Below are 56,466 nucleotides of genomic sequence, written 5' to 3'. Positions count from 1 at the left end.
GGGTGCGCACTCCCCGATCATCACCGGCGTCGACGACGGACGCGGCGGGTTCGACATCGACCTGCGACAGTGCCGCGATCTCGACCGGCTCGTCATCTACGGCTTCACCCGATCGGGAGCTCCGACAGCCTGGCCGGGCACGATCACCGTCGCCACCGCCGGGGGCGGGCGGATCGAACTGGCCCTGAACGATCTCCCCGAGACGGCCGGCTGTGTTGTCCTGTCGCTGTTCAACGTGCACGGCCAGTTCGTGCTGCGGTCGGAGATGTGCCCGATCAACGGCACGGTGCGCGACGCCTGCCTCGCGTTCGGCTTCGACGACATCGGCTGGATCGACGGTTACACACCGCTCGACTGAGCACCCATCGACCTCGGGGGATCTACTTGCGCCACTTCGACTTTCTGAGCCCGGAAACACGGGGGCGACTGTTCTTCCGCGAGCCGCGGGAGTTCGGCTCCGACGACTCTCGCGACCTGCTGGCCGCGGCGCTCGGCGCCACCCTCTACAGCCCCGCGACCCGGCCGACACTCGCCGTCGACATCGCGAAGAACTTCGCGCACGGGGTGGTCGGTGCCGTCGTCTGTCTCGAGGACGCGGTGGCCGACGACGACCTCCCGGCCGCCGAGCTCAATGTCGTCGACCAGTTGACGGAGCTCGCGCGCGGCGGCTCCGCCCGGCCACTGCTGTTCGTGCGGGTCCGGGCCGCGCGACAGATCCCCATGCTCGTCGACCGCCTCGGCGAGCACGCCGGGGTGCTCACCGGTTTCGTGCTGCCGAAGTTCACCGCCGCATCCGGAGCGCAGTTCCTCGACGCGATGGTCGCCGCCGAGTCCGCGTCCGGACACCGACTGCTGGCGATGCCGGTCCTCGAAACACCCGATGTCATCTACGCGGAGCAGCGGATCGATGCACTGCTGTCGGTGCGCGCGTTGCTCGACCGGCACCGGGACCGCATCCTCGCCGTCCGCATCGGGGCCACCGACCTGTCGTCGGCCTTCGGGCTGCGCCGACCCCGCGATCTGACCGTGTACGACGTGCGCATGGTCGCCGATGCGATCGGCGACATCGTCAACATCCTCGGCCGTCCCGGTCCCACCGGGTACCCGGTGACCGGGCCGGTGTGGGAGTACTTCACGGGCACCGAGCGACTCTTCAAGCCACAGCTGCGGCAATCCCCGTTCACCGAGCACGCGGCGAACGCCCTGCGCGACGAGCTGATCACCCGGGACCTGGACGGACTGATCCGCGAGGTCCACCTCGACCGCGCGAACGGACTGACCGGCAAGACCGTCATCCACCCGATGCACGTCGCCACCGTGCATGCGTTGTCCGTGGTCACGCACGAGGAGTTCGCCGACGCCACCGATGTCCTCGGCACCGGCGGCAGCGGCGGCGCACATGCCTCCAGCTACCGCAACAAGATGAACGAGAGCAAGCCGCACACCGCGTGGGCGCGACGAACCATGGTGCGCGCCCACGTATTCGGCGTCGCACACGCGGATGTCTCCTTCGTGGACCTGTTGGGCGCGGGGCTGCACCGGTGAGCGCGGTGTGGTCGGGAAGCTGGGTCGAAGGCCGCACCGGGATCGGCGTCGAATCGGCCGCGGACTCAGCCGTCCCGATGCCGGACATGGTCGGCCTGGCCCTGCGACGCAACCCACGCCGCGCGCATCTGCTCGTCTCGACCGTACTGGGCAAGCACGTGCCGACGGATCCACGGATCGTGTACTGGTCCGCGCGCCTGCTCGGGTCGATGGTCGCCGACGTGCTGGCCGGCCGGCGGCCCGATGCCGCCGGCGCCGCCGACGCCCTCGCAACTGCGCTCGGCGGGCGGGGAACCGGCCCGCTGATCCGCCACTGCGAGGAGCACGTCCGGGTCGACTTCTCCCCCGCGGACACCCTCGTGCTCGGTTATGCCGAGACCGCGACGGCCCTCGGGCACGCCGTCGCCGACACACTCGGCGCGGACTACCTGCACTCGACGCGGCGGCGGGTCCCCGGCGTCGCCGAGGCCGGCGGGTTCGACGAGGAGCACAGCCACGCCACCCGGCACCTGCTGCTGCCGCAGGACACGGCAATGCTCGAGCGCCCCGGCCCGCTGGTGCTCATCGACGACGAATTGTCCACCGGCCGAACAGTTCTCAACACGATCGCCACCCTGCACACGAAGCTCCCACGCAGCCGCTACGTGGTCGCCTCGCTGGTCGATCTGCGGTCGGACGCGGACAAGGCGGCCATGAGCGCCGCCGCCGAACGGCTGGGCACCCGCATCGACGTCGTCGCGTTGGCGCGCGGTGCACTGCGTTCGCACCCCCACAGCGCCGACCACGCCGCCGCCCTGGTCGCCGAGCACGCCGCCGAGACCCGCACCCGTCCGCCGACCCCCGACCGTCCCCGTGGAGCGGTGCGACGCAGCCGCGCCGGTTGGCCCGGCATCGTGCGAGACGGAGGTCGGCACGGGTTCTCCCCCGCCGACCGGGCCGAGGCCGAGCGTGCCGCCGCCGCGGCCGGATGCATCCTCGCCGGCGAGCTGAGCGGCGACCGCGCCCTGGTGCTGGGGTTCGAGGAACTCATGTACGCACCACTGCTCGTCGCGCTGGCACTGTCGCGGGAGTCCGCCGCCGAAGTGCGCTTCTCCACCACGACCCGCTCCCCGGTACTCCCCGTCGACGCGTCCGGATACGCGATCCGCACCGCGTTGGCCTTCCCCGCGCACGACGATCCCGCCGACGGGCCGGGCCCGCGCTACGCCTACAACGTGGCGCCGTCCGCGGGGGCGCCCGGGTTCACCGATGTCGTGGTCGTCGTCGATTCCGCAGGGGACACCGCCGAACTCCACGCCGACGGCGGACTGCTGGACCAGCTCGCCGAAGTGTGCGGGCACGTGCATCTGGTGGCCGTCCCGGCGTACACGCCCGTGCCCGCGCAGGCCCGCGCGGCGGGAGCCGGCCGATGAGCCCGGCGAGCGGCGCCCGCGACCGGCCCTTACCGCCGCCGCTGCACGGTCCCGACTTCGGCAGCTACCTCGCCGACGACGTCGCCTGGCTGCTCACCGACCTGTCGCAGGCCGAACTGGAGTCACCCACCGCGGAACGCGAGGAGGCGATCCAGTCCGGCGCGGCCCACTACGCCGAGTCCCTGCCGATCGAGTACCAGCCGACCGCCGAGTACCGGGAACTCTTCGACCGGGCGTTGCTCCGCTCCGCGGACCGGGTCGCGCATGCTGTGGGGGTCGTCACCGAACTCGTCCTCGACGCACGCGGACCCGAGGTCGTGTTGGCGTCGCTGGCCCGGGCCGGCACGCCGGTCGGCGTCCTGATGCGGCGCTGGGCGCGCTTCGCGCACGGACTGGACCTGCCGCACTACTCGGTCAGCATCGTCCGCGGCCGCGGCCTGGATCCGGTCGCGCTGGCGTACCTGGCCGATCGGCACGACCCCGAACTCGTGATGTTCGTCGACGGGTGGACCGGGAAGGGTGCGATCACCCGTGAACTCACGGCAGCGGTCGAGGCCGCGAACGCCTCGCCGGAACGGTCGGGACGGTTCCGCGCCGACCTCGCGGTGCTCGCCGACACCGGGCGGTGCGTGGAGCTCTTCGGTACCCGCAGCGACTTCCTGATCCCCTCGGCCTGCCTGAATTCCACGGTGTCGGGCCTGATCTCACGCACGGTGCTCAACGACCGGTGGATCGGCCCGGGCCGGTTCCACGGCGCGAAGTTCTACGCGGACCTCGCCGCGGCGGACGTCTCGCGGAGGTTCGTCGACACCGTCGCGGAGCGGTTCGAGCAGGTCGCCGACGCCGTCGGCCGGGACTGGGTCCGGCGACGCGAGGGCGACCGCACCCCGACCTGGAGCGGGTGGTCGGCGGTGCGGCGGATCAGCGCGGAGTACGGGATCGGCGACGTCAACCTCGTCAAACCCGGTGTCGGGGAGACCACTCGGGTGCTCCTGCGCCGGGTGCCGTGGCGCATCCTGGTGCGGCCGGACGCGATCGGGGAACTCGGCCACGTCCTGCTGCTCGCCGAACAACGCGGCGTCCCGGTCGATCACGTCGACGATCTGCCGTACAGCTGTGTCGGCCTGATCCACCCGCGCTACACCCGCGGATCGGTCGGCGCCGACGGCAGGGCGGCGATGTCGTGACCGTGCGGACGCTGGTCGCCTCGGACCTGGACCAGACCCTGATCTACTCGCGGCGGTCCGCGCGCCTGCCCGAGGCCGAGCTGTCGGACCTGACCTGTGTGGAGATCTACGACGGCGCGCCGCAATCGTTCATGACACCGGCCGCGGCGCGCATGCTCGCCGCCCTGCCCGGCTCGGCGCTGTTCGTCCCGGTCACCACCCGCACCGTCGAACAACTCCGCCGCGTGCGCCTCCCCCGCCCCGGCGCCGCGCCGCATCACGCGATCGCCGCCAACGGCGGCGTCCTGCTCGTCGACGGGGTGCCGGACGGACAGTGGTCGGCGCAGGTCGCGTCGGCACTCGGCGCGTCCGCCCCGCTGGACCTCGTCGCCACCCACGTCGAGGCGGTGTGCCGACCCGACTGGGCCCGCAGTGTCCGCCGCGCCGGCGGGCTCTTCTGCTACGCGGTGATCGACCGCGCAACGCTTCCCGATCGGTTCGTCGACGACGAGTCCGCGTGGGCCGACGGGCACGGGTGGCGGGTGTCGCTGCAGGGACGCAAGATCTACTGGGTGCCGCGGTCGCTGACCAAGTCCGCAGCCGTCCGGGAAGTGGCCCGGCGCACCGGCGCCCGGTCCGTGCTCGCGGCCGGTGACTCGCTGCTGGATCTCGACCTGCTCGAATGCGCCGATCTGGCGATCCGTCCGGCGCACGGCGAACTCCACGACAGCGGCTGGTCCGCGAGCCATGCCCGCTGCACCGAGCGGGCCGGCGCGCGGGCCGGCGAGGAGATCGTCCGGTGGTTCCTGGAGACTGCCGCCGCCACTCCCACCGCCGGCCGGCGTCGATCCCGCTGACCCCGACCGTCCGGAGCGCTACCCGCGCAGCATCTCCGCGACCAGGAACGCGAGCTCCAGCGACTGCTGCGTGTTCAACCGAGGATCGCAGGCGGTCTCGTAGCGACCCGCGAGGTCGGCATCGGAGATGTCCTGGGCTCCGCCGAGGCACTCGGTGACGTCCTCACCGGTCAGTTCGACGTGGATGCCGCCCGGGTGGGTGCCCAGCGCGTTGTGCACCTCGAAGAAGCCCTGCACCTCGTCGACCACCCGGTCGAAGTGCCGGGTCTTGTAGCCGGTGGAGGCCTCGTGGGTGTTGCCGTGCATGGGGTCGCACTGCCAGATCACCTGATGTCCCGACGCCTGCACCTTCTCGATGATCGGCGGCAGCAGGTCGCGGACCTTGCCGTTGCCCATCCGCGCGACCAGCGTGAGCCGGCCCGGCTTGTTGGTCGGGTCGAGCCGCTCGACGTACTCGAGCGCCATCTCCGGGGTGGTGTTCGGGCCGATCTTGAGCCCGATCGGGTTGGAGAGCATCTCGGCGAAGGCGATGTGCGCGCCGTCGAGCTGGCGGGTGCGGTCGCCGATCCACAGGAAGTGCGCGGACAGGTCGTACAGCCGCGGGTCGGCGCTCTCGGTGTCCAGCCGCAGCATCGCCCGCTCGTAGTCGAGCACCAGCGCCTCGTGGCTGGCGAAGATCTGCACCTGGCTCAGGCTCGGATCGGTCACCCGGCAGGCGTCCATGAACTTCAGGCCCCGGTCGATCTCGGCGGCCAGCGCCTCGTACCGCGCACCGGCCGGCGAGGTACGGACGAACTCCTGGTTCCAGTCGTGAACCTTGCGCAGGTCGCCCATCCCGGCACCGGTCACCGCGCGCACGAGGTTCATCGCGGCACTGGCGTTCGCGTACGCCCGCACCAGTCGCGACGGGTCGTGGGCGCGCAGGGTCTCGTCGGCAGCGAAACCGTTGACCATGTCGCCGCGGTACGACGGCAGGCCCAGCGAATCGGTGTTCGACGAGCGCGGCTTCGCGTACTGGCCGGCGATCCGGGCCACCTTGACCACCGGCAGCGACGCGCCGTAGGTGAGTACGACCGCCATCTGCAGCAGCGTGCGGATGTTGCCCTTGATGTGCGGCTCGGTGTTGTCGGCGAACGTCTCGGCGCAGTCGCCGCCCTGCAGCAGGAACGCCTCGCCCCGGGCGACCTCGGCGAGCTTCGCCTGCAGCAGTTCGACCTCGGAGGGCACGGTGATCGGCGGCACGCTCTCGAGCACGGTGCGCATGGCCGCGGCCTGCTCCTCGGGCCACTGCGGCTGCTGTGCGGCCGGCTTGGCGAGCGCGGCGTCGAGCTTCTCGCGCATGGCCAGCGGCAACGGCGGCAGTTCGGGCAAGCGATCGATCGGAACGTCGACGGTCCAGTTCACACATACAGAGTATGTGCTCGGGCCGCGGACGTTACGCCCCGGTCGCCAACCCGGCCGCGACCCCGATGCCGACCGGTCGATCGACCGTTCACCGTCAGCGGGAACGGCGCGCGCGGTCCTCCTCGATCGCCCGGAAACGCTCCAGGTTGTGGCGGGCGTCCGCCAGGGCGTCGTGCGCGTCGTCCGGCGCCCCGGGCAGCGCGGGACGGCCGTGGTCCTCCCAGTACTGCTTGAGTTCGCGGGTGAACCGCGGGATGAACTGCGGCAGCGCCGGCATGTCGCCGAACAGCTGGCACAGCGCCACGTGGTCGTAGGCGCCGATCCACGCCCACAGCTCGACGGATGGCCCCCGCCCGTTGCCGGCTGCGCCCGCGCCGAGGAAGTCGACCAGGTCGTCGCGGATACGCGCGCGGCTGCGCCACAGCTGCGAGGACGGCGGTGGCAGCTTCGTCAGGACGTTCGTGCGCACCCACTTGCCGGCCCGCGCGGGATCGAACTCCGTGGACACCGCGTAGAACTCACGACCGTCCTCGGCCACCATGCCGAGGGACACCAGGTCGATCGTGCGACCGTCTTCGATGAATTCGCAGTCGTAGAAGTAGCGCACCGGCACACCCTATGCCCTCTGCCGGGCGCCGGCACAAACGCGGCGAAGCCCCGCGTGGTCAGCCCGCCTGGGTGTCCGGGATCCGCTGCGCGTCGCGCGCCGGGTGCGGGGTGACCTTGCCGTCCTTGACGTTGGCGGCGTAGACGTCGACGTACTCCTGGCCCGAGAGCCGCATCAGCTCGTACATGACCTCGTCGGTCACCGCCCGCTCGATGAACCGGCTGCCGCCGAGTCCGGCGAACCGGGAGAAGTCCAGCGGCTTGCCGACCCGCACCGTCACCTTCGCGGGCTTCCACATCTTCGAGCCGATCGGGTTGACGTCGTCTGTGCCGATCATCGCGACGGGGATCACCGGAACGCCGGACTCCAGCGCCACCCGGGCCAGCCCGGTCTTGCCCTTGAACAGGCGGCCGTCGGGCGAGCGGGTGCCCTCCGGGTAGAGCCCGAGGAGCTTGCCGTCACGGAGCAGCATCGCGCCGGTGTTCAGCGCGGCCTGCGCGGCCTCGGCCCCACTGCGGTCGATCGGCACCTGACCGGCGGCGGAGTAGAAGAACTTGTTGAGCCGACCCTTGAAGCCCGGCGTGGTGAAGTACTCGCTCTTGGCCAGGAAGGTGATCCGGCGCGGGACCATCAGCGGCAGGAACAGCGAATCCGCCACGGCCAGATGGTTACTCGCGAGGATGGCGGGGCCCTTGGCGGGAATGTTCTCGAGGCCCTCGACCGTCGGACGCCCGAACACTCGCAGCAGCGGCCCGATAAACACGTACTTGAACAGCCAGTACCACATCAGCCCGCCTCCTGTTGCCTCACCACGTCACGCCTCGCCGCCGTGCGGCCGCACCGGAACCCACACGGGCGACCGTCCGGCGTGTGCGGCTTCGACTCTACCGACCCCCGGTGACCGCTACCACAGGCGCACCGGGTGCCCGGCGGTCACACATACCGCTCAGCGGCCCGAGGCCAAGGCCTCCCGGGCCACCTCGGCCGCACCGATGATCGCGGCCTCCTCGCCGAGCTGGGTGCCGCGGACGCGCGCGAGCTGACGGTGGCCGTCCCCGGTCAGCGACTGCGCGTACACCTCGCGGGCGTCGTCGAGGAACAGCGGCGCCGAACCTGCCACACCCCCGGCGATGACGATCAGGTCGGGGTCGAACAGGTCCGCCACCATCGCCAGTCCGAGACCGAGCCAGCGCGAGAAGTCCGCGAGCACCGCCGCGGCCAGCGGGTCCCCGTCCTGGGCGGCGGCGGTGACCCGCCTGCCGGTGATCGATCCGGGGTCCGCGGACGCCTCCCGGGACAGCACTGTCGACTGGCTGGGGTCGGCCGCCAACATCTCGATCGCCGTGTCCGCCAAGGCTGTTCCACTGCAATACCGCTCCCAGCACCCACGCTTGCCGCAGGCGCACGGGCGACCGTCGGGCACCACCGGAAGGTGCCCCAGCTCCGGCGCCACCCCACTGCTGCCGCGGTACATCCGTCCGTCGACGAGCAGCGCGGCCCCGATCCCGGTGCCGATCGCGATCAGCACCACGTTCTCGCCGCCCGAGGCCGCCCCGAAGCGGTACTCCCCCCAGATGGCCGCATTCGCATCGTGTTCGAGGAAGACCGGGAGCCCGAAGCGCTCGCTCATCCGCCGGGCCACCGGCGCCTCCCGCCACGGCAGGTGCGGCGCGAACCGCACGACCGTCCGGTCCCGGCTGACGAACCCGGCGACCGCGAGCCCGACGGCGGCGACGTCGTGGCGGGACGACAGCTCGGTCACCGTCCGCTCGAGCGCCTGCTCGAGCGCCGGCGCGGAACTCGGAGTCGGCGAGCGTAGTTGGTCGATCACCTGTCCCGACTCGTCGACCACGGCCGCCAGCAGGTTGGTGCCGCCGACGTCCACCCCGATCGTCAGTGGTCGCATCACGTCGCCTCCCGCCGCGGCCCGGTCAGGGCCGCTCCACCCTCACGGTGATCCGTTCGAACCCGGAATGTCGCGTTTGCGGTGAAGTCGGCCGTGCCGACGGCTCGGTGTCCGCAGGCTTCGTGTCCGGCGCCGGCGGCCCGCTCTCGGGTGCGGGCTCCGCCGTGGGCCCGCCGGTCGACTCGTGAGCGGGCTCGTCGCGATGGCGACACCCGCACCCGCAGCCGCCGTCGACGACCTCGCGCGCCACGGTCAACAGCCCCGACCCCTGTGTCGCCAGCAGCGCGACCAGGTCGTGGTGCTCGCCACGCAGCACGGCGACCACCGCGCACAGCGGGCACCACCGGCAACTCGACGGCTCGAGATCGCCCGACGACCACTGCCGCAACACCGGATCGACCGCGTCGATCAGGGCGTTGACCAGCGCGCGGAGCTCCTCGGCGGCGTCCTCCCGACCGGTCATGACGGCCACACCTCCGGATCCGGACGAAAACGCACCTGCAACTCGTGACCGCTCATGGTCGCGTCGACGACGACGCAGCGGCGCAACACCGACGCGAGCCGCACCCGGCGGCGCACACCGGCCGCGCCCACCACCAGATCGTCCTCGACCCGGCCCAGTGTGATCGTCGAAGGCTCGACCAGCGGCAGCTCGAATCGCATCAGGTAGATCGAGTCCAGGCCCGAGCCCGACTCCAGCTCCACCGACCGCGGGGCAGGCCCCGTACCGCCTCCGGCCACGTCCGCGAGTGCCCCGGCGAGCTCGCCCAGTTCGTCCACGCCGACGGGTTCGGCAGCGGTGTGCGGAACCCGCAGCAGCGCCCGGCCCTCGAACTCGGCCTCAAGCTCGGCGAGCACCCGCTCCTGCTCGGCCAGCCGCAGGTCGTACCACCGCGCGGCGACCGAGTCGACAGATCCGAGCCGGCTCGAATCATCCTGCGGCAGAACTCTGTTGACGACGATGGTGTCGACGGGGAGTTCGTACAGCGACATCATGGTGAGGGTGCGACGCGCCTCCGCCGACACCACCCGCTCCGGCGTCAGGACCAGCGATATCGAGGTGGAATCCTTGTCCCGCAACAAGTCCCGCACACGCGTCGCCGCGGCGTCAACCTTCTCGAGCATGCCGATCAGCAGCAGCACCTGCGGGTCGATCCGGCCGCCGGCCAGGCGGCGATGCCGCGGCCACAGCCGCTCGAGGTACGCCAGCACCGTCTCCGGCAGTGCGAGCAGGCGCAACGTCTCCGCCGTCGGGGCGCAGTCCACCACGATGTCGTCCCAGGTGCCCTCGTCCGCCAGATCGGCGATCTCGGTGAGCCCGAGCATCTCCTCGACGCCGGGCAACCCGGTCAGCTCCTCCGGGTCGAGCGCGCCGAACTCGGCGCCGTGCCGATGCTCCCCGCCCGAGCGCAACAGCGGCGTCAGTGTGCGCCAACGTTGTTCGAGCAGTCCGAGCGTGTCGAGTTGCATGACGTCGAGGCCGTCGGTGACCGACTGCACCTGCGCGAGATCGCCCGGGCGGTGCGCGACGGTCACCCCCAGCGCGTCCGCGACCGAGTGGGCGGGATCGGTCGACACCAACAGCACGCTCGCACCCGCGCGGGCAAGACCGACCGCCGTCGCCGACGCGATGGTCGTCTTGCCGACCCCACCCTTGCCGAGGAACAGCCGGAGCCGGGTGCGACCCCGCTCGCTCAGCCTTCTACCTGCTTCTTCAACTCGTTCAGCGCGGTGTTGACGATGGTCTTCTCCGCCTTGCGCTTGAACATGCCGATCATCGGAATGGTCACGTCGATGGTCAGCTCGTAGGTCACCTCGGTGGCGCCGGCCCGCTCGTGCAGCGTGTACGAGCCCGACTGCGCCTTCTGCATCTGCGCGGACACGAGGTTCCAGCTGACCCGCAGCCCGTCGACCGACCAGTCGTAGGCGAGCACGTAGGTGTCCTTGACGATGCCCGCATCGAGCACGAAGCGGACCTGCTCGGCGCGCCCGTTCGCGGCAGTGGCCAGCACCTCGACGGTCTTCGCGGCCGTGACCCAGGTCGGATAGCTGGCGAAGTCGGCGATCACGTCCATCACCCGAGCGGCCGATGCGTCGATCACAATCGATCCGCTGGTCTTCTCTGCCATCGCGCGAACGCTACCTTTCCACCTCTGCACATCGCGCCCGACCACGAGCGCACCCCCGAGCGGTCCGAACCTCGGCCTTCATCACAACATGACACACGATCTCGTCGGAAACTACCCGGCCCGCACGTGCGGCGGTTCCTCGCCCGCCGCACGCCCCGCCTCGAGCCGCCGCTTGAGTTCGAACGACAACTCCTTGCCGGCGACGCGGCGCAGCCTGTTCATCTCGGCGAGGTCGAGTCGGGCGGCCTGCTCGGCGGACGTCACGACCGGCTCCGCGTGCAGGAAGTAGTTGACCATGGTGCCGTCGAGGACGGGGTCGAGCCACAGTTCCATGGTCCCTGTGAGCGGTCCGGCGACGGTCCAGCGGATGCCCTTCTCCGCGCGGTCCTCGACGACGGTAAGCGCCAGGTCGGGCCACCACCGCCGCCACTTGCGACGATCGGCCAGTTCTGCGGCCACCGCCTCGGGCGGCACGGCGATGAAGGTCTGATCGGCGACCTGGATGCTAGACACCCGCCAAGCCTCACACATCGCAGATTCGTGATCTCCCGCACCCTGCCGCTGACCGAGGTCCGCATCTGCGGCCCCCGCCCACGGGCGCCGCGGACCCTATCGGCCCGATAGGGTGGGGACCTGAGGATTCACCGTCATGATCGCGTTCACGGCCGCTTCAGCCGTAGCCACATCGGAGGTCAGTTCGTGCGAGAGTTCAGCGCCCCAGCCACCTTTGCCATCGCCGACGACGAGTCGGTTGTCGGCGCGGTGTTCGACTTCGCCGAAACCGATCCCGACCTGGTCGTGTTCCTCCGCAGCACCGCCAGCCGGTGGGCGGACGTCACGGCGGCCGAGTTCGCCGGGCAGGTGACGGCGGTCGCGAAGGGACTGATCGCCCTCGGCGTGCAGCCCGGCGACCGCGTGGCCCTGATGTCGGCGACCCGCTACGAGTGGCCGCTGATCGACTACGCCATCTGGTCCGCCGGCGCCGTGACCGTGCCGATCTACGAGACGTCCTCGCCCGACCAGGTCGACTGGATCCTGCGCGACTCCGCCGCCACCGCGCTGGTCGTCGAGACCCACAAGCACACCGCTGCCGTGCACGGGGTCGCCGACGCCGCCCCGCAACTGCGCCACTACCTGCAGATCGAGCCCTCCGGGGACGACACGGGCGCTGTCGCCGAGCTGACCGCGGCCGGCGCGGACGTCCCGGACGAGCAGGTGCACGAGCGCATCGGCACCCTGCGCGCGACCTCCCCGGCCACCCTGATCTACACCTCCGGGACCACCGGGCGCCCGAAAGGCTGCGAGCTGACGCACGGCAACCTGCTCAGCGAGGCCCGCGGCGCGGTCGAGGCCTTCTCCACCGAACTGCGCCCCGGTCGCCGCTCGCTGATGTTCCTCCCGATGGCGCACGTGCTCGCCCGCGCGATCAGCATCGCGGCGTTCCAGGCCAAGGTCGCACTCGGACACTTCTCCGACATCCCGCAGTTGGTGCCGACGTTCGCGGTGTTCAAGCCGAACTTCATCCTGTCGGTGCCGCGGGTGTTCGAGAAGGTCTACAACACCGCCCGCCAGAAGGCCCACACGGAGAGCTCGGTCAAGGGCCGGATCTTCGACCTGGCCGAGGCCACCGCGATCGAGTGGAGTCAGGCCCGCGACCACGGCGGCCCGGGGCTGCTGCTGAACCTGCGGCACACCCTGTTCGACCGGCTCGTCTACAGCAAGCTGCGGGCGGCGCTCGGCGGCGAGTGCTCGATCGCCATCTCCGGTGGCGCACCGCTCGGCGAGCGCCTGGGCCACTTCTTCCGGGGCATCGGCGTGACGATCTACGAGGGCTACGGCCTGACCGAGACCACTGCGGCGGTCACCGTCAACACGATCGGCAGCCAGAAGATCGGCACGGTCGGCAAGCCGTTGGCGGGCAACGCCGTTCGCATCGGCGAGGACGGCGAGATCCTGCTCCGCGGCGGGGTGGTCTTCCACGAGTACTGGAACAACGAGGCCGCCACCGCGGACGCGATCACCGACGGCTGGTTCCACACCGGCGACCTGGGTGCGCTGGACGCGGAGGGCTACCTGACCATCACCGGACGCAAGAAGGAGATCATCGTCACCGCCGGCGGCAAGAACGTCGCACCGGCCGTGCTCGAGGACGGTCTGCGCGCGCACCCGCTGGTCAGTCAGGCGATGGTCGTCGGCGACAAGAAGCCGTTCATCGGCGCGCTGGTCACCATCGACCCCGAGGAGTTCCCTCGCTGGAAGGAGCGCAACGGCAAGGCCGCCGACGCGACCGTCGCCGACCTGATCGCCGACGCTGACCTGGTCGCCGAGATCGACGCCGCGGTCCGCGAGGCGAACAAGGCCGTTTCGCACGCGGAGTCCATCAAGAAGTTCCGGGTGCTGCCGGTCGACTTCACCGAGGAGACCGGCGAGATGACTCCGACCATGAAGATCAAACGTAACGTCATCGCGAAGACCTTCGCCGACGACATCGAGGCCATCTACGCCAAGTAGGACCGGCCGTCGAGGATCCGGGCGAGCCGGGCGGCGAGTGTGTCCCAGCGCCAGTGCTCGGTCACCCACCTGCGCCCGGCCGCGCCCATCTCCGCGGCCCGGTCCGGGTCCTCGAGCACCCGGCAGACCGCATCGGTGATCTCGCCGACCGACCGGCCGTCGACGACATGCCCGGTCTCGCCCTCGCGCACCGTCTCCGGGGCGCCGCCGGAGTCACCGGCGATCACCGGGACCCCGGTCGCCGACGCCTCGAGGAACACGATCCCCAGGCCCTCCACGTCCAGTCCGGCGCCGCGGGTGCGGCAGGGCATGGCGAACACGTCGGCGACCGCGTGGTGTGCGGCGAGTTCGTCCCCGGGCACCGAGCCCGTGAACACGACATGCTCGGCGACGTCGTACTTCGCGGCCAGTTCCCGCAGGTGATCGAGGTAGGGGCCGCCGCCGACGATCATCAGCACGGCGCCGTCGACGCGCCGCCGGATACCCGGCAGGGCGCGGATGAGCATGTCCTGGCCTTTGCGCGGGACCAGTCGCGACAGACACAGCACGATCGGCCGCTCCCCCAGTCCGTAGCGACGGCGCAGGTCGTCGCGCGCGGCCGGGTCGGGCCGGAAGGTGTCGGTGTCGACTCCCGGCGGCAGGTGCTCGAGCGCGGCATGTGCACCGAACGCCGCCGAGAACCGGCCCCGGGTGTACTTGCTGACGTAGGTGACCACGTCGGTGGTGTCGCCGATCCTCCGCAGCGCCGACCGCGCCGCCGGCAGCATCGACCACCCGACCTCGTGGCCGTGGGTGCTCGCCACCACCCGGCCGGCCCCCGACCGCCGCAGCGCCGGCCCCATCAGAGCCAGCGGCGCAGCCGCCCCGAACCACACCGTCTCGATGCCGTGCGAGCGGATCAGCTTACGGGCGCGACGGACCACCAGCGGGGTCGGCAGCATCAGCGTCGTCGGATGCCGGACCACCTCGAAGGGCTGCGCGGCATCGAACCGGGTGTGGCTGTCGCCGCGCCAGCGCGGTGCGTAGACGACGAGGTCGTCGGCGGGCAGCTGCGCGGCGAACGTGTGCAGGTACGACTGGATTCCGCCCGGTCGCGGAGGAAAATCGTTGGTCACCAGCAGGGTTCGACGCATGTCATCACCGTATGCGGTCACGTCGGTCGGTTGCCCGCGGGGGCTCAGCGGCCGAGCTGCGCCGACAGCCACACGCCCCACCCCGCGATGAACTGCGCGGTGCCCACCCCCAGCACGGCGCGCAACCGGCCGTCGAGCGTCGTCGCATCGGCGGGTGCGCCGGCCAGCGCGAGGTACAGCGTGCGCAGCCGGCCCGGGCCGTAGCGGGCGGCGACGTACCCCGTGGCCGTGCGGGCGAGCTCGTAGGCCAGTTCCGCATCGGGGCCGGCGAAGTCGGCGTCGGTCGGCAGTGCATTCGGCGGTCCCTTCTCGGCGACCAGCGCGGCCACCAGCGGTGCCGAATCCGCCGTCGACAGCCCGGAGTCGCGGTAGCCGACATAGTCCGCCGTGCCCTCCACGATCCACAGGGGCGCGCCCGTCGCGGTGACCGAACGGGTGGCGACGTGGGTCAGTTCGTGGGTCAGCACGATCCGCCGGGTCAGCGGGGTCAACCGGTCCGATCCGGCCGGACCGAACACCACCCGCAGGCCGGTCACCGGGCCGCCCGCCGCGGCGACGGAATCGGAGACGGTCACCGCGGCCACATCGGTGCCCGACCGCGCGGCACCGGCGAGCGCGGTCAGTTCCGCGTCCGATCCGGTGGCGATCACCACCGCCCGCCGCGGCCAGTCGCCGCCCCAGAACGCGGTCACCGCCGCCACCGACGACGGCAGGTCCGCGGCCAGGGCGTCGATCTCCGCGCTCTGCTCCGGGTGGCCGAGCACCACCGACGTCGCCTCACCGGGGCCGGGCACGGTGCGGGCGACGACGGGACCGAAGTTCCACGGGCCCTGCCAGGTTCGGCGTCCGTACGGCGCCATCTCGTCGTCACTGACCAGCAGCCAGGTGTCCTCGTGCCGCGCGACGATCAGCCCGACCGGTTTGCCGGCCGGCGTGGCGTCGGCCCCCGCGATCACGAAATTCAGCTCCACCGGCGGCGCCCAGACATCGGTCGCGTCGAGTCGGTCGGCGACGGCTGCCGGCACCGGAACCTCCGGCCCGGCGCCGATCGTGTAGCGCCACGCGCCGAGCGGCACCCCCCTGAGGTTGCGCGCGACGGTCAGTTGTTCACCGAGAAAGCCTGGTGCCGCGTGCGGATCGACGAGCGATCGCAGCGTCGTCTCGTCGTCGCGGCGCATCGCGTCCGCCCAGCGGTCCAACAGTGCCTGCACGCCCTGGCGACGTTGCTGCTCATAGGGATTCGCCGGAGTCGCCGCTGTCGCAGTCGCCGAGCGATCGGCCCCTGCGTGGTCGGCCGACGGGCCGCCGGCACACCCGGCGAACATCCCGGTCGCGGCGACGAGCAGGACCACCGGCAGGACCGAGCGGGCCCGTACCCGTGATACGGCGGCGCGGCCGGTCAGAAACGCCTGGCGTTGTGAATCGGGAACGCGGCCATCGACTGCACCTTCACCGGCACCCCGAAGGTCGACGCGTGCAAGATCATCCCGTCGCCGACGTAGATGCCCACGTGCGAGGCGTCCGAGTAGAAGGTGATGATGTCACCGGGCTGGAGGTCGTCGAGTGCGACCGGGGTCCCGTACTGCGCCTGCTCCTCGCTGGTGCGCGGGACGCTGATGCCGACCTGTTTGAATGCCCACTGCACGAGCCCGGAGCAGTCGAACTGGTTCGGCCCGGTCGCGCCCCAGACGTAGGGGTCTCCGATACGGGTCAGTGCCACCTGCAGCGCCGCGAACGGCACGCCGGACGACGGCACGATCTTCGCCGGCGTCCACCCGGGCGGGAAGAGGGAACCGGCCAGGGTGGCGCGCTCACCCCCGGTCATCGACGCGTACAGGTCCCGGATGTGGTCGATCTGCGTCTGGAGGTCACTCTGCTTGGCCTGCAAGGTCGCCCGCTGCGCCTGGACCTGTCCGGCGGCGGTGCGGGCGGCGGCGGCCGCGGACTGCGCGCGGGCCTCCGCGTCCGACGCGAGCTTGACGGCGCCGGTGTACTGGTCGAGTTGATTCTTGGTGTCCGAGGTCACCTGATCCAACGCCGACATCTGGTCGAGCAGTTGCTGCGGCGAGTTGCTGATCAGCAGCGCGTAGAGGCGATTGATCCGCGCGCCTTCGTAATTGGCAGTGGCGACGAGGTCGGCGGTCGGGCGATACCGGTCGACCTTCGCCTCCGCGTCCTCGACCAGCTTGTGCTCGGACGCCTGCTTGGCCTGGGCGTCGCGCTGCTGGGCGAGCCTGGCGTTGAGGTCGTCCTGCGCCTTGTGCAGCGCCTCGGTGGTCTGCTCGGCTTGCCGCGAGAGCTGGAGGATCTGCGTGATCGCGTCAGACGGGGTGCCCGGTTCGACAGCGGACACCGGCCCGTGCGCCGCCGGATCCGCCAGGGAGCTCGGCGCCGTCACCGTCGCCAGGCACGCGGTCAGGACGCCGATCGCCGCCACACCCCGCAAGGACGATTTCAGTCGGTGTGACGCCACGACGCAGCCATCTCCGTTCTCGGTCAAGCAGACTGGGGTATCCCCCGGGGGGTCGAACATCGCCCGGGACCGCGGTCCCGAACCATCGCAAGGCGGCGAGGTCTCCACAAAGGGACCGCGCGCAGATTCGGTCCAGGCTACGGACCGGTGCCGATGCGTGTCCAACCGCGCCCGTGGGCGAAATGGCCGGGGGCGCCACAAAGGCCCGGCGCAGATCCGGAGGCGTGCACCAGATCTGCGCCGGGGACGATCATGACCGGATCAGAACCGGCGCGCCGCGAAGAAGGTCATCGAGTGCAGCGGCGAGTACTTGACCGACTCGCCACTGGTCGGAGCGTGCACGACCGTGTTGTTTCCGGCGTACAACCCCGCGTGACCACCGTCGTCGAACAGCACGACGTCACCGGGCTGCAGGTCCGCCTCGGAGACCGCGGCGCCGGCATTCGCCTGGGCGTATGTCGTGCGCGGGACGGCGACACCGATCTGGCGGTACGCCCACTGGACCAGCCCCGAGCAGTCGAACGCGCTCGGCCCGGAGGCGCCCCAGACGTACGGGGAGCCGACCTTGGACTCCGCGGCCGCGAGCGCGCGCTGACCATCGGACTCGGGCCGGGGCACTGCCGGGGCGTGCAGATCCGGCAGGACCTGGGCGGGCAGACCGGGGATGGTCGGCAGGGCCGGGATGGTCGGCAGCTGCGGCGCCGGCGGCAACTGCGGCGCCGCCGGCAGATCGGGGAGATCGAAATTGCCGATCCCCGGGATCGAAAGGGTCTGTGCCATCGCGGGGGCCGCCGGTACGGCGACCGCTCCCACCGTGACAGCTCCGGCGACGAGGGCGCCGCGCGCGGAGCGAGACAGGCCAGTGTCGTTCTTCAACCTGTGTTTGGCCACGGGCTGGTGTTCTCCATTCTTCCATCGGGCCGCCGACCGGGTTAGCTGACGGGTTCGGGCTGGGAAGAGCAGCCCTACCCCTTCAGGCCGCAAGCGGCCCAAGGGGATTCACCCCAAATAACGTGGGTTCCCGGCTCGGTGCCCGAGGGCTCCGATTAGGCGGTGACCTGCGATGCCGCCCCGGACGGGGAAGCAAGACTCCGCAAGGTCTCGGAAAGGTTACGAAATCACCGCGGCCCGTGTCCAGCGTCCGTTTCCACGGCGTCCACCGACGCGACATTCGTCGCGACCGACCCATCGGAACCCCTGCGAGCCCGTCACCTGCACTTTCCCTCCCGGTGTCGACCGACAGACCCGATCGGGGCGAGATCCCGACGTCGGCCGGCACCTCGATCGCCGCACGCTCGTCTGCAGCCGGTCCGAACCCCGTTGAACTCATGCAGGTCTCGGCATATGGGCTGGTACCACCCCTGTTCGCGGTCGACCGCACGGCCACGACGCGGTTGCGACAGCCGACTTCTCGCAGGGAACAACGCCCGCAATCGACGGCCACTGTGATCCTCGTCTCACCTTGTCGTACGCAAGGTCCCCACGCACGGAGTCTTTGTGACCCGGAACAATATTCGGGGGTTCCGACACAAAAGGCGCGATGCGGGCCGGCGCGATGCCACCCGCGAACCGGCTGTCGGTGGCCCCGCCTAGCGTCACCGGCGTGACCGTCCTCGACCCCCGCCACCCGGCCGCCTCGCCGGGCCGGCAACTCAGCTTCGACGAACTCGAGACCCCGCTGAGTCAGACCACCTTCGTCGTGGTGGACCTCGAGACCACCGGCGGCCGCCCCGGGGAGGACGCGATCACCGAGATCGGCGCGGTGAAGGTCCGCGGCGGCGAGGTCCTCGGCGAACTGGCCACGTTGATCGACCCCGAACGGTCCATCCCACGGCACATCGTCGAGCTGACCGGAATCGACGACGCGATGGTCGTGCGAGCCCCGCGCATCGCGTCCGTGTTGCCGAGTTTTCTCGAGTTCGCCCGGGGCGCAGTGCTCGTCGCCCACAACGCGCCGTTCGACATGGGCTTCCTCAAGGCGGCGGCCGGCGCCTGCGGCGTGCCGTGGCCCAAGGTCCGTGTGCTGTGCACGGTCAAGCTGGCGCGCCGTGTGCTCGGCCGCGATGAGGCGCCGTCGGTCAGGCTCTCCGCGCTGGCCGAGCTCTTCTGCGTGCAGACCCGGCCGACCCACCGTGCGCTCGACGACGCCCGCGCGACCGTCGACGTCCTGCACCGCCTCCTCGAACGGGTCGGCAATCAGGGCGTGCACAGTTACTCGGAACTCGTCGACTATCTGCCGTCGATCACCGCGGCCCAGCGCGGCAAGCGTCACCTCGCGCAGGATCTTCCGCACCGGCCCGGCGTGTACCTGTTCCGGGGCCCGTCCGACGAGGTGCTCTACGTCGGTACCGCGGTCGACCTGCGACGCCGGGTCCGGGGCTACTTCACCGGGTCCGAGACGCGTGGCCGGATGAAGGAGATGGTCGCGCTGGCCACCCGGGTCGACCACGTGGTGTGCGCGCACGGCCTCGAGGCGGAGGTCCGCGAGCTGCGGTTGATCGCCGCCCACACGCCGCCGTACAACCGACGGTCGAAGTACCCGCGGCGAGTCTGGTGGCTCGTCCTCACCAAAGAGGCCTTCCCCCGTCTCTCCTGCACCAGAACCCCCGATACCGACGCGCTGGGCCCGTTTCGCTCACGCAGGACGGCAGCGGAGCTCGCCGAGACCGTCGCCCGCGCCTGCGGGCTGCGCACCTGCACCGACCGCCTCCCGGCACGCGGCACCCACGGCGCACAGTGCGCCGAGGATCCGCTCACGCCGTGTCCCGCGGCCTCCGTGGTGCCGGAGGACGCCGAACACTACGCCGCGCGGGTCGATCGGGTGCGCTCGCTGATCCACGGATTCGACGATGCGCCCCTGCACCGGCTGCGCGAAGGGATCGAGGCACTCGGGCAGCGCGAGTTGTTCGAGAACGCCGCACGGCAGCGTGACCGCGCGGCCGAACTGATCGGTGCGCTCCACCGCGCGCAACGGCTGCGGTCGCTGGCCGCACTCGACGAGATGGTCGCCGCCCGGCCGGACGGCGACGGCGGATGGCAGTTCGCCGTCGTCCGGGCCGGGAGGCTCGCGGCCTCCGGTGTCGCGGTGCGCGGTGTCCCGCCGATGCCCGTCGTCGATGCCCTCACCGCGTCCGCGGAGACCGCCCTGCCCGATCCCGGCCCGCTCCGCGGTGCCCTCGCCGAGGAGGTCGGGCTGATCGCGCGCTGGCTGGAGGCCGGCCCGGCGCGGCTGGTGCGGGTCAGCAGCGGCTACGGCGAGCCGGGGCACGGCGCCGGGTCGTGGACGCGGTGGTGCGAACGCGCGCAGGCCGGTCGCACACCCTAGGCTCGGGTGCGCACGCGCAGTCATCGCGAGAACAGGCAGGTAGCAGCGACATGATCACCGCCATCGTCTTGATCCACACCGAGGCGAACCGCATTCCCGAGACCGCGCAGGCCGTGGCTGACCTCTCCGGGGTCGACTCCGTCTATTCCTGTGCGGGCGACGTCGACCTGATCGCCATCGTCCGCGTGCGCGATCACGCACAGATCGCCGAGGTCGTCACCGAGAAGATCAACAAGACCGAGGGGGTGGTGCGCACCGCCACTCACATCGCCTTCAAGTCCTATTCCAATGCGGACGTCGAGGCGGGGTTCTCCATCGGGGAATGACCGGGCCGGATCGGGGCCGACGGTCTCTGGTCAGCCCGCGAGCTTCGTGGTGAGGGCAGCCCAGTCCGTCAGCAGTCTGCCCGCCGCGCCGCTGTCCAGCGATTCCGCGGCCCGCTCGAGACCGGTCCGGATCGCGGCCTCCAGGTCGTCCCCGACACCCGAGTAGGCCGCGATCGCGCCCGCCGCGTTGAGCACGACCGCATCGCGGACCGGCCCCGCCGCCCCACCGAGGACCTCCTGCGCGATCGCCGCATTCGTCGCCGCATCGCCACCCCGGAGCGCCTCGAGCGGCACCCGGTCGATGCCGACGTCCCGTGGGTCGAACGTCTGGGTCCGCATCCGTCCGTCGGACACCACGTGCACGGTGCTCGTGCTCGCCGTCGTCAGCTCGTCGAGCCCGTCGTCGCCCCGCACGACGAGCGTCGAGTTCCCCCGCTCGGCGAAGACGCCGGCCATCACCTCGGTCAGGTCCTCGAAGGCGCACCCGATCAGCCCGGCACGCGGCCGGCCCGGATTCGTCAACGGCCCGAGCACGTTGAAGACGGTGGGCACACCGATCTGGCTGCGGGTCGGTCCGGTGTACCGCAACGCCGGATGGAACAGCGGTGCGAAGCAGAAGCCGATACCGACCTGCTCGACGCATTCGGCAACCTGCTCGGGCCCGAGTGCGACCTTGACCCCCAGCGCCTCGAGGACATCGGTCGACCCGCTCTTGGACGACGCGGCCCGGTTCCCGTGCTTGACCACCCGCACACGCGCCCCGGCGACCACCAGTGCCGCCATCGTCGAGATGTTGACGGTGTTCGACCGGTCGCCTCCGGTCCCGACGATGTCGACCGCGTCCGGCGCCACCGGCACCGTTCCCGCCGCGTGGGTCATCATCGAATCGGCGAGCCCGCGCAACTCCTGGGGTGTCGCCCCCTTCATCTTCAGGGCGACGCCGAAGGCCGCGATCTGGGCCGGCGTGGCGTTGTCGGACATGATCTCGTCCATGGCCCACGCCGCGTCGCCCGCCGTCATGTCCCGGCCGTCGACGAGGGTTCCGAGGATCCCCCGCCAACTGCGCTGCTGCCCGACAGTCGACTCGCCTGCGTGCGCCATCTACTCCACCTGTACCGCTATGGGTATGTCGGCCGGCCCGACGATCACCGGGCCCGCGCGGGCCGCGGCCCGCCGTGCGGAAGCCTAGTCACCCGCAGGGGGCTGCAGCGCATCCCAACCCACCAGTCGGCCGTCGTGCCGCTGCGCCAGCCCGGCCATGCGGGAACGCTCCTGTGCGCAGTGGAGTGGATCGAGTCGCTGAACCCGCTGCAATACGACCGCGACCTCGCCCGGCAGGGCGACGACCGGTTCAGCCGCCGGCGACGCGGCGACCGCGGCCGCATACCCGTCCTGCGCCGCGAGGGCGCAGGCCTCCTCGACCCGGTCCGGGGGCAGGCAGAGGTGGTGGCGAAACACTGCGGGATCGGCCTCGCGCCAGGTAGGCGACCCCGCCGCGCCCCGCTCGAGTGCCGCCGCACAGGACTCCACCTCGTCGAAGCCGGCCACCACGACCTCCAGGTCGGAACGGGCGGGGTCCAGATCGGCCGGGCGCGGGCGTCGTAACAGCCGTCGCCACCACCGCCGATAGGCGCTTCCTGCGACGTTGCCACGGTCAGATGCGTCCATCACCACAGCTTCGCATGGCCACACGACTGCCCGCGGGCGCGTAGCTTGGTGGGAAACACGCAGCTCGCGACTCCACGAGCGAAATTGGGGCACACCAATTTCGGACCCGATTGCGCAGAACTTACTACGAAGGGTCATACTTCCCTCTGTGACGAGCGCAGTAGGTACCTCAGGATCGGCAATCACCCAACGCGTGCACTCGCTGAACCGACCCAACATGGTCAGCGTCGGCACCGTCGTCTGGCTGTCCAGCGAACTCATGTTCTTCGCCGGCCTTTTCGCGATGTATTTCGTCGCGCGCGCGCAGGCGAAGGGCGCCTGGCCGCCCGAGCCGACCGAACTGGAGCTCGGCTACGCCCTGATCTTCACGATCATCCTGGTGGCATCCTCGTTCACCTGCCAGATGGGTGTGTTCGCCGCCGAACGCGGAGACGTCTTCGGCCTGCGTCGCTGGTACTTCATCTCGTTCCTCATGGGCCTGATCTTCGTGCTCGGACAGGCCAACGAGTTCCGCAACATGGTCGCCCACGGCACCACGCTCTCCAGCAGCGCCTACGGCTCGGTCTTCTACATCACGACCGGTTTCCACGGCCTCCACGTCATCGGTGGCCTGATCGCCTTCCTCTTGCTGATCCTGCGCACCAAGATGAGCAAGTTCACGCCGGCCCAGGCCACTGCGGCGATCGTCGTCTCGTACTACTGGCACTTCGTCGACATCGTGTGGATCGGTCTGTTCGCCACGATCTACCTCATCCGATAGCAGACAAGCACATTGCGGGCCCCGGCCCGCTCCCAGGTTTATTCAGCAGACACCGTTCAGTCCGTCCCCGATACCAAAGGGATACCGATGAGCTCATCTCCTCCACCCACCGCCGACACACCCGACGGTGAGCCCCGTCGCGCCGGGCGTGCCTCAGATCCCGCGCGGGATCGCCGCAGAAGGAAGCTGCGCAGGCGCGCCAGTGCCACCGTGCTGCTGCTCGGCGCCCTTGTCGGCGCCGGGTTCCTGGCCTCGTCGCTGTCGCCGACCCCGCAGGTCGCCACGGCGAGCGAGGACCAGGCCGCACTGGTCCGTGAGGGCAAGCAGCTCTACGACACCTCCTGCATCACCTGTCACGGCGCAAACCTGACCGGTATCCCCGATCGCGGTCCCAGCCTCATCGGCGTCGGTGACGCGGCGGTCTACTTCCAGGTCTCCTCGGGTCGTATGCCCGCGGCCGCGCAGGGCGCCCAGATGCCCCGCAAGCAGCCGAAGTTCGACGCCCACGAGATCGACGCGCTCGGCGCCTTCGTCCAGGCCCACGGCGGCGGACCGACCGTGGTGCGCGACGCCAACGGCGAGATCGCCCAGAGCTCGCTGCGCGGCGGCGACATCGCCCGCGGTAGCGAGCTGTTCCGCCTGAACTGCGCGTCCTGCCACAACTTCACCGGTCGCGGCGGCACGCTGTCGTCCGGCAAGTACGCCCCCACTCTCGACCCGGCCAACGAGCAGCAGATCTACACCGCGATGCTCACCGGGCCCGAGAACATGCCCAAGTTCTCCGACCGGCAGCTCACGCCGGACGAGAAGAAGGACATCATCGCCTACGTCAAGTCCTCCGGTGAGACCCCGTCTCAGGGCGGATACGGACTGGGCGGACTCGGCCCGGCTGCTGAAGCCGGCGCCATCTGGGTCATCGGCATCCTGGCACTGGTCGGTGCGACGTTGTGGATCGGAGCAAGGTCATGAGCGGCGGGGACAAGCCCACCGAAGAGCAGTTGAACGCGATGAGCCAGGACGAGCTCACCGAGCTCGGCGCGAAGCTCGACGGCGTCGAGATCGCCCACCGCAAGCACCGCTGGACGGTCAAGGGCACCCGCGCGGAGAAGCGTGCGGAGCGCACCGTCGCCTTCTGGTTCGCGTTGGCCGGCATCTCCTCGCTGGCGTTCATCGGGATCTACCTGTTCTGGCCCTGGCGCTACAAGGGCCTCGGTGAGTCCGGACTGACCCTCTACACGCTGTACACGCCGCTGATCGGCCTGACCATGGGTCTGGCCATCCTGAGCATCGGCATCGGCGCGGTGCACTTCACCAAGAAGTTCATCCCCGAAGAGGTGTCGATCCAGGAGCGGCACGACGGCCCCTCCGACGAGGTCGACCGCAAGACGATCGTCGCCGAGTTCCAGGACTCCTGGCAGACCTCGACCCTCGGCCGCCGCAAGATGCTCACGCGTTCGCTCGGCTTCGGTGCCGGCGCGCTCGGTGTCATGGCGATCCTGCCGCTGGGCGGGTTCATCAAGAACCCGTGGAAGCCGGGCCCGATGACCAACACGGGCGACGGCACCCTGTGGACCACCGGTTGGACCCCGCACTACAAGGGCGAGACGATCTACCTGCGTCGCGACACCGGCAACCCGCGCGACGTCGTGCTGGTCCGCCCGGAGGACCTCGACGGCGGCGCCATGGAGACAGTCTTCCCGTTCCGCGAGTCGGACCGCGAGTCCGAGGAAGAGCTGCTCTCGGCGCTGCGCGGTTCGCGTAATCCGGTCATGCTCATCCGCCTGCGTCCGGCGGACGCGCAGAAGGTCGTCAAGCGCAAGGGCCAGGAGAACTTCAACTACGGCGACTACTACGCCTACTCGAAGATCTGCACCCACCTCGGCTGCCCGACCTCGCTGTTCGAGCAGCAGACCAACCGCATTCTGTGCCCGTGCCACCAGTCCCAGTTCGACGTGATGCGCTACTGCAAGCCGATCTTCGGCCCTGCCGCCCGCGCGCTGCCGCAGCTGCCGATCACCGTCAACGAAGAGGGCTACCTGGTCGCCAACGGCAACTTCATCGAGCCCGTCGGCCCGGCATTCTGGGAGCGTCGATCATGACCACCACCACCTCGCACGCGGCCCAGGCCGCGAACAACATGGACGAGCGCTATCGCATGTCCGCCGGCATCCGCCGGCAGATCAACAAGGTCTTCCCGACCCACTGGTCGTTCCTGCTCGGCGAGATCGCGCTGTACAGCTTCATCATCCTGCTGGTCTCGGGTGTCTTCCTGACACTGTTCTTCGACCCGTCGATGGCCGAGACCACGTACAACGGCGTTTACCAGCCGCTGCGCGGCGTCACGATGTCGCGGGCCTACGAGAGCGCACTGAACCTCTCGTTCGAGGTGCGTGGCGGCCTGTTCATCCGGCAGATCCACCACTGGGCTGCGCTGATGTTCGTCGCGTCGATCATCGTGCACCTGTTCCGCATCTTCTTCACCGGCGCGTTCCGCAAGCCGCGTGAGGCGAACTGGGTGATCGGTTGCGTGCTGCTGCTGCTGTCGGTGGCCGAGGGCTTCTTCGGTTACACCATTCCGGACGACCTGCTCTCCGGTACCGGTCTCCGCATCACCTCGGGCATCATCGTGGGCCTGCCCGTGATCGGCACCTGGCTGCACTGGGCGCTGTTCGGCGGGGACTTCCCCGGCACGATCATCATCCCGCGCCTGTACGTCATCCACGTGCTGCTGATCCCGGGCATCCTGCTCGCCCTGATCGGCGCGCACCTGGCTCTGGTCTGGTACCAGAAGCACACCCAGTGGGCCGGCCCGGCGCGCACCGAGAACAACGTCGTCGGCGTCCGGATCCTCCCGGTGTTCGCGGTCAAGTCCGGCGGCTTCTTCGCGGTGACCTTCGGCGTGCTCGCGCTGATGGGCGGTCTGCTGCAGATCAACCCGGTCTGGAACATGGGTCCGTACAACCCGGCGCAGGTCTCGGCCGGATCACAGCCCGACATGTACATGCTCTTCACCGAGGGCATGGCGCGCTTGTTCCCCGACTGGGAGCTCTACCTGGGCAACTACACGATCCCCGCCGTGTTCTGGGTGGCCCTGATCCTCGGCATCGTGTTCGCCCTGCTGTTCACGTACCCGTTCATCGAGGCGAAGCTCACCAAGGACAACGTCCACCACAACATCCTCCAGCGTCCGCGCGACAACCCGGTCCGCACCTCGCTGGGCACGATGTCGATCGCGTTCTACGTGGTGCTGATGCTCTCGGGCATGAACGACATCATCGGGTTCCACTTCGACATCTCGCTGAACGCGATGACGTGGATCGGCCGCATCGGACTGATCGTGCTGCCGCCGCTGGTGTACTTCCTGACCTACCGGTTCTGCATCGGCCTGCAGCGCAGCGACCGTCAGGTCCTCGAGCACGGTATCGAGACCGGTGTCGTCAAGCGTCTGCCGCACGGTGAGTACATCGAGGTGCACCAGCCGCTGGGCGGCGTGGACGAGCACGGCCACGCGATCCCGCTCGAGTACCAGGGCGCCGCGGTGCCGAAGAAGATGAACAAGCTCGGGTCGGCCGGCCGGCCGGGCCGTGGCAGCTGGCTCACCGCCGACCCGGCCGAGGAGGCCGCGGCGCTGGACCGTGCCGACCACGATGCCGAGCACCAGCAGCTGACCATGCTCAAGGAGCGTCAGGACGCCGAACACGGCTCTGACACCGAGGAGCACTGACAGCCGCTCTGATGTAGACGAGGGCCCCGGACCATCACGGTCCGGGGCCCTCGTCGTCGTGTGCCGGCCGGCCGGCCCTCCCGCGCCCACCGGGCGGACCTGCAGTCGTCCGCGTCGACAGCTCGCGACCGGTCGACCGGCAGCCGACCGCAGGAATCCCCTCACGGCCCTCCTGCTCTGCGCACCGCACCGCACCGCACCGCACCGCACCGCACCGCACCGCACCGACGCCTTCTACGCCCCCGGGCCTCCACGCCGAAGCGCCCCCGTCGTGCTGCGAGAACGGCCTCAGATCGCCCCTCAGACGGCGGTGGACCCGCCGGCGCTTGCCCCCTCCCCCGATGCCGATGCCGCGCCCACAGGCAGGCACGGAGGCACACCCGACGCGTGCCCTCGCCCGCCCCCGCCGCTCCTCACCCGCCGAATCCCTGCCGACGGCCCTACCCGGCGCTCCACGACGTCCGCCCGCCGGCATCGACGAATGCGCATCCGACCATTTGTTATTGATTATCATTGTCATTAATGTTCGAGCTGCGCGCGCGACAGCCCCTTCCGGTGCCGTCGTCGCCGCGCCTCGGCACCATCACCCTGCAGAAAGAGGCAACAGTGGAATTCGATCAGTTCACCAGTCTGCTCAGCGCCCTCGGCGACCTCGGCGGACTGCTCAGCGGAATGGGCGACGTCATGAGCGGCTCGGCCTCCCTCGCGGGGGTCTCCAGCGCCGGAAAGAACTGAACCCGGCCATCGACGCCGAGGGGCCCGCACGCATGATCATGCGTGCGGGCCCCTCGGCTCTGATCCGGCTCGGTCAGCGGCGCCTGCGGGTGTACATCAACTCGCGGCTTTCGAAGTTCAATCCATGGTCCTTGGAGACCAGCGAGACAGCGGTGATTACCACCACGGACACCACGGCCACAACGGCGATCAACATGATGCGTCCTCCTTCTGAGTGTGTCCTCGAGAAACAGTAACCGCGTCGGATGCCTCGGCCCTACCCGAAAAGGGCTTGCGGCGCTGTGATTCTGCCCATCTTCGTCGGGTACGGGCGGCGCAACTCACGTCGTCCGCGCTTGCGCGTCACCCGGCGCCGGCAGCCACCCGCGCGACACAGCGAGCCGTCATCAGCGCACCCTGCAGCCTGGGCAGATGACCGGAACGCATGCAGATCCGTCACCCGCCGGCCGCAACGCCACCACCACGCCGCACACACAAGGGACGCCGCTCCTCCGAAGAGGAACGGCGTCCCTTGGTGCTCAGGTGGCCCGTGCGGGCCCCCTATACGCCCCGCTCAGTGGCGCTCGGGCCCGAGGTGGTACTCGAAGACCAGTCCACACACCGACGCGATGATGAAGCCGACAGCCACCACCAGCAGCCACACCTGGAACAGCGCGAACGCGATGGCGAACAGCGCGGCCGACGCGGCGACCAGGATGGGCCAGAAGCTACCGGGGCTGAAGAATCCCAGGTCGCCGGCGCCGTCACTGATCTCGGCCTCGTCGTAGTCCTCCGGGCGGGTGTCCAGACGACGGGCCACGAACCGGAAGTACGTGCCGACGATCAGCGCCAGACCACCCGACAACGCGAGCGCGGTGGTACCCGCCCACTCCATGTGCCCGGACAGCCCGGTGAAGACACCGTAGATGATCGCCACGATGATGAAGAACACCGTCAGCAGCTCGAAGATTCTTGCTTCGATCCTCATGTCAGCACTTGTCCTTGGTCAGCTCAGGTATCTCAGGATGAATGTCGAGGGCGATCAGTAGCCCGTGGGCGCTTCACTCGCCGCCCGCTCGAGACGCTCGGCCTTGAACGGATGGGTCGTGATCGCGACCGGCGACTGGCCGATCGAGGACAGCGCCTGCGCATTCGACTCGCCCTGCTCGCGGGCCTGCAGGTAGCGCTGGAACTTGTCCGGGCTCACCGCGCGCACCTCGAAGTTCATCATCGAGTGGTAGGTGCCGCACATCTCGGCGCAGCGACCCACGAACGCACCCTCACGATCGATCTTCGAGATCGTGAACACGTTCTGCGAGTGGTTCTCCGCCGGGTTCGGCATCACGTCACGCTTGAACAGGAACTCCGGCACCCAGAACGAGTGCACGACGTCCGCCGAGGCCAGCTGGAACTGGATGCTGCGGTCGGTCGGGAGCACCAGGACCGGGATCTCGGTGGACGAACCGACGGTCTCGATCTTGTCGTTGACGAGGTACGAGAGGTCCTCGCCCTCCTTGGTCTGCATCCGAAGCTCCTTCTCCTTGAGCTCCGGGGACTTCACCTGCGGGATCTCCCCGTTGGTGTAGCCGAACTCGTGCGCCTGCCGGTAACCGAACTTCCAGTTCCACTGGTAGGCGGTGACGTCGACCGTCACGTCCGGGTTCGCGGGGTTCTTCTCCACGTAGTTCTGCGTGACGACCGTGAAATAGAACAGGATCGAGATCGCGACGAACGGAACCGCGGTGTACACCAACTCCAGCGGGACGTTGTAGCCCGTCTGACGCGGGAACTCCGGCGAGTCCTGCCTCTTGCGGTGGAAGGTGATGGTCCAGAAGGTCAGAGCCCAGACCAAGATGCCCATCGCCAGGGCCGCGACGACCGACCACGTCCACAGTTCGCGCATGCGGTGGGCTTGGGGGGTCACACCAGTCGGCCAGCCGAAACGCAACACCGAGTTGTTGATGGAACAACCCGATAGCGTCACGACTGCGAGGCCGAGTGATGCCGCTAGCCCAGCCCGCCGAACGATCCGACGCCGACTACCGTGTGCCACGTTCACGCCTTCCTGATTGCTCCAGTCCGGGACGCTTGCCCCGGAATACTACGCAGCGTAGACCAAACCCGTCACAGAACCATCCCCGGGTCACAACCCAACCACCGTACTCGTTGCGGCATACTCGCATTCGTCGAAGTCGCGGGGCTTTCCCGGCCTCGACACGACCGATTCAACGGCCTTCCGATGAGGCACAACCACGTCCGCTGGGACATAAGTGAGGTGTAGACCGACGTGTGTGGCCTGCTGGGCATCCTTTCCGCGGACTCGAACGCCGGGGACCTCGTGTCCGCCGTGGGGTCCGCGATGCACTGTCAGCGACACCGGGGACCGGACGAGACCGGAACCTGGCACGACGACGACGTGGCCTTCGGCTTCAACCGTCTGTCGATCATCGACATCGGTCACTCCCATCAACCCCTGCGCTGGGGTCCCGCGTCCAACCCGCAGCGGTACGCGCTGACGTTCAACGGCGAGATCTACAACTATCTGGAACTGCGCGAGGAGCTGGCCCGCGAGCACGGTGCCGTGTTCCAGACCGAGGGCGACAGCGAGGCGATCGTCGCGGCCTTCCACTATTGGGGGCCCGAGGCCGTGCGCCGGCTGCGCGGCATGTTCGCGTTCGCCATCTGGGACACCGAGAGCCAGGAACTTTTCCTGGCCCGCGACCCCTTCGGGATCAAGCCGCTGTTCCTCGCGACTGGCCGGGCCGGCACCGCGTTCGCCAGCGAGAAGAAGAGCCTGCTGGAACTGGGCGAGCTGCTCGGCCTGGACACCGACCTCGATGCACGCGCGATCGAGCACTACACGGTGCTGCAGTACGTCCCGGAGCCCGAGACCCTGCACGCGGACATCCGTCGCCTCGAGTCGGGCACCTACGCGTGGGTGCGGCCGGGCAAGGAGCCCGAGGCCACCCGCTACTTCAGCCCCGCCTTCCCGGTGCGCCCGTTCGCCGCCGGCGACGAGCAGTCGCGGTACCGCGAGATCGCGGCCGCACTCGAGGACTCGGTCGCCAAGCACATGCGTGCCGACGTCACCGTCGGCTCGTTCCTGTCCGGCGGCATCGACTCGACCGCGATCGCCGCGCTGGCCATGCGGCACAACCCGAATCTGATCACCTTCACCAGTTGCTTCGAGCGGGAGGGGTACTCGGAGGCCGACGTCGCAGCCGAGACGGCCGCCGCGATCGGCGCGAAGCACGTCGTCAAGGTCGTCTCCCCCGAGGAGTTCGCCGCGTCGATCCCCGAGATCATCTGGTACCTCGACGACCCGGTCGCCGATCCGGCGCTGGTGCCGCTGTACTTCGTCGCCAAGGAAGCCCGCAAGCACGTCAAGGTGGTGCTGTCGGGTGAGGGCGCCGACGAACTCTTCGGCGGATACACCATCTATCGCGAGCCGCTCTCACTCAAGCCGTTCGAATACCTGCCACGGGGGTTGCGTCGCGCCGCCGGCCGGCTGTCCGACCGGATTCCCGACGGGACGCGCGGCAAGAGCCTGCTGCACCGCGGTTCGCTGACGCTCGAGGAGCGGTACTACGGCAACGCCCGCAGCTTCAACGATGCGCAGCTGCGCTCGGTGCTGCGCGACTTCCGCCCGGAGTGGACGCAGCAGGACGTCACCGCCCCCATCTACGCGGAGTCGGCGGGCTGGGATCCGGTCGCCCGGATGCAGCACCTGGACCTGTTCACCTGGCTCCGCGGCGACATCCTCGTCAAGGCCGACAAGATGACGATGGCCAACTCGCTGGAGTTGCGGGTGCCGTTCCTCGACACCGAGGTGTTCAAGGTCGCCGCACAGGTGCCACTCGAGCAGAAGATCACGAAGACGACCACCAAATATGCGCTCCGTCAGGCGCTCGAGGGAATCGTCCCGCCGCACGTGCTGCACCGCGCGAAGCTGGGCTTCCCGGTGCCGCTGCGGCATTGGCTGCGCGGCGCCGAACTGCAGGACTGGGCCCGCCAGACCATCGTCGAGTCGGGCGCCGACCACATCTTCGACAAGGCCGCCGTCACCCGCATGCTCGACGAGCACCGCGACGGCGCCTCGGATCACAGCCGGCGACTGTGGACGGTGCTCTGCTTCATGATCTGGCACGGCATCTTCGTCGAACACCGGATCGTGCCGCAGATCGCCGAGCCGACCTACCCGGTCAGCCTGTAGGTCGCTCCGCCTCCGTGCGTGAGTTGCGGGGTCTGGACTCCGCAACTCACGCACGCGGGGGGCAGCCGCGTCAGAGCAGCGCGGCGATCTCGTCGGCGGCTTCCTTGCCGTACGCGTCGGTGAGGCGCTTGACCGCGTCGTCCCGCTCGAAGGACCACTCCTGGGTGCCGACGGTCTCGAGTACGTACACGGCGACCAGCGAACCCAGTTGTGCTGCGCGCTCGAGACTCAGCCCGGCGGAGCGTGCGGTGAGGAAGCCCGCGCGGAACGCATCGCCGACACCGGTGGGGTCGACCTTGCCGGCCTCCGGCACGACGCCGACGCGGATCTCGGTGCCGTCCTTGCCGACGATCAGCGCACCGTTGCCGCCGAGCGTGGTCACCCGCAGGCCGACCTGCGCCATGACCTCTGCGTCGGTCAGGCCCGTCTTCTGCAGCAGCAGGCCCCACTCGTATTCGTTGGTGAACAGGATCTCCGCGCCCGCGATGAGCTCGCGCGCCTCGTCGCCGCTGAGCCGGGCCAGCTGCTGCGACGGGTCGGCGGCGAACGGGATGCCCAGCCGGCGGCACTCGGCGGTGTGCCGGGCCATCGCCTCCGGGTCGTTCGCGCCGATGAGCACCAGTTCGACATCGCGGCCGTCGGCGACCTTCTCGAGGGAGATGTCGCGGGCCTCGGACATCGCACCGGAGTAGAACGACGCGATCTGCGCCATCTCCTCGTCGGTCGTGCACACGAACCGCGCGGTGTGCGCGGTCGACGACACGTGCACCCCGCCGCAGTCGACCCCGTGGCTCTCGAGCCAGGACCGGTAGTCGGCGAAGTCCGCGCCGACCGCCCCGGCCAGTACGGGCCGGCTGCCCAGCACCCCCATCGCGAACGCGATGTTGCCGCCGACCCCGCCACGCCGGACGACGAGGTCGTCGACGAGGAAGCTCAGCGAGATGTGCCCGAGCTGCTCGGCGACGAACTGTTCGGAGAACTTCCCGGGAAACCGCATGAGGTGATCGGTGGCGATGGAACCGGTGACGACGATTGTCACGTGCACGAACCTTTCGAATGTGAGGTCAGCTCTGCCCGCTGCGCACGCGTGCCGCGTCGACACCGGCGCGCACGGCCGAGCTCACGGTACCTGCACACGCGCGAGGGGCCGTCACCTCTGCGGTGACGGCCCCTCGCGAGAATACTGCGACGAGAACTCAGTTGAAGGAGTCCCCGCAGGCGCAGGACCCGGTCGCGTTCGGGTTGTCGATCGTGAAACCCTGCTTCTCGATGGTGTCGACGAAATCGATCGAGGCACCCTCCACATAGGGGGCGCTCATGCGGTCGACGGCCAGCTTCACGCCGTCGAAGTCGCGGGTCAGATCGCCGTCGAGGGTGCGGTCGTCGAAGAACAACTGGTAGCGCAGCCCCGCGCAGCCGCCCGGCTGCACCGCGATCCGCAGTGCCAGGTCGTCGCGCCCCTCCTGGTCGAGCAGGGCCTTCGCCTTGGCCGCCGCACTCTCGGTCATGGTGACCCCATGAGTGGTGGTCTCGTTCTCCACGGTCATGTGCTCTCCTCGCTCGGTACAGACGCAGTGCTGGTCGGTACACCTGTGCTAGAGCCCAACGGTACTCCGCGCCCCGCTATTCCCGCCGCACCAGGTGACGTATCCGACCGATCCGCGGGTCTGCTCGCTCGCGCTCACCGGCCGACTCCCCCGGCGGACTCGGTGACCGGCGACCATCATCTAGCCTGGACACGTGAAGTTGCTGCGCCGCGGAAGCCAAGACGAACCCGACGAGACCGGCGTCTCCCAGAACGACGAGGACGCCGTCGAGGAGTCGTCGACCGCGGCGCGTCCCGCGCAGACCGCGAAGAAGGGCAAGCCGACCCCGAAGCGGCGCGACGCCGAGGGCCGCCGCGGACCGGTCGCGCCGGCGCCGCAGACCTCGAAGGAGGCCCGCGCCCGGCGCCGCAGCAACCGCGGCACCAAGGAGGAGCGCAAGGAGGCCGGCGCCGAGCGGCGCGCGGTGATGTCCGACCGTCGCTCCCGCATGATGGCCGGCGAAGAGGCCTTCCTGCTGCCGCGGGACAAGGGCCCGGCCCGCGGCTACACCCGCGACCTCGTCGACTCGCGACGCCACCTGCTCGGCTTGTTCATGCCGATGGCGATCGTGCTGGTACTGGCTCTGTTCCTGGCACCGGGGATCCAGGCCGTGCTGAGCCTGGTGATGCTGGTGTTCATCGTCTTCATGGCGATCGAGGGCATCGTGATGGCACGTCAGATCTACAACAAGGTGCTCGCGCGCTACCCCGATACCACCGAGCGCCCGATCTCGCTGGGCTGGTACGCGTTCGTGCGGGCCTCGCAACTGCGCCGGATGCGTGCACCGCGCCCGCGGCTCTCCCCGGGCGACCCCGTCTGAGTCGCGCCCGCGGCCGGCGGCGAGCCGACGCCGCCGGTGGACGCGGCTCTCGTAGTTCGACACCCAGGTGCGATTGGTAGCGTCTGCAGCCGTGCGGACATTGATTTTGGGCGGCGCACGATCCGGGAAGTCCGCCTACGCCGAGAACCTCGTCACCGCCGGAGTGTCCGGTCCCGGTGCGGTCGACTACGTCGCCACCGGACGACACGACCCGGACGACACGGACTGGGAGTCGCGGATCGACCGGCACCGCGCGCGTCGCCCCGCCGACTGGACCACCGTCGAGGGCGACGCCGCCGAACACCTGCGCGGGCTCGATGACGGGCGGACCGTTCTCGTCGACGATCTCGGCACCTGGCTGACCGCTCAGATCGACGACGCGCAGGCCTGGGATCTGCCCCGCGGTTCCATCGCCGATCGGGTCGACGACCTCGTCGACGCGATCACGCGGTGCCGCGGCACGCTCGTCGTGGTCAGCCCCGAGACGGGGCTGGGCGTCATCCCCGAGACGGCCGCCGGGCGACTGTTCCGTGACGAACTCGGTGCTCTCAACGCCCGCGTCGCGGAGGCGTGCGACGAGGTCGCGCTCGTCGTCGCCGGGCTGCCGACCACCCTCAAGTCGGCGTCCTCCGCCGCGATCTCCCCCGCTGTGCGGACCGAACCGGCCGCGCCGCAATCGATCCCGGCACCCGTGGCGGCAGCCGCGCCGGCCGCGGCTCCGACGACCGTGGTGGCCGGCACCGGAGCCCGTCCCGAACCCACCGCCGGACCCGAAGCCGCCGAGTTCCCGTCGATCACTCCGCCGGACGCGGCGGTCGCCGCGCAGGCCCGGGACCGCCAGTTGCTGCTGACCAAGCCGGCCGGCTCGCTCGGGCGGCTCGAGGACCTGTCGGTGTGGGTCGCATCCTGCCAGTCCGCCTGCCCGCCTCACGACTTCACGCGGGCGCGCGTGGTGGTGTTCGCCGGCGACCACGGCGTGGCCCGCGCCGGGGTGTCCGCGTACCCGAGCGAGGTCACCGGCCAGATGGTCGCGAACATCGTGTCCGGCGGCGCAGCGGTCAACACGATCGCGGCGGTGTCCGGGGCCGGGGTGCGCGTCGAGGACATCTCGGTGGAGACCGACACCGCGCCGCAGGTGCGCAGCCACAAGGTGTGCCGGTCCTCGGGCAGCATCGACCGCGAGGACGCGATGACCGCCGAGCAGACGCTCGCGGCCATCGCCGCCGGGCGCGCGATCGCCGACGAAGAGGTCGACGCGGGCGCGGACCTGTTGATCGCCGGCGAGATGGGGATCGGGAACACCACCCCGGCGACCGTGCTGATCGCCGCCCTGACCGGCACCGAACCGGTCGCGGCGGTCGGTCGCGGCACCGGCGTCGACGACGCGGGCTGGATGCGTAAGACCGCGGCCATCCGCGACGCGCTCCGCCGCGCCCGGCCTGTGCTCGGCGATCCGCTTGCGCTGCTGCGCACCTCGTCCGGCGCCGACCTCGCCGCGATGGCCGGGTTCCTCGCGCAGGCCGCGGTGCGGCGCACGCCGGTGGTGCTCGACGGTGTGGTCGTGACCGCCTCCGCGCTGCTCGCCGAGGCGCTGGCCCCCGGCGCCGGCGCGTGGTGGGTCGCCGGACACCGCTCGACCGAGCCCGCCCACATCATGGCGCTGCAGCGGCTGCAACTCGAGCCGATCATCGAGATGGACATGCGACTCGGCGAGGGATCGGGAGCGCTGCTGGCGCTTCCCGTGCTGCGCTCGGCGATCGTCACGCTCGCCCACATGGCGACCTTCGAGAGCGCCGGGGTCAGCACCGAGGGCAACACGGACGCGACGCGGTCGCAGGCGACTGCCGAGCCCGCCGGCGACCGATAGATGCGCGGCGCGACGAGCGGGATCGCGCTGGCGCTGTCCTGGTTGACCGTGCTGCCCGTGCGCGGCCCGCGCGAGGTGGACCGCACCGCCGGGCGCCGCGCCATCGCCGCCGCTCCCCTGGTGGGCGTGCTGCTCGGGCTGGGCGCGGCCGGACTGCTCTGGGTGCTGTTGCGACTCGGCGCCGCACCCGCGCTGGCGGGGGTGCTCACCGTCGGCGCGCTTGCCCTGGCGACCCGCGGCATGCACGTCGACGGGCTCTCAGACACCGCCGACGGCCTGGGCTGCTACGGCCCGCCCGAGCGTGCCCGCGAGGTCATGGGTTCCGGCGCGGCCGGACCGTTCGGTGTGGTGACGTTGTTCGTGTGCCTCGGGGCCCAGGCGCTCGCGCTGGGGTCGCTCGCCGAATCCGGCCTGTGGGTCGCCGTCGTGTGTGGACCACTGGCGGGCCGTGCCGCGGTCGTGCAAGCGTGCCGGCGGGGCAATCCCCCCGCCCGGCCGACCGGTTTCGGCGCGCTGGTCGCCGACACGCAGCCGTGGTGGGCCGCCCTGGCCTGGACGGCCGCGGTCGTGGTGGTATCCGGTTGGGCGGGCGCGAACTGGTGGCAGGGACCGGTGTGCGTGGTGGTCGCGTTGCTCGGTGCGGCGGCACTGACCCGGCACTGCATCCGCCGGTTCGGCGGGGTCAACGGCGACGTGCTCGGCGCCTGCATCGAGGTGACCACCACCGTCGTGCTGATCGGGCTGACCCTGCACGGCTGAGCCCGGCCGAACCTCCGGGCCCGGCCGCGACCCCCGATCGCAACGGTCAGGCGGTCGGCGCGGGCAGCAGCCGGGTCATCCACTCGTGGGTGTCCGCGAAGGTGCCGCGCTGGATCCCGGTCAGTGTGTCGCGCAGCGCCATCGTCACCTCACCCGGCTCGCCGCCGGCGATGACGAACTCGCCGTCGGCGTGCTTGACGCTGCCCACCGGGGTGATGACGGCCGCGGTGCCGCAGGCGAACACCTCGGTGATCTCGCCGGTCTCGGCGCCCTTCTGCCATTCCTCGGTCGAGATCTTGCGCTCCTCGACGGCGAATCCGGCGTCGGATGCCAACTGCAGCAACGAGTCCCGGGTGATCCCCGGAAGCAGCGAACCGGACAGCGCCGGGGTGACCAGCCGCGCCTCGGAACCGGAGCCGAAGACGAAGAACAGGTTCATCCCGCCCATCTCTTCGACGAACCGGCGCTCGATCGCGTCGAGCCACACCACCTGGTCGCAACCCTGCTCGGCGGCCTGCGCCTGCGCGAGCAGCGACGCCGCATAGTTACCGGCGAACTTCGCGTCACCGGTACCGCCGGGGGCGGCACGGACGTACTCGTGCGAAAGCCACACGCTCACCGGCTTGACGCCGCGCGGGAAGTACGCGCCGGCCGGCGAGGCGATCGTCATGTAGCGGTACTGCTTGGCCGGCCGCACGCCCAGGCCCGCCTCGGTCGCGAACATGAACGGGCGGATGTAGAGGGAATCCTCGCCGCCGGACGCGGGCACCCACGCCTTGTCCACGTCGACCAGCTGGCGGATCGACTCGAGGAAGAGCTCGTCGGGCAGTTCGGGCATCGCGAGCCGGCGCGCGGACGCGCGGAAGCGGGCGGCGTTCGCGGCGGGCCGGAAGCTGGCAATGCTCCCGTCCCCGTGCCGGTAGGCCTTGAGCCCCTCGAAGATGGACTGCCCGTAGTGCAGGACCATCGCGGCCGGGTCCATCGTCAGCGGACCGTACGCGGAGACGGTCGCATCGTGCCAGCCGCGCTCGACCGTGTAGTCGATGGTCACCATGTGATCGGTGAAGTGCCGGCCGAATCCGGGGGCCTCGAGTACCCGCGCGCGCTCCTGCTCCGAGATGGGGGCGGGGTGCGCAACGCGGGTGAACTCGAGGTCGGAAGTCATGCGCGTCATCCTATCGCGTGTCCGATTTCGGCCCACCCGGTCCAGTCCCGGTGGCCGGTCCCGGTCAGCGGGTGTGGGACGGCACCAGCGGCGGCGCGACCACCTCGCACACCAGCGAGCGGCCGCGCACGTCGACGCTCACCCGGTCGCCCGCGGCGACACCCGCCGACGCGTCGAGCAACGCCAGCGCGATGCCCACCTTCAGCGTCGGCGAGAACGTGCCCGAGGTGCACCGGCCGATCTCCCCCGCCACCGTCTCGTCCGGCCCCAGTGCATGCACGGCCAGGTCCGCTCGGGGCACGCCCCGGCCGACCGCCTTCAGGCCCCAGAGCCGGCGGGCCGGGCCGTCCTGCTTCTCCCGCAGCAGCGCGTCCCGGCCGGTGAACTGCGGCTTGGACCAGCCGACCGCCCAGCCGCACCGGGCCTGCAGCGGCGAGATCCCCGGCGACAACTCGTGCCCGTGCAGCGGATAGCCCATCTCGGTGCGCAGGGTGTCGCGCGCACCGAGGCCGGCGACCTGACCGCCGCGCGCCTCGACCGCACCACGCAGCGCACGGAAGAGCCGCTCGGCGTCCGCCCAGCGCGGGATGAGCTCGTAGCCGTGTTCGCCGGTGTATCCGGTGCGGCACACCCGGACCGGAACCGCGCCGTCGACGTCGGACCACTGCGCGTCGGTAAAGGCCATGTAGTCCATGTCGGCGGGCAGTCCCAGGTCGGCGAGCACCTCGGCGGACCGCGGTCCCTGCACGGCCAGCACCCCGAACTCGCGGTGCAGGTCGGTAACCGTGATGCCGGCCGGTGCGGCGGCGGACAGCGCTGCGACCACCGCCGCGGTGTTGGCCGCGTTGGGCACCAGGAAGATCTCGTCGGGTCCGACGTAGTAGGCGATCAGGTCGTCGACGACCCCGCCGGTCTCGTTGCAGCACAACGTGTACTGCGCCTGGCCGGGGGCGATGCGACCCAGGTCGTTGGTCAGCGCGGAGTTGACGAACTCGGCGGCCCCGGGACCCCGGACGATCGCCTTGCCGAGGTGGCTGACGTCGAACAGCCCGACCGTCTCGCGCACCGCGGTGTGCTCGGCGACAACCCCCGCGTAGGACACCGGCATCTGCCAGCCGCCGAACGGGGCGAACGTCGCCCCCATCTCGTCGTGCACGGCGTCGACCGGGCTGCGGAGGAGGTCGGCGGCGGCGGACTGCTGATTCGAATCACTCACGCCTGCACAGGCTAGTCGTGTTCCGTGGTCGCCGCGGCCGGACCGCCGCACCACGACGACCGCGTCGATACGATGAGGACCCCGAGACCCGCGGACCCCGGTACACCAGGACCCCGGCGCCCGGGTCCACCTTCCCCAAGCGCAGGAGCCTTCCCCGTGAGCGTCCCGTCGTCGTCCCGCCAGCTCGGCCCCCAGCTGGCCCTCGCCTCCACCATCGCCGCGCGCGCCGAATTGCTGCTGATCGGCATCGTCTCCGGACCCGACGGCCCGGAACTCGCAGGCGACTTCGGACTCGACGCCGAGCTTGTCGGCCCCCTCGAGGCGAGCCTCGCCGCGGTCGGGGCGACCGGCCGGTTCGAGGAGCTCACCCGCATCCCCGCGCCCGGGGGACTCGGTGTCGACGCGGTTCTCGCCGTCGGCCTCGGGGATCGCGGCGGCGTGATCGACGCGTCGGACCCGGCCGCGGCGGCCGAGAAGATCCGTCGCGCAGCCGGTGTGGCGGCACGGTCGCTGACCGGCATCGCCCACGCGGCCACCACGCTGGGCGCCCTGGACCTGGGTGCCGCGGCCGAGGGGCTGTTCCTCGGCGCCTACCTGTTCACCGAGTTCAAGTCGGCCGCACCGGCGGCGGGCCGGCTGCCGGTCGCCCGGGTGGACCTGCTCGTCGCCGGCCCCCGGGCGAAGGAGCCCAAGCAAGTGCTGGCCCGCGCGATCGCGATCGCGACGGCGACCGCGGTCGCGCGCGATCTGGTCAACACGCCGCCGAGTCACCTGTTCCCCGCCGAGTTCGCCGCCCGCGCCGCCGCGCTCGGTGAAGAGGTCGGGCTGGGCGTCGAGGTGCTCGACGAGAAGGCGCTCGAACGCAAGGGGTTCGGCGGCATCATCGGCGTCGGCAAGGGCTCGTCCCGCCCGCCGCGGCTGGTGCGGTTGAGCCACAAGGGCAGCCGCCGCAAGGGGGCACCGACGGTCGCGCTGGTCGGCAAGGGTGTCACGTTCGACACCGGCGGCATCTCCATCAAGCCCGCCGCGGGCATGGAGAACATGACCTCCGACATGGGCGGGGCCGCGGCCGTGGTCGCGACCGTCGTGCTCGCCGCGCAGCTGAAGCTGCCGATCAACGTGATCGCGACCGTGCCGATGGCCGAGAACATGCCGTCGGCGACCGCGCAGCGCCCGGGTGACGTGCTGACCCAGTACGGCGGCCGGACCGTGGAGGTCATCAACACCGATGCGGAGGGGCGACTGATCCTCGCCGACGCGATCGCGTTGACCTGTGAGAAGGACGACCCCGACTACCTGATCGACACGGCGACGCTGACCGGCGCGCAGATGGTCGCGCTCGGCAGCCGCACCCCCGGCGTGATGGGCACCGAGGAGTTCCGCGATCGCGTCGCGGCGATCTCCCGGGAGGTCGGCGAGAACGGCTGGTCGATGCCGCTGCCTGCCGAGCTGCGCGGGGACCTCGACTCGAAGGTCGCCGATCTGGCGAACGTGACCAACCACCGCTGGGGCGGCATGCTCGTGGCGGCGCTGTTCCTGCGGGAGTTCGTCGGCGAGGGCGTGCAGTGGGCGCACATCGACGTCGCCGGCCCGGCCTACAACACCGGCGGCCCGTTCGGTTACATCGGCAAGGGCGGCACCGGCGTGCCGGTCCGCACCATGATCGCCGTACTCGAGGACATCGCCGAGCGGGGCTGAGCGGGCACCGCCGAGGTCACGACAGCTCGCGTGCGGCCGCGCGCTTGCGCAGGATCCGCTCGCGGGCGTCGTGATCGCGCATCCGCTGCGGATAGCGCACCTTGCGCACGTCGTAGACGGGAATCGCCAGTTGCTCGCCGAGGCGCCGGGCGGCCCGGGGACCGCCGGGCGCCCGGCGCGTCCACCGCCCGTCGGCGTCGACCAGCACGACGGTCAGCTCGTTGAGCGTTGTGGGCGGCTCGACGTATGCCTCGACGCCGCGGTGTGCGCTCGCCCAGCGGACCAGGTGGTCATAGTCGGCGGCATGCGGGTTGCGGCGCAGCGGTCCCCCGCCGCCGAACCTGCCGCCGACCCGGTCGAGAATTCCCATCACTGTCCCTCCGTCATCGGCCGATCACGCTTCGATGCTGCCGCCGCAACCTGTGACCGGCCTGAGGAACGCCGCAGGAGACTATCGCAACACGCCCCTGTGCGGGCGTCGATCCGGGCGGAGTGCAAGGATGGGTCCGCAGGGTAATCCTCGCCACAACCAGGAGCAGAATTTGTCCGCGTCCGTCACCCTCGAACGCTTCGGATTCAGCCCACGTACGTGCGCCAACACGCAGACGTCGTCGAGCTGTCGCCTTCCGGAGATCGTGGTCGTGACGGACACTGCTGTCCCGGGAACTGGGAAGACTCCCGCAGGCAGATCGGGCTGTCAGCACAATGGGGTTCGCGTCGAGGGGGTGCACGTCGGGATCCGCCGACGTGTCCGCTGCGACACACCCGAGCAACACCGATCGGCCACCACACGACCGGCGCACTAGCACCACGTCTCCACGTACACACCCACGAACGTCTAGGAGTCAGACGACATGGCCTTCTCCGTCCAAATGCCAGCTCTTGGTGAGTCCGTCACCGAGGGGACTGTCACGAGATGGCTCAAGCAGGAGGGAGACACGGTCGCGGTCGACGAGCCGCTGCTCGAGGTCTCCACCGACAAGGTCGACACCGAGATCCCCTCCCCCGCTGCCGGCGTGCTGACCAAGATCGTCGCCCAGGAAGACGACGTGGTCGAGATCGGCGGTGAGCTCGCGGTGATCGGCGAGGTCGGCGAGGCCCCCGCTCCTGCGGCAGCCCCCGCCCCGGCCGCGGAGACGACTCCCGAGCCCGCCGCCCCTGCGCCCGCAGCCCAGCCTGCCGCCCCGGCGGCCCCTGCTGCCGAGGCCGCCCCGTCCGCCGCGTCCGGCACCCCGGTGAACATGCCCGAGCTGGGCGAGTCGGTCACCGAGGGCACCGTCACCCGCTGGCTCAAGGCCGTCGGCGACGAGGTCGCGGTCGACGAACCGCTGCTCGAGGTCTCCACCGACAAGGTCGACACCGAGATCCCCTCCCCGGTCGCCGGCACCCTGCTGGAGATCAGTGCGCAGGAGGACGACGTCGTCGCGGTCGGCGGGCAACTCGCCGTCGTCGGATCCGGCACCCCGGCCGCCGCGCCCGCCCCTGCACCCACCCCGGCCCCCGCCGCCCCGGAGGCTCCCGCCCCGTCTGCTCCGGCACCCGCCGCCCCGGCTCCGGCCGCTCCCGCTCCGGCCGCCCAGGCTCCGGCCGCCCAGGCTCCGGCCGCTCAGGCTCCGGCGCCCGCCGCGGCCCCCGCCGCTGCTGCTCCGGCAGCCGAGAGCGGCGCCGCCCCGTACGTGACCCCACTGGTCCGCAAGCTGGCCGCCGAGAACAACGTCGACCTCGCGTCCGTCAAGGGCACCGGCGTCGGCGGGCGCATCCGCAAGCAGGATGTGCTCGCGGCCGCCGAGGCGAAGCAGGCTCCCGCCGCGGCCGCCCCGGCCGCCGCCGCTGCCGCCGCTCCGGCGGCGGCCACCCCCGCCGGCGTCCGTCCGGAGCTGGCGCGCCTGCGCGGAACCACCCAGAAGGCCAACCGGATCCGCCAGATCACCGCGACCAAGACCCGCGAGTCGCTGCAGACGACGGCGCAGCTGACCCAGACCTTCGAGGTCGACGTCACCAAGATCGCGGCCCTGCGGTCGCAGGCCAAGGCCGAGTTCGCCCGGCGCGAGGGCGTCAACCTGACGTTCCTGCCGTTCTTCGCCAAGGCGGTCGTCGAGGCGCTCGGGGCGCACCCGAACATCAACGCGAGCTACGACGAGAACGCCAAGGAGATCACCTACCACGCGGCCGTGCACCTGGGAATCGCCGTGGACACCGAGCAGGGCCTGCTCTCGCCGGTGATCCACAACGCCGGCGACCTGTCGCTGGCCGGCCTGGCCCGGGCGATCGCCGACATCGCCGCGCGCGCCCGCTCCGGCGGCCTCAAGCCCGACGAGCTCGCCGGCGGCACCTTCACGATCACCAACATCGGCAGCCAGGGCGCCCTGTTCGACACCCCGATCCTGGTCCCGCCGCAGGCGGCGATGCTCGGCACCGGCGCGATCGTCAAGCGCCCCATGGTCGTCCAGGACGACGCCGGCAACGAGTCCATCGGTGTCCGGTCGATGTGCTACCTGCCGCTGACCTACGATCACCGCCTGGTCGACGGCGCGGACGCCGGTCGCTTCCTGACCACGGTCAAGCAGCGCCTCGAGGAGTCCGCGTTCGAGGCCGACCTGGGCCTGTAGGCCTTCGCAGGCCCGGCCACGCCGACAAGATCACGAAACCCGCGCCCCCGCGCCGCCGTCGATACGATGGTGACGCGGGGGCGCGGCGCATCACCATCCGAGCGTGAAACCGCACCAGCGGTTTCCGGTCCCGGACGCACACCGGCGGGCACCGGCACCCGGCGATGGGATGTCGCACAGTGACAGTCGCGGACGGCAGGAACGGAGGCCTCGGATGCGTATCGGCGTCGCGGGCTCTTCCGGTCTGATCGGGACCGCACTGGTCGCCGCGCTCCGGGCCGAACGCCACACGGTGCTGCGTCTGGTCCGTCGCCGCGCGCAGGCCCCAGACGAACGCGGGTGGGACCCGGTGAAGGGACTGCTCGACCCGGCCCATCTGGACGGGTGCGACGCCGTCGTGAACCTGTGCGGGGCGGGGATCGGCGACCGGCGCTGGACCGGCGCCTACAAGCAGGAGATCCGCGACAGCCGGGTCGGCCCGACCGAACTGCTCGCCGATGTCGTCGCCGCCACCCGGGTGCCCGTACTGGTCAACGCCAGCGCCGTCGGCTTCTACGGCGACACCGAAGGCCGGGTGGTCGACGAGTCCGCCCCTGCCGGGCGAGGTTTCCTCGCCGATGTGTGCCGGGATTGGGAACGCGCGACGACGCGGGCCGCCGCCGGCGGTGCCCGAGTGGTGCGCGTCCGCTCCGGCGTCGTGCTCACCCCGCGCGGCGGCACCCTGGGCAAGCTGCTGCCGCTGTACCGGCTGGGACTGGGCGGCCGGCTCGGATCGGGCCGGCAGTACATCACCTGGATCTCGCTCGAGGACGAGGTGCGCGGACTCGTCCATGCGCTCACCGACCGCACCCTCGACGGTCCGGTCAACCTGTGCGGACCCGCGCCGGTCACCAACGCGCAGTTCTCGTCGTCGCTCGCCCGGGCCGTGCACCGCCCCGCCCCGTGGGCGATCCCCGGCTTCGCCCTGTCCGCGGTGCTCGGTGAGTTCGCCGGGGAGGGTGCACTGACCGGTCAGCGGGCGATTCCGCGGGAACTGGAGCGGTCCGGTTTCACCTTCGCGCACAACACCATCGGCGAGGCGCTCGCCGCCGCCATCGGCTGACCTCGCCACCGGGCGCCGCGATCCCGGGCTCGATGGCCGTCACGGACTCCCGGGCACCTGCGACGCCGCCACGGGCGTAACGTGCCCAGCATGCGCAGCAGCTCCGCCTCAGCACGGTTCGCCTCCCCCCCTGTCGACGTCGTCGACGCCGGCCTGGTCGACTACGAGCAGGCCTGGGACCGGCAGCGCCGGCTCGCGGAGGACCGCGCGGCCGATCTGGTGGGCGACACGATGCTGCTGCTCGAGCATCCTTCCGTCTACACGGCAGGCCGGCGCACCCAGCCCGAGGACCGTCCGGTCGACGGCTCGCGGGTCATCGACGTCGACCGCGGCGGCAAGATCACCTGGCACGGGCCCGGCCAGCTCGTCGGCTACCCGGTGATCAAGCTCGCCGAACCTGTCGACGTGGTCGACTACGTGCGGCGGATCGAGGAAGCGCTGATCGCCGTGTGCACCGGCCTCGGGGTCGTCTGCGGCCGGGTCGAGGGCCGCTCGGGGGTGTGGCTGTCGGCGACCGTCCGCGACGGGGTGTGGCTGCCGGAACGCAAGATCGCCGCGATCGGGGTCCGGGTCCAGCGCGGGGTGACGCTGCACGGATTCGCGCTGAACTGCGACGCCGACCTGTCTGCCTTCGACGCGATCGTCCCGTGCGGTATCACCGACGCGGGGGTCACGTCGCTGACCCGCGAACTCGGCCGCGCGGTGACCGTCGCGGAGGTCCGCGCGGCGACCACGGAGGCCGTCCTCGGCGCGCTCGACGGCGCCCTCGCCGTCACGACACACGACATCGAACGCACCGCGATTTCGACGGCGTCCGCCGCGCCGGGCGACGTGCCCGTTCCGGTGACGACACTGCGGTTCTGACCGCGCCCGTCCCGGGCAGCGAACACCCGTCCGAGGCCGACGTCACACCGGCGTAGTGTCGGGCGCATGACCGTGGGTACCGACAGCAACTCCCGCAACGATTCCCCCGTCGCACCGGACGGGCGCAAACTCCTCCGCCTCGAGATCCGAAACACGGAGACCCCCATCGAACGCAAGCCGAACTGGATCAAGACCCGCGCCAAGATGGGTCCCGAGTACACCGAACTCAAGGGTCTGGTCCGCCGCGAGGGCCTGCACACGGTGTGCGAGGAGGCGGGCTGCCCCAACATCTACGAGTGCTGGGAGGACCGCGAGGCCACCTTCCTCATCGGCGGCGAGCAGTGCACGCGGCGCTGCGACTTCTGCCAGATCGACACCGGCAAGCCCGCCGACCTCGACCGGGACGAGCCGCGCCGCGTGGCCGAGTCGGTGCAGGCCATGGGCCTGCGGTACTCGACGATCACCGGCGTCGCCCGCGACGACCTGCCCGACGAGGGCGCCTGGCTCTACGCCGAGACGGTCCGCCGGATCCACGAACTGAACCCGGGCACCGGGGTGGAGAACCTCATCCCCGACTTCCACGCGAAGCCCGATCTGCTCGCGGAGGTGTTCGACTCGCGGCCCGAGGTGCTCGCGCACAACCTCGAAACGGTGCCCCGCATCTTCAAGCGGATCCGCCCTGCCTTCCGCTATGAGCGCTCGCTCGAGGTGATCACCGCCGCACGCGACTTCGGCCTGGTCACCAAGTCGAACCTGATCCTCGGCCTGGGCGAGACCCCCGACGAGGTGCAGGCCGCGATGGTCGACCTGCACGAGGCCGGCTGCGACATCCTCACCATCACCCAGTACCTGCGGCCGTCGGCCCGGCACCATCCCGTCGAACGCTGGGTCAAGCCGGAGGAGTTCGTCGAGCACTCGCAGTTCGCCACCGAACTCGGCTTCGCCGGTGTGATGGCCGGTCCGCTGGTCCGCTCCTCGTACCGGGCCGGCCGGTTGTACGCGCAGGCGATGGCGCACCACGGCCGTGCGTTGCCGGAGAACATGGCGCACCTGGCCGAGGCGGGCGAGGCCTCGCAGGAGGCGACCTCACTGCTGCAGCGCCTCGCGCACTGAGCGGCACTCGTGCGCTGACCGGCGGTTCCGGGCCGTATCCTGGAGGGCATGGCGAAGGGCACGGCGGGTAAACCCGACAAGCAGGTGAAGGCGGCGGCGAAGTCCGCACGCAGGCAGGCGTCCAAGGAGCGGCGTACGCAGCTCTGGCAGGCGTTCCAGATGCAGCGCAAGGAAGACAAGGCGCTGCTGCCGCTGATGATCGGCACCCTGGTGGGTACTGCGCTGATCCTGTTCGTGATCGGGCTGTTCTTCAACGCCGAGTGGTTCCTGCTGCCGTTCGGTGTCGTGCTCGGCGCGCTGCTGGCGTTCGTGCTGTTCGGTCGTCGAGTGCAGAAGAACGTCTACGCGAAGGCCGACGGCCAGGCCGGTGCCGCCGCCTGGGCGTTGGACAACATGAAGGGTCAGTGGCGCGTGCAGAAGGCCGTCGCGGCCACCACCCAGCTCGACGCGGTACACCGCGTCATCGGGCGTCCCGGCGTGATCCTGGTCGCCGAGGGCGCACCGCACCGGGTGAAGTCGCTGCTGGCGCAGGAGAAGAAGAAGATCAGCCGCCTCGTCGGCGACACCCCGATCTACGACGTCGTGATCGGCAACGAGGAGGGCCAGGTGCCGCTGTCGAAGCTGCAGCGTCATCTGACCAAGCTGCCGCGCAACATCGACACCGGCCGGATGGACACCATCGAGTCGCGGCTCTCGGCGCTGGGTTCGCGCGCGGGCGCCCCGCTGCCCAAGGGTCCGATGCCGGCGGGCGCCAAGCAGCGCAGTGTGCAGCGCACGGTCCGCCGGCGATAGCCGGCGAAAGCACAGCCGGCGATGAGTAGCCGCCGGGTCAGCGGGTGCGGATCACCACGGTCTGGGTGGCGCGGTCGTGCAGGCCGCGACCATCCTCGTCGTTGATCAGCGCCGGGATCAGGAACACGGTCAGCAGCACCCGGAAGAACGCGCGGGGCAGGCCCACTCGGACCGGGGCGTCGGCGCGGGCGACACCCAGCCCGACGATCGCCTGCCCCGGGGTGAACGCGAACAGCCACACCCCGAGCACCCCGACGACCGCCCATAGCACCAGCGTGACGGTGGCGTAGTTGGACAGCGCGGGCACCAGCGTGGTGAGCAGCAGCGCGATGCCGTAGCAGAGCATCCAGTCGACGAAGATCCCGGCGACGCGGCGGCCGGTGGTCGCCGACGAGCCCGGTCCGCTCTCGGGAAGGCCGAGGCGCTCACCGCGGTACTTGCCACCGTCGCCCACCTCTCCCTTGGGGAGCGCGGCCGAGGGGCCAGAGAGCCAGGAACCGGTCATCCGAGACATGGCCCCCAGGATAGTCGCCCGCAGGGGTGGGCGGCCCCGGGCACGGACGGGTTCGGCACGGTCGGGGTAGATTGCGGAGGACGACGGCCACCAGCCGCCGCGGCAACGGTCTGCGGTTCGGCCGTGCTGGGCGTCGTCGCCCGGTGATGTCCCGGCCGGTTACGCGTGACCCATGTACGCGTAACACCGCGGAAACATGAGCTTGACGATCGGGCAACACCGCCTCCATACCGTCATGCCGACGACCCACCGGCGACCGAAGTCGGTCGGGCTACCACCAAGGAGCCGAAAACAGGTGTTCAATACAGCGGACGAGGTCCTCCAGTACATCAAGACCGAAGGCGTCGAGTACGTCGACATCCGGTTCAGCGACCTGCCGGGTGTCATGCAGCACTTCTCGATCCCCGCGGCGGCGTTCAACAACGACGTCTTCGAGGACGGCCTCGCCTTCGACGGTTCCTCGGTGCGTGGATTCCAGTCGATCCACGAGTCCGACATGATGCTGCTGCCGGACGTCACGACGGCCCAGCTCGACCAGTTCCGTGCCGCCAAGACGCTGAACATGAGCTTCTTCGTGCACGACCCGTTCACCCGTGAGGCCTACAGCCGCGACCCGCGTAACGTCGCGCGCAAGGCCGAGGAGTACCTGAAGAGCACCGGCATCGCCGACACCTGCTACTTCGGCGCCGAGGCCGAGTTCTACATCTTCGACTCGGTCCGCTACGACTCGGCGATGAACGGCTCGTTCTACGAGGTCGACTCGGTGTCGGGTTCCTGGAACACCGGCAACGACGTCAACGCCGACGGCAGCCCGAACCTCGGCTACAAGGTCCGTGCCAAGGGCGGGTACTTCCCGGTCGCCCCGTACGACCACTACGTCGACCTGCGCGACGAGATGTCCACCAACCTGATGCAGGCCGGCTTCGAGCTCGAGCGCGGCCACCACGAGGTGGGCACCGGCGGCCAGGCCGAGATCAACTACAAGTTCAACACGCTGCTCGCCGCGGCGGACGACCTGCAGCTGTTCAAGTACATCATCAAGAACACCGCGTGGCAGAACGGCAAGTCGGCGACCTTCATGCCGAAGCCGCTGTTCGGTGACAACGGCTCGGGCATGCACTGCCACCAGTCGCTGTGGAAGGACGGCAAGCCGCTGTTCCACGACGAGGCCGGCTACGCGGGCCTGTCGGACATCGCCCGTCACTACATCGGCGGCATCCTGCACCACGCGCCGTCGCTGCTGGCGTTCACCAACCCGACGATCAACTCGTACAAGCGTCTGGTGCCCGGCTACGAGGCCCCGATCAACCTGGTCTACAGCCAGCGCAACCGCTCGGCCTGCGTGCGTATCCCGATCACGGGCAACAACCCGAAGGCCAAGCGCATCGAGTTCCGCTGCCCCGACTCCTCGGGCAACCCGTACCTGGCGTTCGCCGCGATGATGATGGCGGGCCTGGACGGCGTGAAGAAGAAGATCGAGCCGGCCGCCCCGGTCGACAAGGACCTCTACGAGCTTCCGCCGGAAGAGGCCGCGGGCGTTGCACAGGCGCCGACCTCGCTGAACGCGGTCATCGACCGCCTCGAGCAGGATCACGACTACCTCACCGAGGGCGGCGTGTTCACCTCCGACCTGATCGAGACCTGGATCTCGCTCAAGCGCGAGCAGGAGATCGCCCCGGTCAACCTGCGGCCGCACCCCTACGAGTTCAACCTCTACTACGACTGCTGAGTCCGGTAGAGCACACCGAAACCCCCGCCTCGTCGCACACGAGGCGGGGGTTTCCGCTTCCCGGGCGCCGGCTGCCCTCCGGCGCGAGCCCGGTCAGACGGTCGTCAGCCCCAGGTCCAGCGGCAGCTGGGCACCGGTGACGGTGCGGGACGCGTCGCTCGCGAGGTACAACACCGCGTCGGAGATGTCGTCGACGCCGCACTTGTCCATCCCGGCGAGCGGCCACTTGTAGTTGTCCACGTAGCGCGGGTACCGCGCGAGGAGTTTGCCGACGTTGACGTCGTTGCCCATCGGGGTGTCCACGGCGCTCGGGTGGATCGAGTTGACGCGAATACCGAACTCGCCCAACTCGATCGCGGCGGTCTTCGTCAGGCCCACCAGCCCATGCTTGGCGGAGGTGTAGTTCGCGGTGCCCGGTGCGGCCTTGAGCCCGGCGGCCGAGCTGACCACGATGATCGACCCGCCGCGTCCGCCGCCGATCATCGCGGGCACCGCGGCCTTGAGGGTGCGCCACACCCCGTTGAGGTTGATGTCGATCATCGTCGTCCACTGTTCCTCGGGCATCTCCCAGAAACGGTTCCACGTCGAGATGCCGGCGTTGGCGACGACGATGTCGAGGCGACCGAACCGCTCCACTCCGGCGTCGACCGCGTCCTGCAGGGCCCGCTGGTCGCGCACGTCGCCGATCGCGGTGACGATCTCGCGTCCTTCGGCCCGCACCAGTCGCGCGGTCTCCTCGAGGTCCTCGGGGGTCGCCGCCGGGTAGCCGACGTCCTCGGATATGGGCGCGCACACGTCGAGCGCGATGACGTGCGCACCCTCCCGGGCGAACCGCACCGCATGGTGCCGTCCCTGCCCCCGCGCCGCTCCCATGATGAATGCGACACGACCGTCGAGCAATGCCATTTCGAACTCCTCTCGCCTGTTCTCCTGGATCCGCTTCGCAGGCTATCTCCGCAGCTCACATCAGCGGTCGGGGCCGACCGCCGGCCGGGACAGGCCCCAACCGGACACCACCGAGATGAGCGGGACAGCGAGTCCCTTTCACCGGGACCGCATGGGCGAACGGTGCCCGTGCGAATTACTTTCAGGAATGTGAGCATCGACAGCCAGACCTTCACCCATCTGCTCTCTCCCGGCAGCATCGGCCCCATCACGCTCGACAACCGAGTCGTGCTCCCGGCCATGGACATGAACCTGTGCGATGACGGTGAGATCGAGCAGGCCGACATCGACCACTTCGCGGCGCGTGCCGCGGGCGGCACCGGCATGATCATCACCGGCTGCTGCGCGGTCGCGTACCCGGTGGGCTGCACGAGCGAGAAGGAGCCGGGTCTGTCCGAGGACCGGTTCATCCCCGGGATCAAGGCGCTGGCCGATGCGATCCACGACGCCGGCAGCAAGCTCTGCGTGCAGATGACGCACCACGGCAAGGTCGCTCGCATCGACACCCTGCAGGACCGCCGGCAGCTCGTTCCGTCGCTGCCGAAGCCGCCCGGCGACATGCGCGCGATGATCGACTGCACGCCTGAGGAAATGAAGAAGATGGCCGCCATCAACGGCGGTAAGAAGGCCACCTACCACGAGGCCGATCACGAGGACCTCGCCTGGCTGGTGCGCATGTTCGCCGAGGCCGCCGGCCGCGTGCTGGCCGCCGGCGGCGACGCCGTCGAGATCCACGCAGCGCACAACTACGTGCTGGGCGGCTTCCTGAGCCGCTACACGAACCAGCGCACCGACGAGTACGGCGGCTCCCTGGAGAACCGGGCGCGCCTGACGTGCGAGGTCATCCGCGCGGTCAAGGAGACCGTGGGCGACGGCCTCGCGATCATCGTGCGCCTGGCCGGCCAGGAGTACGGCGAGTCGAACGGTATGACCCCTGACGAATCGGCCGCCGCCGCAAAGCTGTTCGAGCAGGCGGGCGCCGACGCGATCCACGTCACCGGCACCGCACTGAACCCGTTCGCGAACTTCACCGACGGTCCGCTGCCGAACAAGGTCGGTTTCTACGCAGACAACGCCGCGGTCATCAAGCGGGCGGTGTCGATCCCGGTGATCACCGTCGGCCGCATGCTCCCCGAGGTCGGCGAGCAGCTGATCGCCGAGGGCCACACCGACTTCGTCGCGATGGGTCGCCAACTGCTTGCGGATCCGGACCTCGTCAACAAGCTCAAGGCGGGCCAGGCCGAGCGGGTCCGTCCGTGCATCAACTGCTACGTGTGCGTCCAGGAGAACTTCTGGGACGGCACCCCGATCTGCGCGGTCAACCCGGCGCTCGGCAACGAGACGCTGCTGCCGTTCCCTGCAGTCAAGGCGCGCAAGCACGTCGTGGTCGTCGGTTCCGGCCCCGGCGGCCTGGAGTCGGCGCGCATCGCCACCGAGCGCGGCCACCGGGTCACGGTGCTCGAGAAGACCGACCGGGTCGGCGGCACCCTGTGGTTCTCGACGTTGACCACGCCGGACAACGGCCGGCTGCTCGAGTGGCTCTCCGTCGAGGTCGAGCGCCTGGGCGTGGACGTCCGGCTGAAGACCCCCGCGACGGCGGAGCTGGTCAAATCGCTGACGCCCGACGCGGTGGTCGTGGCCACCGGCGCGGTCCGTGACCGCCCGAAGGTGCCGGGCGGCGACCTGCCGCACGTCCAGACCGGCGACACCATGCGGGCGCTGATGACCGGGTCGGGCGACGTCTCCGACCAGTGGCCGTTGCTGCGCGTGCTGGGCAAGCTCGCGGGTCTGACGGGAATCACCAAGAACCCCACCCTGATCCGCAACCTGAGTGGCCGGTTCCTGAAGTTCGTCCCGATGGCCCGCAATGTCGTCGTGATCGGCGGTTCGCTCGTCGGACTCGAACTGGCCGAGTTCCTGGCCGAGCGCGGCAGCCGCGTCACCCTGATCGAGGAGGGCAAGCCCCTCGGTGTGCCGATGGCGATGCCGCGCCGGTGGACCGCCGTCAGGCACACCCGCGAGGCGGGGGTGAACATTCACCGCAACGCGGAGGTCACCCGCATCACCCGTAAGAACGTCGAGTTCCTCGCCGGCGGCGAGACCCTGCGAGCCCGAGCGAACATGGTCATCATGGCCTCGGGCGTCTCGGCCTCCGCGCCGCTCGCCGACGAGCTCCGGCGCGCCGGCCTGGACGTACACGTCGTCGGCGACGCCGGCAAGGTCGACTACATCGAGGGAGCGATGCACTCAGCGTGGAAGGTCGCCCCCGCCTTGTGATCCCGCGCGGTGTGAGTCACCGCGTGTGACCGATGCGAGTGTGCCCCCGTCCGAATCCCTTTCGGACGGGGGCACACTCGTGTGCTCGAAAACTCAGCAGTCGTTGGACAGCCAGCGTCCGTCGGTCAGCGTCCATTCGACCGGGTGCATGTTGCCCTTGCCGTCGTGGGACGTGACCACGACGGTCGCCGCGGTGCCGGTCGGGTTCATCGTGATCTGGTACTGCTGCGGTCCGGAGAGATCGCGACCGGCGAAGACCTGCTTCATCGCCTTCGTGTAGTCGTCGCGTGTGCCGTGGCCCTTGCACTGCTGGGACAGGAACTGGTCGTAGTCCGCGGACCAGTCACCCTGCTGCATGAGTTGGTACTCGGCGTCCATGCTCATGCGCAGTGACGCCTCGGTGGGCTCGCCGCCCGGAGCCTTCGCGGCGGTGCCGGTATCCGACCCGCATCCCGCCGCCAGCAACGCTCCCGCGGCCAACGCCACGGCAGTGATGATTCGCAATGCACCCTCCTGGGCTCGTCCTGAATTCCGGTCGATTGTCCATATCTGCGACCGATGTCACAAGCACGAGTCCAGGCCGGGGCGAGAGCCTCGGCCCCGGTGGAGGCTCAGTCGCGTCGGCGCCCGCGGACGAAGTAGGCGACCGGACCGATGATGTTGACGAAGGACAGCGCGCGCCACATCCGCTTGGATCCGCGCACCTCCTCCGCCGTCCGCCTGCTGATGTCGATCTGGGCCGCGAGCAACAGCACCATCTCGACGACGCCCAGGGCGATGACCACTTGCCGGGTGCGGGGACCGAGTTCCGACCACTTCTTGACCATGCGCCGATGGTAACGATCTGTCCCCAACCACCGCCACGCGCCGAGACAACGCGCGTAGGGTCCGACGGGAGAACCGATCCAGTCGCGTGCCCGGATCGGTTGGAACAACTGGACAACCACGGGAGGACGGACCGTGCTGCAGAGTCTCTGGGACTTCATCTCCAGTCGCAGAAGGCAACTCGCGATCGATTCGTACCTGCATGTCAGCGCCGTCGTCCAATGCGTGGTGATCGCAACGGTCATCGCCGTGGTGATCGGGATCCTGGTCTACCGCAGTCCCATCGGATCGGCCCTGGCCACCGCGCTGGCCAGCACGATCCTGACCATCCCCTCCTTCGCCCTGCTGGGCATCCTCATCCCCATCGTCGGGCTCGGCGTGCCGCCGACGGTCATCTCGCTGGTGCTGTACGCGCTGCTGCCGATCATCCGGAACACCATCGTGGGACTGTCCGCGGTGGACCCGTCGGTCACCGACGCGGCACGCGGTATCGGCATGAGCAGGCTGTGGGTGCTCGGCCGCGTCGAGTTGCCGCTGGCGTGGCCGTCGATCCTGACCGGGATGCGGGTGAGCACCCAGATGCTGATGGGGATCCTCGCGATCGCCGCCTACGCCAAGGGTCCCGGGCTCGGCAACCTCATCTTCTCCGGACTCTCCCGCGTGGGCAGCCCCACCGCGGTCCCGCAGGCGCTGACCGGGACCGTGCTGATCGTGATCCTCGCACTCATCCTCGACGGGATCTTCGTCCTGATCGGCAAACTCACCACCTCGAGGGGGATCCGTGCCTGACGCCGACCACACCACCGCGGCCGGCGCCGGGACCGGTCACGCCGGTTCGGACGCGGTCTCCGGGGTCGAGATCGTGCTCGAGCACGTCGTCAAGAGGTATCCGGGCCAGAAGAGCCCCGCGGTCGACGACGTGTCGATGACCATCCCGGCCGGCGAGGTGGTCGTGTTCGTCGGGCCCTCGGGCTGCGGCAAGACGACCACCATGCGGATGATCAACCGGCTGATCGAGCCGACGTCGGGCGAGATCACGATCGCCGGCCGCAGCGCCCTGTCCATCAACCCGGACAAGCTGCGGCGCAACATCGGCTACTCGATCCAGCAGGCCGGGTTGTTCCCGCACATGACGATCGCGCAGAACATCGCCACCGTGCCCAGCCTGGTCGGTTGGAAGCGCAAGCGCATCGAGGCGCGGGTCGACGAGATGCTCGACCTGGTCGGGCTCGCCCCCGACCAGTACCGCAGCCGCTATCCCCGGCAGCTCTCCGGCGGCCAGCAGCAGCGCGTCGGCGTCGCCCGCGCGCTCGCGGCCGATCCCCCGATCCTGCTCATGGACGAGCCGTTCGGCGCGGTCGACCCGATCACCCGCGGCCAACTGCAGGACGAGCTGATGCGGCTGCAATCCGAGCTGGGCAAGACCATCGTCTTCGTCACGCACGACTTCGCCGAGGCGGTCAAGCTCGGTGACCGGATCGCGGTACTCGGCAGCCAATCGAAAATCCTGCAGTACGACACCCCGGAGGCGATCCTCGCCAACCCCGCCGACGACACCGTCGAGGGCTTCGTCGGAGCCGGCGCCTCGTTGCAGCAGCTCACCCTGCTCCGTGCCCGCGACGTCGAGATGGAACACCCGCCCACCGTTCACGAGAACGACGCCGTGGACGAGATCCGCCGAGAACTGGGTCCGCGGGGCGACACGTGGGGCGTCATCCTCGACGAGCGCAACCGCCCGGTGCGCTGGGTGTACCGCCACGAACTGGCCCATGCGAACGACCTGCACGACGTCGGCGAGCCGATCGGCGAGACGGTCAGCACGCAGTCGACGCTGCGCGACGCCCTCGAGGCGCTGCTGATGGGAAGCAATGCCAGCACCGCCGTGACCGGACAGCGCGGCGAGTACGTGGGCGTGGTCAGCATCGACACCCTGGTCTCGGCCATCCAGTCGATCCGGGAAGAACACGAGCACGACCACGACGACTCCGAACAGGGCGGGACCGATCAGGACGGGCCCGGCCGGGACGGGCCCCGCCACGAACGCGCGGAGAGCGCCGAATCCGGTGAGCCGCAACCATGACCACGACGCACGAGTCCGGAGGCCCCGCGGAGACATCCGCGAAGCCCCTCGAGGACACACCCGGCGCGACACCTGAGGCGACGCGGTCGGCCCGCGCCTCGCGCGGCGCGGGAGTGCAACTCGTCCTGCAGCCGATTGTTGCGCTGCTGCTCGCGGCCGGAGTGTTGTTGTGGGCGTTCGTGTTCCACACGCTCAGCGCGACCGAACGCGAGACCCTCAACGCGTCGTCACTGTTCGAGCGCATCGGTCAGCACATCGCGCTGACCGTCGTGATCGTCGCGGTGGTCGTGTGCGTGGCCGTGCCGTTGGGGGTGCTGGTGACCCGGCCCGGGTTGACCTGGCTGGCCCCGGTCGTCATCGGGATCGGGAACATCGGCCAGTCGGCGCCGGCGATCGGCCTGCTCGTGCTGTTCTACCTGTGGGTGGGCACCTCGGTGGCCGGGTTCTGGGTCGGAGTGCTGCCCATCGCCTTCTACTCGCTGCTCCCGGTACTGCGCAACACCGTCCTTGGCTTCCAGTCCGTCGACCCGTCGCTGACCGACGCCGGCCGCGGGCAGGGCATGTCGGCGGTGACCGTGCTGCGTCGGGTCGAACTGCCGCTGGCGGTGCCGTTCATCCTCGCGGGGCTGCGC

General features: G+C 70.2%; 54 protein-coding genes and 1 riboswitch (2 of these 55 only partly in view). Of the genes, 28 read left to right on the top strand and 26 right to left on the bottom strand.

The genetic code is table 11. The annotated features are described in order from the left end of the window. The 5 genes in view from G4X40_RS17795 to G4X40_RS17775 are tightly spaced (at most 26 nt apart) and all read left to right on the top strand, a layout consistent with a single transcriptional unit that may run on beyond the window. A protein-coding gene (locus tag G4X40_RS17795) for a hypothetical protein (RefSeq protein ID WP_277834437.1) crosses the window boundary here: on the top strand, positions 1-358 show its end. Its footprint begins 554 nt before the window's first position; 358 of the gene's 912 nt are visible here — the last part of the coding sequence; its start codon lies beyond the left edge, outside the window; its stop codon occupies positions 356-358. A 26-nt stretch (positions 359-384) separates the two neighbouring features. Then, positions 385-1,545: an HpcH/HpaI aldolase/citrate lyase family protein gene (locus G4X40_RS17790; protein WP_277834435.1), complete on the top strand. Its 1,161-nt coding sequence runs from the start codon at positions 385-387 to the stop codon at positions 1,543-1,545. Beyond that, positions 1,542-2,957 (top strand): phosphoribosyltransferase family protein, encoded by a 1,416-nt coding sequence (locus tag G4X40_RS17785; protein ID WP_277834433.1) that lies wholly within the window; start codon positions 1,542-1,544, stop codon positions 2,955-2,957. Before G4X40_RS17790 ends, G4X40_RS17785 begins: the two co-directional genes overlap by 4 nt. Continuing rightward, complete coding sequence (locus G4X40_RS17780; protein WP_277834431.1) at positions 2,954-4,144, top strand: cysteine protease StiP family protein; 1,191 nt, start codon at positions 2,954-2,956, stop codon at positions 4,142-4,144. Before G4X40_RS17785 ends, G4X40_RS17780 begins: the two co-directional genes overlap by 4 nt. After that, positions 4,141-4,980 (top strand): HAD family hydrolase, encoded by an 840-nt coding sequence (locus G4X40_RS17775; RefSeq protein ID WP_277834429.1) that lies wholly within the window; start codon positions 4,141-4,143, stop codon positions 4,978-4,980. Before G4X40_RS17780 ends, G4X40_RS17775 begins: the two co-directional genes overlap by 4 nt. Before the next feature lie 18 nt (positions 4,981-4,998). Here G4X40_RS17775 and G4X40_RS17770 read toward each other — a convergent pair whose 3' ends face one another. The 8 genes from G4X40_RS17770 to G4X40_RS17735 form a co-directional block, all read right to left on the bottom strand. Continuing rightward, positions 4,999-6,384 carry a class II 3-deoxy-7-phosphoheptulonate synthase gene (locus G4X40_RS17770; protein ID WP_277834428.1) on the bottom strand — a complete coding sequence of 462 codons (1,386 nt, stop codon included), beginning with the start codon at positions 6,382-6,384 and terminating at the stop codon, positions 4,999-5,001. 94 nt (positions 6,385-6,478) lie between these two features. Beyond that, a complete protein-coding gene (locus G4X40_RS17765) occupies positions 6,479-6,991 on the bottom strand; it encodes a polyadenylate-specific 3'-exoribonuclease AS (protein WP_277834426.1) in 513 nt (170 codons plus the stop codon). A 58-nt stretch (positions 6,992-7,049) separates the two neighbouring features. Further along, positions 7,050-7,778 (bottom strand): lysophospholipid acyltransferase family protein, encoded by a 729-nt coding sequence (locus G4X40_RS17760; protein ID WP_277834424.1) that lies wholly within the window; start codon positions 7,776-7,778, stop codon positions 7,050-7,052. A 159-nt stretch (positions 7,779-7,937) separates the two neighbouring features. Further along, a complete protein-coding gene (locus tag G4X40_RS17755; RefSeq protein WP_277834700.1) occupies positions 7,938-8,897 on the bottom strand; it encodes an ROK family protein in 960 nt (319 codons plus the stop codon). A gap of 25 nt (positions 8,898-8,922) precedes the next feature. Further along, the gene (locus G4X40_RS17750) at positions 8,923-9,360 is read right to left on the bottom strand and encodes a hypothetical protein (protein WP_277834422.1); all 438 of its coding nucleotides are present in this window, start codon (positions 9,358-9,360) and stop codon (positions 8,923-8,925) included. Then, positions 9,357-10,595 carry an ArsA family ATPase gene (locus G4X40_RS17745; RefSeq protein WP_277834698.1) on the bottom strand — a complete coding sequence of 413 codons (1,239 nt, stop codon included), beginning with the start codon at positions 10,593-10,595 and terminating at the stop codon, positions 9,357-9,359. The genes G4X40_RS17750 and G4X40_RS17745 overlap by 4 nt, the downstream gene beginning before the upstream one ends. After that, positions 10,592-11,026 carry an SRPBCC family protein gene (locus G4X40_RS17740; RefSeq protein WP_277834420.1) on the bottom strand — a complete coding sequence of 145 codons (435 nt, stop codon included), beginning with the start codon at positions 11,024-11,026 and terminating at the stop codon, positions 10,592-10,594. The genes G4X40_RS17745 and G4X40_RS17740 overlap by 4 nt, the downstream gene beginning before the upstream one ends. A 111-nt stretch (positions 11,027-11,137) precedes the next feature. Further along, entirely contained in the window at positions 11,138-11,539 is a 402-nt protein-coding gene (locus G4X40_RS17735; protein ID WP_277834418.1) for a polyketide cyclase / dehydrase and lipid transport, read from the bottom strand. Between the two features lie 186 nt (positions 11,540-11,725). Here G4X40_RS17735 and G4X40_RS17730 point away from each other — a divergent pair, with 186 nt between their 5' ends. Continuing rightward, positions 11,726-13,537: an AMP-dependent synthetase/ligase gene (locus G4X40_RS17730; protein ID WP_277834417.1), complete on the top strand. Its 1,812-nt coding sequence runs from the start codon at positions 11,726-11,728 to the stop codon at positions 13,535-13,537. On the opposite strand, the gene G4X40_RS17725 is transcribed toward G4X40_RS17730, so the two are convergent. From G4X40_RS17725 to G4X40_RS17710, 4 genes are all read right to left on the bottom strand, one after another. After that, entirely contained in the window at positions 13,525-14,670 is a 1,146-nt protein-coding gene (locus G4X40_RS17725) for a glycosyltransferase family 4 protein (protein ID WP_277834415.1), read from the bottom strand. The two genes, G4X40_RS17730 and G4X40_RS17725, sit on opposite strands and share 13 nt — an antisense overlap. Before the next feature lie 44 nt (positions 14,671-14,714). Beyond that, positions 14,715-16,022, bottom strand: a complete 1,308-nt coding sequence (locus tag G4X40_RS17720) for a hypothetical protein (protein ID WP_277834413.1) — start codon at positions 16,020-16,022, stop codon at positions 14,715-14,717. 47 nt (positions 16,023-16,069) lie between these two features. Further along, the gene (locus G4X40_RS17715; RefSeq protein ID WP_277834410.1) at positions 16,070-17,143 is read right to left on the bottom strand and encodes an NlpC/P60 family protein; all 1,074 of its coding nucleotides are present in this window, start codon (positions 17,141-17,143) and stop codon (positions 16,070-16,072) included. Positions 17,144-17,404: 261 nt separating this feature from the next. Then, positions 17,405-18,034 (bottom strand): C40 family peptidase, encoded by a 630-nt coding sequence (locus G4X40_RS17710; protein ID WP_277834409.1) that lies wholly within the window; start codon positions 18,032-18,034, stop codon positions 17,405-17,407. Between the two features lie 14 nt (positions 18,035-18,048). Beyond that, positions 18,049-18,206, bottom strand: a riboswitch (cyclic di-AMP (ydaO/yuaA leader). Positions 18,207-18,698: 492 nt separating this feature from the next. Between G4X40_RS17710 and G4X40_RS17705 the strand changes: the two genes are divergently transcribed. Together G4X40_RS17705 and G4X40_RS17700 are read left to right on the top strand one after the other, a co-directional pair. After that, positions 18,699-20,468, top strand: coding sequence for a DEDD exonuclease domain-containing protein (locus G4X40_RS17705; protein ID WP_277834408.1), 1,770 nt, complete (start codon positions 18,699-18,701; stop codon positions 20,466-20,468). Between the two features lie 50 nt (positions 20,469-20,518). Next, positions 20,519-20,794 (top strand): Lrp/AsnC family transcriptional regulator, encoded by a 276-nt coding sequence (locus G4X40_RS17700; RefSeq protein WP_277834406.1) that lies wholly within the window; start codon positions 20,519-20,521, stop codon positions 20,792-20,794. A gap of 30 nt (positions 20,795-20,824) precedes the next feature. Here G4X40_RS17700 and trpD read toward each other — a convergent pair whose 3' ends face one another. Together trpD and G4X40_RS17690 are read right to left on the bottom strand one after the other, a co-directional pair. Continuing rightward, the gene (gene trpD, locus G4X40_RS17695) at positions 20,825-21,895 is read right to left on the bottom strand and encodes an anthranilate phosphoribosyltransferase (protein WP_277834405.1); all 1,071 of its coding nucleotides are present in this window, start codon (positions 21,893-21,895) and stop codon (positions 20,825-20,827) included. 84 nt (positions 21,896-21,979) lie between these two features. Further along, positions 21,980-22,462: a hypothetical protein gene (locus G4X40_RS17690; protein ID WP_277834403.1), complete on the bottom strand. Its 483-nt coding sequence runs from the start codon at positions 22,460-22,462 to the stop codon at positions 21,980-21,982. Positions 22,463-22,610: 148 nt separating this feature from the next. On the opposite strand from G4X40_RS17690, the gene ctaE reads away from it, so the two are divergent. The 5 genes from ctaE to G4X40_RS17665 all read left to right on the top strand — a co-directional run bounded on the left by ctaE (position 22,611) and on the right by G4X40_RS17665 (position 27,681). Beyond that, on the top strand, positions 22,611-23,222 hold the full coding sequence (gene ctaE, locus G4X40_RS17685) for an aa3-type cytochrome oxidase subunit III (protein WP_277834402.1): 612 nt from the start codon (positions 22,611-22,613) through the stop codon (positions 23,220-23,222). 87 nt (positions 23,223-23,309) lie between these two features. Continuing rightward, positions 23,310-24,191: a cytochrome bc1 complex diheme cytochrome c subunit gene (gene qcrC / locus G4X40_RS17680; protein ID WP_277834400.1), complete on the top strand. Its 882-nt coding sequence runs from the start codon at positions 23,310-23,312 to the stop codon at positions 24,189-24,191. Further along, entirely contained in the window at positions 24,188-25,321 is a 1,134-nt protein-coding gene (qcrA, locus tag G4X40_RS17675; protein WP_277834398.1) for a cytochrome bc1 complex Rieske iron-sulfur subunit, read from the top strand. Before qcrC ends, qcrA begins: the two co-directional genes overlap by 4 nt. Further along, positions 25,318-26,946 (top strand): cytochrome bc1 complex cytochrome b subunit, encoded by a 1,629-nt coding sequence (gene qcrB, locus G4X40_RS17670; RefSeq protein ID WP_277834396.1) that lies wholly within the window; start codon positions 25,318-25,320, stop codon positions 26,944-26,946. The genes qcrA and qcrB overlap by 4 nt, the downstream gene beginning before the upstream one ends. A gap of 522 nt (positions 26,947-27,468) precedes the next feature. Next, on the top strand, positions 27,469-27,681 hold the full coding sequence (locus G4X40_RS17665) for a hypothetical protein (protein WP_277834394.1): 213 nt from the start codon (positions 27,469-27,471) through the stop codon (positions 27,679-27,681). 73 nt (positions 27,682-27,754) lie between these two features. On the opposite strand, the gene G4X40_RS17660 is transcribed toward G4X40_RS17665, so the two are convergent. The 3 genes from G4X40_RS17660 to ctaC all read right to left on the bottom strand — a co-directional run bounded on the left by G4X40_RS17660 (position 27,755) and on the right by ctaC (position 29,719). Next, entirely contained in the window at positions 27,755-27,877 is a 123-nt protein-coding gene (locus tag G4X40_RS17660) for a hypothetical protein (protein ID WP_277834392.1), read from the bottom strand. A gap of 357 nt (positions 27,878-28,234) precedes the next feature. After that, positions 28,235-28,648, bottom strand: a complete 414-nt coding sequence (locus G4X40_RS17655; RefSeq protein ID WP_277834391.1) for a cytochrome c oxidase subunit 4 — start codon at positions 28,646-28,648, stop codon at positions 28,235-28,237. 54 nt (positions 28,649-28,702) lie between these two features. Beyond that, positions 28,703-29,719: an aa3-type cytochrome oxidase subunit II gene (ctaC, locus tag G4X40_RS17650; protein WP_277834390.1), complete on the bottom strand. Its 1,017-nt coding sequence runs from the start codon at positions 29,717-29,719 to the stop codon at positions 28,703-28,705. 228 nt (positions 29,720-29,947) lie between these two features. On the opposite strand from ctaC, the gene asnB reads away from it, so the two are divergent. Then, positions 29,948-31,873, top strand: a complete 1,926-nt coding sequence (gene asnB / locus G4X40_RS17645) for an asparagine synthase (glutamine-hydrolyzing) (protein WP_277834389.1) — start codon at positions 29,948-29,950, stop codon at positions 31,871-31,873. A 70-nt stretch (positions 31,874-31,943) separates the two neighbouring features. Here the strand turns inward: asnB and G4X40_RS17640 are convergent, their stop codons facing one another. Together G4X40_RS17640 and G4X40_RS17635 are read right to left on the bottom strand one after the other, a co-directional pair. Continuing rightward, entirely contained in the window at positions 31,944-32,912 is a 969-nt protein-coding gene (locus G4X40_RS17640) for a carbohydrate kinase family protein (RefSeq protein ID WP_277834387.1), read from the bottom strand. A 157-nt stretch (positions 32,913-33,069) separates the two neighbouring features. After that, positions 33,070-33,420 (bottom strand): HesB/IscA family protein, encoded by a 351-nt coding sequence (locus G4X40_RS17635; RefSeq protein WP_277834386.1) that lies wholly within the window; start codon positions 33,418-33,420, stop codon positions 33,070-33,072. A 193-nt stretch (positions 33,421-33,613) separates the two neighbouring features. Here G4X40_RS17635 and G4X40_RS17630 point away from each other — a divergent pair, with 193 nt between their 5' ends. The 3 genes from G4X40_RS17630 to G4X40_RS17620 all read left to right on the top strand — a co-directional run bounded on the left by G4X40_RS17630 (position 33,614) and on the right by G4X40_RS17620 (position 36,905). Further along, positions 33,614-34,279 (top strand): DUF3043 domain-containing protein, encoded by a 666-nt coding sequence (locus tag G4X40_RS17630; RefSeq protein WP_277834385.1) that lies wholly within the window; start codon positions 33,614-33,616, stop codon positions 34,277-34,279. A 91-nt stretch (positions 34,280-34,370) separates the two neighbouring features. After that, complete coding sequence (cobT, locus tag G4X40_RS17625; RefSeq protein WP_277834384.1) at positions 34,371-36,146, top strand: nicotinate-nucleotide--dimethylbenzimidazole phosphoribosyltransferase; 1,776 nt, start codon at positions 34,371-34,373, stop codon at positions 36,144-36,146. After that, complete coding sequence (locus G4X40_RS17620; RefSeq protein WP_277834383.1) at positions 36,147-36,905, top strand: adenosylcobinamide-GDP ribazoletransferase; 759 nt, start codon at positions 36,147-36,149, stop codon at positions 36,903-36,905. 46 nt (positions 36,906-36,951) lie between these two features. Here G4X40_RS17620 and G4X40_RS17615 read toward each other — a convergent pair whose 3' ends face one another. Then, positions 36,952-38,070: a branched-chain amino acid aminotransferase gene (locus G4X40_RS17615; protein ID WP_277834382.1), complete on the bottom strand. Its 1,119-nt coding sequence runs from the start codon at positions 38,068-38,070 to the stop codon at positions 36,952-36,954. Positions 38,071-38,134: 64 nt separating this feature from the next. Continuing rightward, positions 38,135-39,286: a glycine cleavage system aminomethyltransferase GcvT gene (gcvT, locus tag G4X40_RS17610; protein ID WP_277834381.1), complete on the bottom strand. Its 1,152-nt coding sequence runs from the start codon at positions 39,284-39,286 to the stop codon at positions 38,135-38,137. Between the two features lie 156 nt (positions 39,287-39,442). On the opposite strand from gcvT, the gene G4X40_RS17605 reads away from it, so the two are divergent. Then, positions 39,443-40,984, top strand: coding sequence for a leucyl aminopeptidase (locus tag G4X40_RS17605; protein ID WP_277834379.1), 1,542 nt, complete (start codon positions 39,443-39,445; stop codon positions 40,982-40,984). A gap of 16 nt (positions 40,985-41,000) precedes the next feature. On the opposite strand, the gene G4X40_RS17600 is transcribed toward G4X40_RS17605, so the two are convergent. Then, entirely contained in the window at positions 41,001-41,354 is a 354-nt protein-coding gene (locus G4X40_RS17600; RefSeq protein ID WP_277834377.1) for an oxidoreductase, read from the bottom strand. Between the two features lie 484 nt (positions 41,355-41,838). On the opposite strand from G4X40_RS17600, the gene sucB reads away from it, so the two are divergent. The 5 genes from sucB to G4X40_RS17575 all read left to right on the top strand — a co-directional run bounded on the left by sucB (position 41,839) and on the right by G4X40_RS17575 (position 47,464). Then, entirely contained in the window at positions 41,839-43,593 is a 1,755-nt protein-coding gene (gene sucB / locus G4X40_RS17595) for a 2-oxoglutarate dehydrogenase, E2 component, dihydrolipoamide succinyltransferase (RefSeq protein ID WP_277834375.1), read from the top strand. 214 nt (positions 43,594-43,807) lie between these two features. Beyond that, on the top strand, positions 43,808-44,695 hold the full coding sequence (locus G4X40_RS17590; RefSeq protein ID WP_277834374.1) for a TIGR01777 family oxidoreductase: 888 nt from the start codon (positions 43,808-43,810) through the stop codon (positions 44,693-44,695). A 90-nt stretch (positions 44,696-44,785) separates the two neighbouring features. Further along, on the top strand, positions 44,786-45,559 hold the full coding sequence (gene lipB / locus G4X40_RS17585; RefSeq protein WP_277834373.1) for a lipoyl(octanoyl) transferase LipB: 774 nt from the start codon (positions 44,786-44,788) through the stop codon (positions 45,557-45,559). 66 nt (positions 45,560-45,625) lie between these two features. Further along, positions 45,626-46,672 (top strand): lipoyl synthase, encoded by a 1,047-nt coding sequence (lipA, locus tag G4X40_RS17580; protein ID WP_277834371.1) that lies wholly within the window; start codon positions 45,626-45,628, stop codon positions 46,670-46,672. A 48-nt stretch (positions 46,673-46,720) separates the two neighbouring features. After that, positions 46,721-47,464 carry a DUF4191 domain-containing protein gene (locus G4X40_RS17575; protein WP_277834370.1) on the top strand — a complete coding sequence of 248 codons (744 nt, stop codon included), beginning with the start codon at positions 46,721-46,723 and terminating at the stop codon, positions 47,462-47,464. Between the two features lie 37 nt (positions 47,465-47,501). Here the strand turns inward: G4X40_RS17575 and G4X40_RS17570 are convergent, their stop codons facing one another. Next, positions 47,502-47,978, bottom strand: coding sequence for an RDD family protein (locus G4X40_RS17570; RefSeq protein WP_277834368.1), 477 nt, complete (start codon positions 47,976-47,978; stop codon positions 47,502-47,504). Positions 47,979-48,273: 295 nt separating this feature from the next. Here G4X40_RS17570 and glnA point away from each other — a divergent pair, with 295 nt between their 5' ends. Then, positions 48,274-49,707, top strand: a complete 1,434-nt coding sequence (gene glnA / locus G4X40_RS17565) for a type I glutamate--ammonia ligase (protein WP_277834367.1) — start codon at positions 48,274-48,276, stop codon at positions 49,705-49,707. Positions 49,708-49,800: 93 nt separating this feature from the next. On the opposite strand, the gene G4X40_RS17560 is transcribed toward glnA, so the two are convergent. Next, the gene (locus tag G4X40_RS17560) at positions 49,801-50,613 is read right to left on the bottom strand and encodes a mycofactocin-coupled SDR family oxidoreductase (protein ID WP_277834366.1); all 813 of its coding nucleotides are present in this window, start codon (positions 50,611-50,613) and stop codon (positions 49,801-49,803) included. A 189-nt stretch (positions 50,614-50,802) separates the two neighbouring features. On the opposite strand from G4X40_RS17560, the gene G4X40_RS17555 reads away from it, so the two are divergent. Beyond that, positions 50,803-52,929, top strand: a complete 2,127-nt coding sequence (locus G4X40_RS17555; protein WP_277834364.1) for an oxidoreductase — start codon at positions 50,803-50,805, stop codon at positions 52,927-52,929. Positions 52,930-53,022: 93 nt separating this feature from the next. Here G4X40_RS17555 and G4X40_RS17550 read toward each other — a convergent pair whose 3' ends face one another. Both G4X40_RS17550 and G4X40_RS17545 read right to left on the bottom strand, forming a co-directional pair. Then, a complete protein-coding gene (locus tag G4X40_RS17550; protein WP_277834362.1) occupies positions 53,023-53,433 on the bottom strand; it encodes a hypothetical protein in 411 nt (136 codons plus the stop codon). Positions 53,434-53,540: 107 nt separating this feature from the next. Then, a complete protein-coding gene (locus G4X40_RS17545; RefSeq protein WP_277834360.1) occupies positions 53,541-53,756 on the bottom strand; it encodes a hypothetical protein in 216 nt (71 codons plus the stop codon). A 136-nt stretch (positions 53,757-53,892) separates the two neighbouring features. Between G4X40_RS17545 and G4X40_RS17540 the strand changes: the two genes are divergently transcribed. The 3 genes from G4X40_RS17540 to G4X40_RS17530 form a co-directional block, all read left to right on the top strand. Beyond that, positions 53,893-54,543 carry an ABC transporter permease gene (locus G4X40_RS17540; protein ID WP_277834697.1) on the top strand — a complete coding sequence of 217 codons (651 nt, stop codon included), beginning with the start codon at positions 53,893-53,895 and terminating at the stop codon, positions 54,541-54,543. 70 nt (positions 54,544-54,613) lie between these two features. After that, positions 54,614-55,834, top strand: a complete 1,221-nt coding sequence (locus tag G4X40_RS17535) for an ABC transporter ATP-binding protein (RefSeq protein ID WP_277834695.1) — start codon at positions 54,614-54,616, stop codon at positions 55,832-55,834. Continuing rightward, on the top strand, positions 55,831-56,466 hold the 5' portion of the coding sequence (locus tag G4X40_RS17530; RefSeq protein WP_277834358.1) for an ABC transporter permease. 207 nt of this gene lie beyond the right edge of the window; the window shows 636 of its 843 coding nt (coding positions 1-636); it begins with the start codon at positions 55,831-55,833; its stop codon lies off the right edge, out of view. The genes G4X40_RS17535 and G4X40_RS17530 overlap by 4 nt, the downstream gene beginning before the upstream one ends.

This window comes from Speluncibacter jeojiensis (genome assembly GCF_029589495.1).
GTDB lineage: Bacteria > Actinomycetota > Actinomycetes > Mycobacteriales > Mycobacteriaceae > Speluncibacter > Speluncibacter jeojiensis.
Note: the sequence above shows the minus strand (reverse complement) of the source record. Positions and strands in the feature narration are given on the sequence as shown.

What these genes read in the sequence shown, in the direction of transcription:
- G4X40_RS17780 (WP_277834431.1), top strand. Translation starts at nt 2,954, where the DNA reads ATGAGCCCGGCGAGCGGCGCCCGCGACCGGCCCTTACCGCCGCCGCTG.
- G4X40_RS17760 (WP_277834424.1), bottom strand. Translation starts at nt 7,778, where the DNA reads ATGTGGTACTGGCTGTTCAAGTACGTGTTTATCGGGCCGCTGCTGCGA.
- G4X40_RS17755 (WP_277834700.1), bottom strand. Translation starts at nt 8,897, where the DNA reads ATGCGACCACTGACGATCGGGGTGGACGTCGGCGGCACCAACCTGCTG.
- G4X40_RS17750 (WP_277834422.1), bottom strand. Translation starts at nt 9,360, where the DNA reads ATGACCGGTCGGGAGGACGCCGCCGAGGAGCTCCGCGCGCTGGTCAAC.
- G4X40_RS17740 (WP_277834420.1), bottom strand. Translation starts at nt 11,026, where the DNA reads ATGGCAGAGAAGACCAGCGGATCGATTGTGATCGACGCATCGGCCGCT.
- G4X40_RS17725 (WP_277834415.1), bottom strand. Translation starts at nt 14,670, where the DNA reads ATGCGTCGAACCCTGCTGGTGACCAACGATTTTCCTCCGCGACCGGGC.
- G4X40_RS17705 (WP_277834408.1), top strand. Translation starts at nt 18,699, where the DNA reads ATGCCACCCGCGAACCGGCTGTCGGTGGCCCCGCCTAGCGTCACCGGC.
- G4X40_RS17700 (WP_277834406.1), top strand. Translation starts at nt 20,519, where the DNA reads ATGATCACCGCCATCGTCTTGATCCACACCGAGGCGAACCGCATTCCC.
- trpD (WP_277834405.1), bottom strand. Translation starts at nt 21,895, where the DNA reads ATGGCGCACGCAGGCGAGTCGACTGTCGGGCAGCAGCGCAGTTGGCGG.
- G4X40_RS17690 (WP_277834403.1), bottom strand. Translation starts at nt 22,462, where the DNA reads ATGGACGCATCTGACCGTGGCAACGTCGCAGGAAGCGCCTATCGGCGG.
- qcrC (WP_277834400.1), top strand. Translation starts at nt 23,310, where the DNA reads ATGAGCTCATCTCCTCCACCCACCGCCGACACACCCGACGGTGAGCCC.
- qcrA (WP_277834398.1), top strand. Translation starts at nt 24,188, where the DNA reads ATGAGCGGCGGGGACAAGCCCACCGAAGAGCAGTTGAACGCGATGAGC.
- qcrB (WP_277834396.1), top strand. Translation starts at nt 25,318, where the DNA reads ATGACCACCACCACCTCGCACGCGGCCCAGGCCGCGAACAACATGGAC.
- G4X40_RS17665 (WP_277834394.1), top strand. Translation starts at nt 27,469, where the DNA reads ATGTTCGAGCTGCGCGCGCGACAGCCCCTTCCGGTGCCGTCGTCGCCG.
- G4X40_RS17660 (WP_277834392.1), bottom strand. Translation starts at nt 27,877, where the DNA reads ATGTTGATCGCCGTTGTGGCCGTGGTGTCCGTGGTGGTAATCACCGCT.
- G4X40_RS17655 (WP_277834391.1), bottom strand. Translation starts at nt 28,648, where the DNA reads ATGAGGATCGAAGCAAGAATCTTCGAGCTGCTGACGGTGTTCTTCATC.
- G4X40_RS17635 (WP_277834386.1), bottom strand. Translation starts at nt 33,420, where the DNA reads ATGACCGTGGAGAACGAGACCACCACTCATGGGGTCACCATGACCGAG.
- G4X40_RS17620 (WP_277834383.1), top strand. Translation starts at nt 36,147, where the DNA reads ATGCGCGGCGCGACGAGCGGGATCGCGCTGGCGCTGTCCTGGTTGACC.
- G4X40_RS17615 (WP_277834382.1), bottom strand. Translation starts at nt 38,070, where the DNA reads ATGACTTCCGACCTCGAGTTCACCCGCGTTGCGCACCCCGCCCCCATC.
- G4X40_RS17600 (WP_277834377.1), bottom strand. Translation starts at nt 41,354, where the DNA reads ATGGGAATTCTCGACCGGGTCGGCGGCAGGTTCGGCGGCGGGGGACCG.
- sucB (WP_277834375.1), top strand. Translation starts at nt 41,839, where the DNA reads ATGGCCTTCTCCGTCCAAATGCCAGCTCTTGGTGAGTCCGTCACCGAG.
- G4X40_RS17590 (WP_277834374.1), top strand. Translation starts at nt 43,808, where the DNA reads ATGCGTATCGGCGTCGCGGGCTCTTCCGGTCTGATCGGGACCGCACTG.
- lipB (WP_277834373.1), top strand. Translation starts at nt 44,786, where the DNA reads ATGCGCAGCAGCTCCGCCTCAGCACGGTTCGCCTCCCCCCCTGTCGAC.
- lipA (WP_277834371.1), top strand. Translation starts at nt 45,626, where the DNA reads ATGACCGTGGGTACCGACAGCAACTCCCGCAACGATTCCCCCGTCGCA.
- G4X40_RS17575 (WP_277834370.1), top strand. Translation starts at nt 46,721, where the DNA reads ATGGCGAAGGGCACGGCGGGTAAACCCGACAAGCAGGTGAAGGCGGCG.
- G4X40_RS17570 (WP_277834368.1), bottom strand. Translation starts at nt 47,978, where the DNA reads ATGTCTCGGATGACCGGTTCCTGGCTCTCTGGCCCCTCGGCCGCGCTC.
- G4X40_RS17560 (WP_277834366.1), bottom strand. Translation starts at nt 50,613, where the DNA reads ATGGCATTGCTCGACGGTCGTGTCGCATTCATCATGGGAGCGGCGCGG.
- G4X40_RS17545 (WP_277834360.1), bottom strand. Translation starts at nt 53,756, where the DNA reads ATGGTCAAGAAGTGGTCGGAACTCGGTCCCCGCACCCGGCAAGTGGTC.